The 57,671-nt window shown below is 63.7% G+C and carries 45 protein-coding genes, 1 other RNA gene and 1 pseudogene; 24 read left to right on the top strand and 23 right to left on the bottom strand.

Translation table 11 applies throughout. The features are described 5' to 3' along the window. The first annotated feature begins 564 nt into the window (after window positions 1-564). The 14 genes from Q6A48_RS12510 to Q6A48_RS12445 all read left to right on the top strand — a co-directional run bounded on the left by Q6A48_RS12510 (window position 565) and on the right by Q6A48_RS12445 (window position 18,717). Complete coding sequence (locus Q6A48_RS12510) at window positions 565-1,881, top strand: nucleotide sugar dehydrogenase (RefSeq protein ID WP_304554411.1); 1,317 nt, start codon at window positions 565-567, stop codon at window positions 1,879-1,881. Window positions 1,882-1,981: 100 nt separating this feature from the next. After that, the gene (alg8, locus tag Q6A48_RS12505) at window positions 1,982-3,463 is read left to right on the top strand and encodes a mannuronan synthase (protein WP_369811693.1); all 1,482 of its coding nucleotides are present in this window, start codon (window positions 1,982-1,984) and stop codon (window positions 3,461-3,463) included. A 35-nt stretch (window positions 3,464-3,498) separates the two neighbouring features. Then, window positions 3,499-4,668 (top strand): alginate biosynthesis protein Alg44, encoded by a 1,170-nt coding sequence (locus tag Q6A48_RS12500; protein ID WP_304554410.1) that lies wholly within the window; start codon window positions 3,499-3,501, stop codon window positions 4,666-4,668. A 9-nt stretch (window positions 4,669-4,677) separates the two neighbouring features. Further along, on the top strand, window positions 4,678-6,189 hold the full coding sequence (gene algK / locus Q6A48_RS12495) for an alginate biosynthesis TPR repeat lipoprotein AlgK (RefSeq protein ID WP_304554409.1): 1,512 nt from the start codon (window positions 4,678-4,680) through the stop codon (window positions 6,187-6,189). A 5-nt stretch (window positions 6,190-6,194) separates the two neighbouring features. Next, a complete protein-coding gene (locus Q6A48_RS12490; RefSeq protein ID WP_304554467.1) occupies window positions 6,195-7,679 on the top strand; it encodes an alginate export family protein in 1,485 nt (494 codons plus the stop codon). Window positions 7,680-7,705: 26 nt separating this feature from the next. Next, window positions 7,706-9,295, top strand: a complete 1,590-nt coding sequence (gene algG, locus Q6A48_RS12485; RefSeq protein ID WP_304554408.1) for a mannuronan 5-epimerase AlgG — start codon at window positions 7,706-7,708, stop codon at window positions 9,293-9,295. A gap of 11 nt (window positions 9,296-9,306) precedes the next feature. Further along, complete coding sequence (locus Q6A48_RS12480; RefSeq protein WP_304554407.1) at window positions 9,307-10,755, top strand: alginate O-acetyltransferase; 1,449 nt, start codon at window positions 9,307-9,309, stop codon at window positions 10,753-10,755. A gap of 11 nt (window positions 10,756-10,766) precedes the next feature. Further along, a complete protein-coding gene (locus Q6A48_RS12475; protein ID WP_304554406.1) occupies window positions 10,767-11,903 on the top strand; it encodes a mannuronate-specific alginate lyase in 1,137 nt (378 codons plus the stop codon). A gap of 221 nt (window positions 11,904-12,124) precedes the next feature. Beyond that, window positions 12,125-13,690 carry an MBOAT family O-acyltransferase gene (locus Q6A48_RS12470; protein WP_304554405.1) on the top strand — a complete coding sequence of 522 codons (1,566 nt, stop codon included), beginning with the start codon at window positions 12,125-12,127 and terminating at the stop codon, window positions 13,688-13,690. 11 nt (window positions 13,691-13,701) lie between these two features. Beyond that, window positions 13,702-14,877, top strand: a complete 1,176-nt coding sequence (locus Q6A48_RS12465) for an alginate O-acetyltransferase (protein WP_304554404.1) — start codon at window positions 13,702-13,704, stop codon at window positions 14,875-14,877. Between the two features lie 14 nt (window positions 14,878-14,891). Then, window positions 14,892-15,557 carry an alginate O-acetyltransferase AlgF gene (locus tag Q6A48_RS12460; protein WP_304554403.1) on the top strand — a complete coding sequence of 222 codons (666 nt, stop codon included), beginning with the start codon at window positions 14,892-14,894 and terminating at the stop codon, window positions 15,555-15,557. 215 nt (window positions 15,558-15,772) lie between these two features. Further along, window positions 15,773-17,224, top strand: coding sequence for a mannose-1-phosphate guanylyltransferase/mannose-6-phosphate isomerase (locus tag Q6A48_RS12455; protein WP_304554402.1), 1,452 nt, complete (start codon window positions 15,773-15,775; stop codon window positions 17,222-17,224). 165 nt (window positions 17,225-17,389) lie between these two features. After that, window positions 17,390-17,854, top strand: coding sequence for a multidrug transporter (locus tag Q6A48_RS12450; RefSeq protein WP_304554400.1), 465 nt, complete (start codon window positions 17,390-17,392; stop codon window positions 17,852-17,854). Between the two features lie 38 nt (window positions 17,855-17,892). Further along, window positions 17,893-18,717, top strand: a complete 825-nt coding sequence (locus Q6A48_RS12445) for an SDR family oxidoreductase (RefSeq protein WP_304554399.1) — start codon at window positions 17,893-17,895, stop codon at window positions 18,715-18,717. Between the two features lie 167 nt (window positions 18,718-18,884). On the opposite strand, the gene Q6A48_RS12440 is transcribed toward Q6A48_RS12445, so the two are convergent. From Q6A48_RS12440 to Q6A48_RS12425, 4 genes and pseudogenes are all read right to left on the bottom strand, one after another. Next, window positions 18,885-19,748, bottom strand: a complete 864-nt coding sequence (locus tag Q6A48_RS12440) for an efflux RND transporter periplasmic adaptor subunit (protein ID WP_304554398.1) — start codon at window positions 19,746-19,748, stop codon at window positions 18,885-18,887. A 10-nt stretch (window positions 19,749-19,758) separates the two neighbouring features. After that, window positions 19,759-19,959 carry a DUF1656 domain-containing protein gene (locus Q6A48_RS12435; protein ID WP_304554396.1) on the bottom strand — a complete coding sequence of 67 codons (201 nt, stop codon included), beginning with the start codon at window positions 19,957-19,959 and terminating at the stop codon, window positions 19,759-19,761. Further along, window positions 19,949-22,147, bottom strand: a complete 2,199-nt coding sequence (locus Q6A48_RS12430; protein ID WP_304554395.1) for an FUSC family protein — start codon at window positions 22,145-22,147, stop codon at window positions 19,949-19,951. Before Q6A48_RS12430 ends, Q6A48_RS12435 begins: the two co-directional genes overlap by 11 nt. Window positions 22,148-22,283: 136 nt before the next feature. Further along, a pseudogene (locus Q6A48_RS12425) lies at window positions 22,284-23,735 on the bottom strand (efflux transporter outer membrane subunit); the annotation flags it as partial. 308 nt (window positions 23,736-24,043) lie between these two features. Between Q6A48_RS12425 and Q6A48_RS12420 the strand changes: the two are divergent. Beyond that, window positions 24,044-25,012 (top strand): LysR family transcriptional regulator, encoded by a 969-nt coding sequence (locus Q6A48_RS12420; RefSeq protein WP_304554394.1) that lies wholly within the window; start codon window positions 24,044-24,046, stop codon window positions 25,010-25,012. 27 nt (window positions 25,013-25,039) lie between these two features. On the opposite strand, the gene Q6A48_RS12415 is transcribed toward Q6A48_RS12420, so the two are convergent. Further along, complete coding sequence (locus Q6A48_RS12415) at window positions 25,040-25,297, bottom strand: hypothetical protein (RefSeq protein ID WP_304554393.1); 258 nt, start codon at window positions 25,295-25,297, stop codon at window positions 25,040-25,042. Window positions 25,298-25,540: 243 nt separating this feature from the next. Between Q6A48_RS12415 and Q6A48_RS12410 the strand changes: the two genes are divergently transcribed. From Q6A48_RS12410 to Q6A48_RS12390, 5 genes are all read left to right on the top strand, one after another. Continuing rightward, window positions 25,541-26,698 carry an efflux RND transporter periplasmic adaptor subunit gene (locus Q6A48_RS12410; protein WP_304554392.1) on the top strand — a complete coding sequence of 386 codons (1,158 nt, stop codon included), beginning with the start codon at window positions 25,541-25,543 and terminating at the stop codon, window positions 26,696-26,698. Beyond that, window positions 26,695-29,793, top strand: coding sequence for a multidrug efflux RND transporter permease subunit (locus Q6A48_RS12405; protein WP_304554391.1), 3,099 nt, complete (start codon window positions 26,695-26,697; stop codon window positions 29,791-29,793). The genes Q6A48_RS12410 and Q6A48_RS12405 overlap by 4 nt, the downstream gene beginning before the upstream one ends. A gap of 9 nt (window positions 29,794-29,802) precedes the next feature. Then, a complete protein-coding gene (locus tag Q6A48_RS12400) occupies window positions 29,803-30,477 on the top strand; it encodes a heavy metal response regulator transcription factor (RefSeq protein WP_304554390.1) in 675 nt (224 codons plus the stop codon). After that, window positions 30,470-31,831, top strand: a complete 1,362-nt coding sequence (locus Q6A48_RS12395) for a heavy metal sensor histidine kinase (protein ID WP_304554389.1) — start codon at window positions 30,470-30,472, stop codon at window positions 31,829-31,831. The genes Q6A48_RS12400 and Q6A48_RS12395 overlap by 8 nt, the downstream gene beginning before the upstream one ends. Window positions 31,832-32,051: 220 nt before the next feature. Beyond that, window positions 32,052-33,548: a sensor domain-containing diguanylate cyclase gene (locus Q6A48_RS12390; RefSeq protein ID WP_304554388.1), complete on the top strand. Its 1,497-nt coding sequence runs from the start codon at window positions 32,052-32,054 to the stop codon at window positions 33,546-33,548. A 252-nt stretch (window positions 33,549-33,800) separates the two neighbouring features. Here Q6A48_RS12390 and lpxC read toward each other — a convergent pair whose 3' ends face one another. The 18 genes from lpxC to rsmI form a co-directional block, all read right to left on the bottom strand. Further along, window positions 33,801-34,712 (bottom strand): UDP-3-O-acyl-N-acetylglucosamine deacetylase, encoded by a 912-nt coding sequence (gene lpxC, locus Q6A48_RS12385; RefSeq protein ID WP_030139673.1) that lies wholly within the window; start codon window positions 34,710-34,712, stop codon window positions 33,801-33,803. Between the two features lie 112 nt (window positions 34,713-34,824). Beyond that, window positions 34,825-36,018, bottom strand: a complete 1,194-nt coding sequence (gene ftsZ, locus Q6A48_RS12380; protein WP_047701346.1) for a cell division protein FtsZ — start codon at window positions 36,016-36,018, stop codon at window positions 34,825-34,827. A gap of 100 nt (window positions 36,019-36,118) precedes the next feature. Then, complete coding sequence (gene ftsA / locus Q6A48_RS12375; protein WP_304554387.1) at window positions 36,119-37,378, bottom strand: cell division protein FtsA; 1,260 nt, start codon at window positions 37,376-37,378, stop codon at window positions 36,119-36,121. A gap of 15 nt (window positions 37,379-37,393) precedes the next feature. Continuing rightward, complete coding sequence (locus tag Q6A48_RS12370; protein ID WP_304554386.1) at window positions 37,394-38,260, bottom strand: cell division protein FtsQ/DivIB; 867 nt, start codon at window positions 38,258-38,260, stop codon at window positions 37,394-37,396. A gap of 3 nt (window positions 38,261-38,263) precedes the next feature. Then, a complete protein-coding gene (locus Q6A48_RS12365; RefSeq protein WP_304554385.1) occupies window positions 38,264-39,229 on the bottom strand; it encodes a D-alanine--D-alanine ligase in 966 nt (321 codons plus the stop codon). Continuing rightward, the gene (gene murC / locus Q6A48_RS12360; protein ID WP_042729559.1) at window positions 39,226-40,686 is read right to left on the bottom strand and encodes a UDP-N-acetylmuramate--L-alanine ligase; all 1,461 of its coding nucleotides are present in this window, start codon (window positions 40,684-40,686) and stop codon (window positions 39,226-39,228) included. Before murC ends, Q6A48_RS12365 begins: the two co-directional genes overlap by 4 nt. Further along, window positions 40,679-41,749 (bottom strand): undecaprenyldiphospho-muramoylpentapeptide beta-N-acetylglucosaminyltransferase, encoded by a 1,071-nt coding sequence (gene murG, locus Q6A48_RS12355; RefSeq protein WP_304554384.1) that lies wholly within the window; start codon window positions 41,747-41,749, stop codon window positions 40,679-40,681. The genes murC and murG overlap by 8 nt, the downstream gene beginning before the upstream one ends. Then, a complete protein-coding gene (gene ftsW, locus Q6A48_RS12350; protein WP_369811692.1) occupies window positions 41,739-42,956 on the bottom strand; it encodes a putative lipid II flippase FtsW in 1,218 nt (405 codons plus the stop codon). Before ftsW ends, murG begins: the two co-directional genes overlap by 11 nt. Then, entirely contained in the window at window positions 42,953-44,299 is a 1,347-nt protein-coding gene (gene murD, locus Q6A48_RS12345; RefSeq protein ID WP_304554383.1) for a UDP-N-acetylmuramoyl-L-alanine--D-glutamate ligase, read from the bottom strand. Before murD ends, ftsW begins: the two co-directional genes overlap by 4 nt. 5 nt (window positions 44,300-44,304) lie before the next feature. Further along, complete coding sequence (mraY, locus tag Q6A48_RS12340; protein ID WP_042729555.1) at window positions 44,305-45,387, bottom strand: phospho-N-acetylmuramoyl-pentapeptide-transferase; 1,083 nt, start codon at window positions 45,385-45,387, stop codon at window positions 44,305-44,307. Beyond that, window positions 45,387-46,754, bottom strand: coding sequence for a UDP-N-acetylmuramoyl-tripeptide--D-alanyl-D-alanine ligase (locus tag Q6A48_RS12335; protein ID WP_304554382.1), 1,368 nt, complete (start codon window positions 46,752-46,754; stop codon window positions 45,387-45,389). The genes mraY and Q6A48_RS12335 overlap by 1 nt, the downstream gene beginning before the upstream one ends. Further along, entirely contained in the window at window positions 46,747-48,210 is a 1,464-nt protein-coding gene (locus Q6A48_RS12330; RefSeq protein ID WP_304554381.1) for a UDP-N-acetylmuramoyl-L-alanyl-D-glutamate--2,6-diaminopimelate ligase, read from the bottom strand. Before Q6A48_RS12330 ends, Q6A48_RS12335 begins: the two co-directional genes overlap by 8 nt. Then, window positions 48,210-49,949 (bottom strand): peptidoglycan D,D-transpeptidase FtsI family protein, encoded by a 1,740-nt coding sequence (locus tag Q6A48_RS12325; RefSeq protein ID WP_304554465.1) that lies wholly within the window; start codon window positions 49,947-49,949, stop codon window positions 48,210-48,212. The genes Q6A48_RS12330 and Q6A48_RS12325 overlap by 1 nt, the downstream gene beginning before the upstream one ends. Further along, window positions 49,949-50,242 (bottom strand): cell division protein FtsL, encoded by a 294-nt coding sequence (gene ftsL, locus Q6A48_RS12320; RefSeq protein WP_018930128.1) that lies wholly within the window; start codon window positions 50,240-50,242, stop codon window positions 49,949-49,951. The genes Q6A48_RS12325 and ftsL overlap by 1 nt, the downstream gene beginning before the upstream one ends. Continuing rightward, the gene (rsmH, locus tag Q6A48_RS12315) at window positions 50,239-51,186 is read right to left on the bottom strand and encodes a 16S rRNA (cytosine(1402)-N(4))-methyltransferase RsmH (protein ID WP_304554380.1); all 948 of its coding nucleotides are present in this window, start codon (window positions 51,184-51,186) and stop codon (window positions 50,239-50,241) included. Before rsmH ends, ftsL begins: the two co-directional genes overlap by 4 nt. Then, entirely contained in the window at window positions 51,183-51,638 is a 456-nt protein-coding gene (gene mraZ / locus Q6A48_RS12310; protein ID WP_003205355.1) for a division/cell wall cluster transcriptional repressor MraZ, read from the bottom strand. Before mraZ ends, rsmH begins: the two co-directional genes overlap by 4 nt. 308 nt (window positions 51,639-51,946) lie before the next feature. Continuing rightward, window positions 51,947-52,300, bottom strand: an RNA gene (gene rnpB, locus Q6A48_RS12305) — RNase P RNA component class A. 74 nt (window positions 52,301-52,374) lie between these two features. After that, window positions 52,375-53,247 (bottom strand): 16S rRNA (cytidine(1402)-2'-O)-methyltransferase, encoded by an 873-nt coding sequence (gene rsmI, locus Q6A48_RS12300; RefSeq protein ID WP_304554379.1) that lies wholly within the window; start codon window positions 53,245-53,247, stop codon window positions 52,375-52,377. Between the two features lie 238 nt (window positions 53,248-53,485). Between rsmI and Q6A48_RS12295 the strand changes: the two genes are divergently transcribed. The 4 genes from Q6A48_RS12295 (at window position 53,486) to Q6A48_RS12280 (ending at window position 56,940) form a co-directional block, all read left to right on the top strand. Then, window positions 53,486-55,297, top strand: a complete 1,812-nt coding sequence (locus Q6A48_RS12295) for a penicillin-binding protein activator (protein ID WP_304554378.1) — start codon at window positions 53,486-53,488, stop codon at window positions 55,295-55,297. Next, on the top strand, window positions 55,297-55,659 hold the full coding sequence (locus Q6A48_RS12290; RefSeq protein WP_304554377.1) for a YraN family protein: 363 nt from the start codon (window positions 55,297-55,299) through the stop codon (window positions 55,657-55,659). The genes Q6A48_RS12295 and Q6A48_RS12290 overlap by 1 nt, the downstream gene beginning before the upstream one ends. A 112-nt stretch (window positions 55,660-55,771) precedes the next feature. Beyond that, window positions 55,772-56,365 carry a phosphoheptose isomerase gene (locus Q6A48_RS12285; RefSeq protein ID WP_042729547.1) on the top strand — a complete coding sequence of 198 codons (594 nt, stop codon included), beginning with the start codon at window positions 55,772-55,774 and terminating at the stop codon, window positions 56,363-56,365. Beyond that, window positions 56,362-56,940 (top strand): BON domain-containing protein, encoded by a 579-nt coding sequence (locus Q6A48_RS12280; protein WP_304554376.1) that lies wholly within the window; start codon window positions 56,362-56,364, stop codon window positions 56,938-56,940. The genes Q6A48_RS12285 and Q6A48_RS12280 overlap by 4 nt, the downstream gene beginning before the upstream one ends. Window positions 56,941-57,671: the final 731 nt, after the last annotated feature.

The raw sequence follows: 57,671 nt of genomic DNA, 5'->3' as shown, positions 1-57,671 counted from the left end.
AAATGAAAGCAGTGCCATCTCGGATAATATTTCGAAAAATTTCGAAAATCGCGATGAGCGGATCGGAACTATGTCAAAACGCACGGCTCATACCACCGGTAACGATTATCGCCGAGCGTGTAGGAGATAACTTACAGACAACGTCGGACAGAGTAACCAAGTTGTCATGGCAACTTAGTGAAACGGTCGTCGATTTGGATCCAACCTTAGAAGGACGGGAGATAACGCAACATTACTATCCCCACAAAGGCCAAGGCTGCGCCCCTACATTGTGCTCACCCGAGCACAGAAACTGTTGATTTTGTGGGCTTTTTGCCAGGAATCAAAAGTGAAACACCTTTGCACGAGCGTTCCCGACAACGAGGACTGGCTGCATAACAGGGCAGGTCATAACAACAAGGCCGCTTTGCGCACAACTTGAGTGCAATTATTTAGACACTCGGAACTTAGTATGCCTGCACAACGGCATTGTGGCGCCTGCACTCCACACTTCCGAGTGCACGATGACCGCTGAACACTATTAACTCCGGCCATTTAATGGCGTGAAAAACAGAGGTGAATGCGATGCGCATTAGCATATTTGGTTTGGGTTACGTCGGTGCAGTATGTGCCGGTTGCCTGTCTGCACGGGGCCATGACGTAGTTGGCGTAGATGTCGCCAAAGACAAGATAGACATGATCAACGCGGGCAAATCGCCGATTGTCGAACCGGGTCTTGGCGAGCTGTTGGCCCAAGGTATTGAAACCGGTCGACTGCGCGGTACTACCAACTTCGCCGAAGCCATTCGCGATACTGACCTGTCGATGATTTGCGTCGGTACACCGAGCAAAAAGAATGGCGACCTGGAACTGAACTACATCGAGGCCGTGTGCCGCGAGATCGGTTTTGTTCTGCGTGACAAGACCACCCGCCACACCGTCGTGGTCCGCAGCACCGTATTGCCGGGCACCGTCGCAAACGTTGTCATCCCGATTCTCGAAGACTGCTCCGGCAAGAAAGCCGGCGTTGATTTCGGCGTCGCGGTCAACCCTGAGTTCCTGCGTGAAAGCACCGCGATCAAGGACTACGACCTGCCACCGATGACCGTGATCGGCGAGTTCGACAAAGCCTCTGGCGACGTCCTGCAATCGCTGTACGAAGAGCTCGATGCGCCGATCATCCGCAAGGACATCGCCGTTGCCGAGATGATCAAGTACACCTGCAACGTCTGGCACGCCACCAAGGTGACCTTCGCCAACGAGATCGGCAACATCGCCAAGGCGGTCGGCGTCGATGGCCGTGAAGTGATGGACGTGGTCTGCCAGGACAAGACCCTGAACCTGTCCCAGTACTACATGCGCCCAGGCTTCGCCTTCGGCGGCTCCTGCCTGCCCAAGGACGTTCGCGCCCTGACCTACCGCGCCAGCTCCCTGGACGTGGAAGCGCCACTGCTCAACTCGCTGATGCGCAGCAACGAGTCCCAGGTGCAGAACGCCTTCGACATCGTTTCCAGCCACGAGAAACGCAAAGTCGCCCTGCTGGGCCTGAGCTTCAAGGCCGGCACCGACGACCTGCGCGAAAGCCCGCTGGTGGAACTGGCGGAAATGCTGATCGGCAAGGGCTACGACCTGCGCATCTACGACAGCAACGTCGAATACGCCCGCGTCCACGGTGCGAACAAGGACTACATCGAGTCGAAGATTCCTCACGTCTCGTCCTTGCTCAACTCGGACTTCGACTCGGTCATCGACAACTCCGACATCATCATCCTGGGCAACCGTGACGAGAAGTTCCGCGCGCTGACCGAGAACGTACCGGAAGGCAAGCAGGTCATCGACCTGGTCGGCTTCATGTCCAAGGCCACCACGCCGAGTGGCCGGACCGAAGGCATCTGCTGGTAAGTCTGTTTGCCGGCCGGGACAGTTCCCGGCCGGCCTTTCGCCTGCCTTAACCCATCGGGCCGCCCACGAGGCCCGCCCGAGATAGAGACGGATGCAGATTATGCACAGGCTAAAGCACGGCCTGCTTCAGGCCGCCGGTTGGCTGTTTTACTTGAGTTTATTGATGGGCATCGCCTTGGCGCTGCCCACGTCCACGTTCGACTCCGAATCCAAGGATTTCATCTTCCTGATCGGCGCCGTGGGCATCTGGCGTTACTCCATGGGCGCGACGCATTTCGTGCGCGGCATGATCTTCCTGTACATCGTCTACCCGCATCTGCGCCGCAAGGTACGCAAGCTGGGCAAGGCCGCCGATCCGTCCCACGTGTTCCTGATGGTCACCAGTTTCCGGATCGACGCGCTGACCACCGCCCAGGTGTATGGCTCGGTGATCCGCGAAGCCATCGACTGCGGGCTGCCGACCACCGTGGTCTGCTCCATCGTGGAAATGTCCGACGAGCTGCTGGTCAAGAGCCTCTGGGCCCGCATGAACCCGCCGGAGCGGGTCAAGCTGGACTTCGTGCGCATCCCCGGCACCGGCAAGCGCGACGGCCTGGCCTACGGTTTCCGCGCCATCTCCCGCCACCTGCCGGATGACCGTGCGGTGGTCGCCGTGATCGATGGCGACACCGTGCTCGCCGAAGGCGTCGTGCGCAAGACCGTGCCGTGGTTCCAGCTGTTCGGCAACGTCGGCGGCCTGACCACCAACGAGTTCTGCGAAGTGCGTGGCGGCTACATCATGGCCGAGTGGCACAAGCTGCGTTTCGCCCAGCGTCACATCAACATGTGCTCCATGGCCCTGTCCAAGCGCGTGCTGACCATGACCGGGCGCATGTCGGTGTTCCGCGCCACGGTGGTGACCAACCCCGACTTCATCGCCGACGTCGAAAGCGACTCGCTGCAGCACTGGCGCCTGGGCCGCTTCAAGTTCCTGACCGGGGACGACAAGTCGAGCTGGTTCAGCCTGATGCGCCTGGGCTACGACACCTTCTACGTGCCCGACGCGGCGATCAACACCGTTGAGCACCCGCCGGAAAAAAGCTTCATCAAGGCCAGCCGCAAGCTGATGTTCCGCTGGTACGGCAACAACCTGCGGCAGAACTCCCGGGCACTGGGCCTGGGGATGAAACGCCTGGGCCTGTTCACCTCGGTGGTGCTGTTCGACCAGCGCGTGTCGATGTGGACCTCGCTGCTGGGCCTGACCGTGGCGCTGATCGCCAGCTTCAAGTACGGCACCGCGTTCATCCTGGTGTACCTGCTCTGGATCGGCATTACCCGCCTGATCCTGACCTTGCTGTTGTCGTGCTCCGGTCACCGGATCGGCCCGGCCTACCCGGCGATTCTCTATTACAACCAGATCGTCGGCGCGTTGGTGAAGATCTACGTGTTCTTCCGCCTTGACCAGCAGTCCTGGACCCGCCAGCCCACCTCACTGACCCGTGATCTCGCCAGCTTTCAACGTTGGTTCAACACTTGGTCGTCTCGGACCATGACCTTCTCCGCCGGCAGCATCTTTGTCGCTGTGCTGCTGACGATGGTCTGACCGGACTTGAATGAATTAACTAGGAAACCGCCCCTATGAACACCGCCGTGAACGTCAACGTAGTGCATGAATCCGAAGCCCAGCGCCAGCACGCCCGAGTGAAAATCCCGGCCAAGCTGCGATTCTTCGGCCCCGACCGGACCCCGATGGAAGTCAAGGTCCTGGACCTGTCCGCAGGCGGCCTGTGCTTCAACGCCGGGCAGATGCCGCTCAAGATCGGCGAAACCTACAAGGCTCGCCTGCAATTCGTGATCGACAACCTGGGCCTGGCCATGGACGTGGAGTTGCAGATCCGCTCCTTCGACCGCCAGACCGGCCGTACCGGTTGCCAGTTCCAGAACCTGGAGCCGCGTGACATCGCCACGCTGCGCCACATCATCACCTCGCACCTGGCCGGCGACATCGTCGGCGTCGGCGACGTGCTGGCGACCCTGCAACGCGACAACTTCACCAAGGCCCGCAAGCAGAAAGACGAAAGTGGCGGCATGACGGCGTTCGGCCGCCTGCGCGCGGTGACCTTCAGCCTCGCTATCTTCATCGTCGGCCTGGCCGCGTTCGGCTTCATCTTCAAGTCGGTGTACGGCATGTACTTCGTCAGCCACGCCCAGGCGGGCCTGGTGAACGTACCGGGCATGGCGATCACCATGCCGCGCGACGGCACCGTGCAGAGCCTGGTCAAGGCTGACGGCATCGCCGCCAAGGGCGCCCCGCTGGCGACCTTCAGCACCAGCATGCTCGACGTGCTCAAGGGCCACCTGGACGACAACCAGCTGCAACCGGCCAAGGTCGAGGAACTGTTCGGCAAGCAAATGACCGGCACCCTGACGTCGCCATGCGACTGCATCGTGGCCCAGCAACTGGTCGCCAACGGCCAGTACGCCAGCAAGGGCGACGTGATCTTCCAACTGGTTCCACGCGGCACCGAAGCCAACGTCGAGGCGCGCTTCTCCTATCGCCAGTTCGGCGACGTGCGTCCAGGCACCGCGGTCAACTTCCAGGTGGCCGGCGAAGACACCACCCGCACCGGCAAGATCATCAGCAGCACCAGCCTGAAAAGTGAAGACCTCTCCTCCGATATCCGCGTGCTGATCAAGCCTGACGAGCCGCTGGACAGCTCGTTGGCCGGTCGTCCCGTGGAAGTCCACAGCGACCGTGGTCCGAACCTGAACTGGCTGATCGACAAAGCCATGGCTGTCGGTATTTAAGTCGAGGATATGCCCGTGATCACTCCACAAAACAACAATGCGCTGTCGTCCCTGTGGGAGCGAGCCTGCTCGCGATGGGATCGACGCGGTCTGTCTGGTACACCGAGCGGCTTGCATCGCGAGCAGGCTCGCTCCCACACAGGATATGCGTTGTGTGCACTGGCGTTGGCAGTCGGTCTCAGCGGTTGCGCCGGCCTGCCCGACCAGCGCCTGGCCAATGAAGCCCTCAAGCGCGGCGACACGGCGCTGGCGCAGCAGAACTATCAGCAACTGGCAGACCTGGGCTACAGCGAAGCCCAGGTCGGCCTGGCCGATATCCAGGTGGACAGCCGTGACCCCGAGCAAATGAAAAAAGCCGAGGCGACCTACCGCGCCGCCGCCGACATCTCGCCACGGGCCCAGGCACGCCTGGGCCGCCTGCTGGTGGCGAAGCCCGGTTCCACGGAAGCGGAGAAGCATGAAGCCGAAGGCCTGTTGAAGAAAGCCTTCGCCAACGGTGAAGGCAACACCCTGATCCCGCTGGCGATGCTGTACCTGCAATACCCCCACAGTTTCCCGAACGTCAACGCCCAGCAGCAGATCAGCCAATGGCGCAGCGCCGGCTACCCGGAAGCGGGCCTGGCGCAGATCCTGCTCTACCGCACCCAGGGCACCTACGACCAGCACCTGGATGAAGTCGAGAAGGTCTGCAAGGCCGCGCTGGCGACCACCGACATCTGCTACGTCGAACTGGCCACGGTCTATCAGAAACGCGGCCAGCCGGAACAGCAGGCCGAGCTGATCAAGCAGATGCAGGCCGGTCACGCCCGCGGCGTGGTTTCCGCCCAGCGCGTGGACAGTGTCGCCCGTGTGCTGGCCGATGCCAGCCTGGGCAAGACGGACGAGAAAACCGCCCAGTCCCTGCTCGAAGGCATCGCCCCCGGCTACCCCGCCGCCTGGGTCAGCCTGGCGCAACTGCTCTACGACTTCCCGGAACTGGGCGACGTCGACAAGATGATGCAGTACCTGGAAAACGGCCGCGCCGCCGACCAGCCTCGCGCCGAGCTGTTGCTGGGCAAGCTGTACTACGAAGGCAAGTGGGTGCCGGCCGACGCCAAGGTCGCCGAGGCGCACTTCCAGAAAGCCGTGGGCCGCGAAGTGGCCGCCGACTACTACCTCGGCCAGATCTACCGCCGTGGCTACCTGGGCCAGGTGTACTCGCAAAAAGCCCTGGACCATCTGCTCAAGGCCGCCCGCAATGGCCAGAACAGCGCCGACTTCGCCATTGCCCAGCTGTTCTCCCAGGGCCGGGGCACCCAGCCCAACCCGGTCAACGCCTATGTGTTCAGCCAGCTGGCCAAGGCGCAGAACACCCCGCAAGCCATCGAACTTGCCCAGACCCTCGAAGCCCAATTACCGCCGCAGCAACTTGCCCAAGCGCAACGCCTGCTAAAACAAGAGCAGGCCATTCGTGGCGCCATGAGCCCCGATACGCTGGAACTGCAAGCCCTGAAAGAAGATGACGGCGAGGAACAACTATGAAGCCTTTGAAGCTCAATCCTTTTGTGCAGGCCGGCATTGGCCTGACATGCGCCCTGCTCTGGTCCTGCCCGACGCTGGCCGCCCTGACTGAAACCAAGAACTTCGGCCTGGAAGTGAAAATCACCGGCCAGTCCGAAGACGACCGCGACCTCGGCACCCAGAGCGGTGGCGACGTCAACGGCATCGGCCTGGACCTGCGTCCCTGGGTGTACGGCGAAAGCGGTAACTGGAGCGCCTACGCCATGGCGCAGGCCGTGACCTCCACCGACATCATCGAGACGGACACCCTGCAACAGTCCGACGGCGCCAACCAGCAGACCGACAGCGGCGACCGCGAAGCCAAGAAGAGCTACCTGGCGATGCGCGAATTCTGGATTGGCTACAGCGGCCTGACCCCGTACCCGGGCGAGCAGTTGAAGTTCGGTCGCCAGCGCCTGCGCAACGACGACGGCCAATGGCGCGACACCAACATCGAGGCCCTGAACTGGACCTTCGACACCACGTTGCTGCGGGCCAACCTCGGCGTCGCCGAACGCTTCAGCGAATACCGCACCGACCTCAAGGAATTGTCGCCCAAGGACAAGGATCGCCTGCACGTGTATGGCGACGTCGGCTACCAGTGGATGCCAGGCCAATGGGCCGGGATCCGCGCCCACCATACCCATGACAACGGCAGCCTCGACTACCCGACCCCGGGCGAGCCCACCGACACCCTGGACAAGACCCAGAACGGCGACTTGACCTGGCTGGGCCTGGAAGCCAACAGCGACGCCTACAACTGGCGCAACACCAACACCGTCAACTACTGGGCCAGCCTCACCGGCATGACCGGCGACCGCGACACCGTCAACGCGCTCAATGCCGACGGCACCCGCCCGGCGCAAGCCAAGCGCAGCGATGACGTCGATGGCTGGGCCACCGACCTGGGTATCCGCCTGCGCCTCGACCCGCAATGGCAAGTCGGTGCGGCCTACGCCCGCGCCAGCGAGGACTACGAACAGAACGGCCTGCAGAGCAACCGCTCGAACTTCACCGGCACCCGTTCGCGGGTCCACCGTTTCGGCGAAGCGTTCCGCGGCGAAATGGCCAACACCCAGAGCGCCAGCCTGTTCGGTTCCTGGCAGCTGCGCGACGAATACGACGCCAGCCTGGTGTACCACAAGTTCTGGCGCGTGGACGGTAACAAGCCGGTGGGCAGCAACGGCATCAACGCCGTGCAGAACAACACCGACGACGTCACCGGCGCGATCCTGTCCACCTCGACCCTGCCGCTGCGCGACGGCGACAAGGACCTGGGCCAGGAAGTCGACCTCGTCGTCACCAAATACTTCAAGCAAGGCTTGCTGCCTGCGGCGCTGAGCCAGTCCATCGATGAGCCGTCGGCGCTGGTGCGTTTGCGTGGCGGCGTGTTCAAGCCAGGCGACGCCTACGGCAAAGAGGTCGATTCATACATGCATCGCGCCTTTGTCGACGTGATCTGGCGCTTCTGATGCGAACGCCCATGGGAGTGCCCGAAATGAACCGCTACCTCAGGAACAGCCAGGCGATGAAAGGTTCGATCAGCCTGTTGGTCGCAGCAATGCTGCTGGCCGGCTCGCCGGCGTTCGCCAACGTTGAACCGGTGGTCAAGCCGGGCAACGTGGTCAAGGAACTGCAGCGCGCCAAGACCTACACCGTCAACAGCGCGCCGACCGCGCCGCTGGAACTGCCCAAGCCGACCTTGCCCGACCTCAAGGGCTTCACCGCCGAAGCGGCCGCGGCCAAGATCGTGCGGACCAAGGTCGGCAAGATCAGCGTGCGCCGGATGATGCAGGAAAACGCCCTGAAGGACTTCATCGGCGGCGACAACAAGATGGCCGAGTGGGTGGTGCGCCAGCACGGCATCCCCCAGGCCATCTTCCTCGACGATGGCTACATGAACTTCAAGGACCTGGCCAAGAAGGTGCCCAAGTACATCATCGAGACTTCGCCCGGTGTCTACCTGTCGAAGATCCCGATCGTGGTCGGCCAGAAAGGCATCCTGGAAATCGACAAGCAGACCCAGGAACTGCGCCTGTCCCAGGAGGGCGGCTCGTTCCTGGTCAACGATGGCCAGATGTTCATCCGCGACACCAAGGTCACCGGCTGGCGTGAAAAGGACAACGGCCCCGCCACGTTCCGCTCGCCCAAGGAATTCCGTCCGTTCCTGCTGTCCTGGGGCGGTACCGAGACCTACATCGTCAATACCAAGATGGCCAGCTTCGGCTACTCCAACAGTAAGTCGTACGGGGTGAGTATTTCCCAGTACACGCCGAACATGGCCAAGGTCCTCAAGCGCCCGGAACCAACCGGCTGGATCATCGGTTCCGAATTCACGGACATGTGGTACGGCTTCTACTGCTACGAGACCCGCGACTTCGTTGTCAAAGGCAACACCTACAAGGACAACATCGTCTACGGCATCGACCCCCACGACCGTTCCCATCGGCTGATCATCGCCGACAACACGGTCTACGGGACGAAGAAGAAGCACGGGATCATCATTTCCCGCGAGGTCAACGACAGCTTCATCTTCAACAACCGCAGCTACGACAACAAGCTCTCGGGCCTGGTGATCGACCGTAACAGCGTCAACAACATCATTGCCTACAACGAGATCTACAAGAACCACACCGACGGCATCACCCTCTACGAGAGTGCCGACAACCTGTTGTGGGACAACAAGGTGATCAGCAACCGGCGTCACGGCATCCGGATTCGTAACAGCGTGAACATCCGCCTCTACGAAAACGTGTCCATGGCCAACGGCCTGACCGGCATCTACGGTCACATCAAGGACCTGTCCAACACCGACCGCGACATCAAGCTCGACCCGTTCGACGCCGAGGTCTCGCTGATCGTGGTGGGCGGTGAACTGGCTGCCAACGGCAGCGGCCCCTTGTCCATCGACTCGCCGTTGAGCGTCGAGCTGTACCGCGTGTCCATGCTCGCGCCGACCAAATCCAGCGGCATCAGCTTCACGGGAGTCCTGGGCGAACGCCAGGATGAAATTCTCGACCTGCTGGTGCGCCAGCAGAAAGCCGTGCTGATCGACCCTGTCGAACGCCAGACCGAATTGCGGGACTGAGGATGACCTTTATGAACCCACAGATGATCAAGCTTCTGGGCCTGTCCGCCCTGACTGCCGGGATTCTCGCTGCGACCAGCGGCGCGCGCGCCGATGACATCCAGGCGCCGACCTACACGGCCGAGCCTTGCTGCAACCTGTGCCCTGCGGCCCACGATGCGAAGAACTACACCACGCGCTACCAGCAGAACTTCACCACGCTGGTCCAGGCCCAGGGTGACTGGCTGTTCCGTACCCAGGAAGACCTGCGTACCGAATTCGACACCACCCCGGCCGGCTACAAGCGCTTGCAACAACTGCATGATGCGTTCAAGGCCAAGGGCGTCGAACTGGTGCTGGTCTACCAGCCGACCCGGGGCCTGGTGAACCGCAACAAGCTCAACCCGCAGGAGAAGGCCAGCTTCGATTTCGACAAGGCCCTGGGCAACTACAAGACCATGCTCGGTCGCTTCGCCAAGATGGGCTACGTGGTGCCGGACCTGTCGCCGCTGACCAACGAAAACCTGCCCGAAACCCTGCCGGCCCACGATTTCTACTTCCGTGGCGACCAACACTGGACACCTTACGGCGCCCAGCGCACGGCCAAGATCGTCGCCGAGAAGGTCAAGCAGCTCCCGGCCTTCGCCGACATCCCCAAGCGTGAGTTCGAGACCAAGAAGTCCGGCCGCATGGGCAAGACCGGCACCCTGCATAACATGGCCGGGCAACTGTGCGGCACCAGCTACGCCATCCAGTACATGGACCAGTTCACCACCGAGCCCAAGGGCGAGGCCGGTGACGGCGACCTGTTCGGCGATTCCGGCAACCCGCAGATCACCCTCGTGGGCACCAGCCACAGCGGCAAGAACTACAACTTCGCCGGCTTCCTGGAAGAAGCCATCGGCGCCGACATCCTCAACGTGGCCTTCCCCGGCGGCGGCTTCGAGGGCGCCATGATCCAGTACCTGGGCAGCGAAGAGTTCCAGAAGAACCCGCCGAAGATCCTCATCTGGGAATTCTCGCCGCTGTACCGCCTGGACCAGGAAACCATCTACCGCCAGATGATGGCGCTGCTGGACAACAACGGTTGTGAAGGCAAGCCGGCGCTGATGAGCAGCAAGACCGCCCTCAAGCCGGGCAAGAACGAATTGATGGTCAATAGCAAGAATATGGACCTGCGTAACAGCAGTCACCAGATCGACATCCGCTTCGCCGATACCTCGGTGAAAACCTTGCAAGCCACCCTCTGGTACATGAATGGGCGCCACGAGGATATCAAGATCGAAAAACCGGATACCTCCGAAACCGACGGGCGTTTCGCCTTCCAACTGCGCACCGACGAGGACTGGGCCAACCAGAACCTGCTGGCCCTGGAAGTCCAGGGACCCGAAGCCGGTGCGGCACCGCTGCAAGTGGAAGCGAAAGTCTGCAAACGCAACGCATCTGCGCCGGCCGAACAAACGGCCCAGATCGGACAATGAGGTCTCGTCTCATGACCAGCACCACGCGTACCCGAACGTTGAAAACACTGTTGGCCCCGTCCCTGCTGACCCTGGCGATGTTCGCCGGGGCCACGCAGGCGGCGGCCCCGCTGCGCCCGCCGCAGGGCTACTTCGCCCCGATCGAGAAGGTCAAGGTCGGCGAAGCCGGCCAGGGCTGCGACGCCACGCCGACGCCCTACACCGGCTCCCTGCAATTTCGCAGCAAATACGAGGGCTCCGACAAGGCCCGCGCGACCCTGAACGTGCAATCGGAAAAAGCCTTCCGCGACAGCACCGCCGACATCACCAAGATCGAGCGTGGCGTCAGCAAGCAGGTGATGCAATTCATGCGTGACGGTCGCCCGGACCAATTGGAATGCACCCTGAACTGGCTGACCACCTGGGCCAAGGCCGACGCGTTGATGTCCAAGGATTTCAACCACACCGGCAAGTCCATGCGCAAATGGGCCCTGGGCAGCATGGCCTCGGCCTATGTGCGCTTGAAGTTTTCCGAATCGCGGCCGCTGGCGAACCACCAGGAACAGGCGCAGCTGATTGAAAGCTGGTTCAGCAAGATGGCCGACCAAGTGGTCAGCGATTGGGACAACCTGCCGCTGGAAAAAACCAACAACCATTCCTACTGGGCCGCCTGGTCGGTGATGGCCACCGCCGTGGCAACCAACCGCCGCGACCTGTTCGACTGGGCCGTCAAGGAATACAAGGTCGGGGTCAACCAGATCGACGCCGACGGTTTCCTGCCCAACGAACTCAAGCGCAAGCAACGGGCCCTGTCCTACCACAACTATGCCCTGCCACCGCTGGCGATGATCGCCAGCTTCGCCCAGGTCAATGGCGTCGACCTGCGCCAGGAAAACAACGGCGCCCTCAAGCGACTGGGCGACCGCGTGCTGGCCGGGGTGAAGGACCCGGAGATCTTCGAAGAGAAGAATGGCGAAGAACAGGACATGAAGGATTTGAAGGTCGATTCGAAATTCGCCTGGCTCGAACCCTTCTGCAGCCTCTACAGCTGCCCCGAGGATGTGCTGGAACGCAAGCATGAGATGCAACCGTTCAAGACCTTCCGCCTCGGCGGGGACCTGACCAAGGTGTATGACCCTTCGCGGGACAAAGGTGACAAAGGAAGCTGACACCGTTCTCCCTGCCTGGCAGGGAACCTGTGGGAGCAAGGCTTGCCCGCGATAGCCATGACGCGGGGCCACTGAATGAACCGCGTCATCGTTCATCGCGGGCAAGCCTTGCTCCCACAGTAAACACGGCGACTGAAATGCAATAAGACTCCCCGGTTTTCATGGGGGGGTTTGGGGGGGCTCTGGCCCTTGACTGTTGATTTCAACATGGAGAGATCGGGATGGTATTTTCATCCAATGTGTTCCTGTTCCTGTTCTTGCCGATCTTTCTCGGCTTGTACTACCTGAGCGGGCAACGCTATCGCAACCTGCTGCTGCTGATCGCCAGCTATGTGTTCTATGCCTGGTGGCGGGTGGACTTCCTGGCCTTGTTCGCCGCCGTCACGTTGTGGAACTACTGGATCGGCCTGAGGGTCGGCGCCGCCGGCGTGCGGACCAAACCAGCCCAGCGCTGGCTGTTGCTCGGCGTGGCAGTGGACTTGTGCATCCTGGGCTACTTCAAGTACGCCAACTTCGGCGTGGACAGCCTCAACGCGATCATGACCAGCTTCGGTCTGGAGCCGTTCATCCTGACCCATGTGCTGTTGCCGATCGGGATCTCCTTCTACATCTTCGAGTCCATCAGCTACATCATCGACGTCTATCGCGGCGACACCCCGGCGACCCGCAACCTGATCGACTTCGCGGCGTTCGTGGCGATCTTCCCGCACCTGATCGCCGGCCCCGTGCTGCGTTTCCGCGACCTGGCCGACCAGTTCAACAACCGCACCCACACCCTGGACAAGTTCTCCGAAGGCTGCACGCGCTTCATGCAGGGCTTCATCAAGAAAGTGTTCATCGCCGACACCCTGGCGGTGGTGGCCGACCATTGCTTCGCCCTGCAGAACCCGACCACCGGCGATGCCTGGCTCGGTGCGCTGGCCTACACCGCCCAGCTGTACTTCGACTTCTCCGGCTACAGCGACATGGCCATCGGCCTGGGCCTGATGATGGGTTTCCGCTTCATGGAAAACTTCAAGCAGCCCTACATCAGCCAGTCGATCACCGAGTTCTGGCGCCGCTGGCACATCAGCCTGTCCACCTGGCTGCGCGACTACCTGTACATCACCCTGGGCGGTAACCGCAAAGGCACGTTGATGACCTATCGCAACCTGTTCCTGACCATGCTGCTCGGTGGCCTGTGGCACGGTGCGAACATCACCTACGTGATCTGGGGCGCCTGGCACGGCATCTGGCTGGCCATCGAGAAGGCCGTGGGCATCAACACCACCCCACGCACCATCAACCCGATCCGCTGGGCCTTGACCTTCCTGCTGGTGGTCATGGGCTGGGTGATCTTCCGTGCCGAGAACCTGCACGTGGCCGGTCGCATGTACGGTGCCATGTTCAGCTTCGGCGACTGGTCGCTGTCGGAACTGACCCGCGCAAACCTAACCGGCCTGCAGATCGCCACCCTGGTGGTGGCCTACGTCACCCTCGCCTTCTTCGGCCTGCGGGACTTCTACACCAACCGTCCGCCGGTCAAGACCAAGCCTGAAGTGAACACCGAGGCCGATGGCCCGGCCACTGCGCAACCGGGCCTGATCAAAGCCGTGCCAGGGGAAAATCCGACGAATATCCATGAACCCGGCTACACCGTTGGCGTCGAAGCCCAGGTGCAACCGGCCTACTGGACCGTGGACTGGTCGCGCTACGTGATGCGCGCCCTGGTACTGCTGCTGTTCATCGCCTCGATTCTCAAACTCTCGGCGCAAAGCTTCTCGCCGTTCCTTTACTTCCAGTTCTGAGGGATCTGAACATGACCCGCTCATTACGCATCTTCTACGTCACGCTGTTCATGGTGATCCTGACGGCCCTGGGTCTCTGGTCGATGCGCAGCTTCTTCGGCTTCAACACCAACCCGGACGCGACCGTGCTCAACGGCCGCTGGGCCAAGGCCGTGGAAACGCACTACGACGATCAGTTCCCGATCAAGCGCCTGGGCACCAACATCTGGGCCGCGCTGGACTACAAGCTGTTCAACGAAGGCCGCAAAGGCGTGGTCCTGGGCCGCGACCAATGGCTGTACAGCGACGAAGAGTTCAACCCGATCGTCAATGAAGAGCTGAACCTGCAAGGCAACTACGCGCTGGTCGAAGGCGTGCGCCAGAAGCTCAAGGAACAAGGCGTGACCCTGGTCATGGCGATCGTGCCGGCCAAGGCGCGGCTGTACCCTGAGCACCTGGGCGAAGTGAAGCCGTCGAGCATTCACGAGAACCTCTACCAGGACTTCCATGCCCGCGTGGCGGCAGACAAGATCATCGCCCCCGACCTGCTCGGCCCCCTGCAACAGGCCAAGCAAAGCGGCCAGCAAGTGTTCCTGCGCACCGACACCCACTGGACCCCGGAAGGTGCCCAGGTCGCGGCCGAGAACATCGCCAAGGCGATTGCCGAACGCACGCCGCTGGAAGGCCAGCCACAGCGTTTCATCACTGAGCCGGCGGAGAAAATCACCCACAAGGGCGACCTGCGCCAGTTCCTGCCACTCGATCCGCTGTTCGAGAACCTGATGCCAGCCCAGGAGCCGCTGGTCAAACGCAACACCCGCGAAGCCGACGACCAGCCGGCCGAAGGCGACGCGCTGTTCGCCGACGCCCAGGTGCCCGTGGCCCTGATCGGCACCAGCTACAGCGCCAACCCCAACTGGAACTTCGTCGGTGCACTCAAGCAAGCCCTGCACAGCGACGTCGTCAACTACGCCGAAGACGGCCACGGCCCGATTCTGCCGATGCTCAGCTACCTCAAGAGCGACGCCTTCAAGAACAGCCCGCCACAAGTGCTGATCTGGGAGTTCCCTGAACGTTACCTGCCTGTGAACAACGAAATCGGCGACGCCGACCCGCAGTGGGTCGCAGAGCTCAAGCAAGCCGGCGCGCGCCAACAGAACGTCGCCGCCAACACCCCATCCGAGACGCCCGACCGGGCGCAAAACTGAAAGAGAGGTCCACCATGACTTTCAACACTACTCCTCGCCGTCTCGCCGCTCGTTCCTTCAAGGCTGTCGCCCTCGTCGCCAGCATGAGCGCCCTTTCGCTGTCCGCCTTCGCCGGCGACTCGGCCCTGTACGGCCCGGTCGCGCCAAAAGGCTCGAGCTTCGTGCGCATCTACAACGCCAGCAACACCGAAGTCAGCGCCACCGTCGGCAGCACCAACCTCAACGACGTGGCCCCACTGGCCAGCAGCGACTTCAGCTTCATGCCTGGCGGTGACTACAGCGCCAAGGTCGGCAGCCAGACCGTGCCGGTCAAGCTGGCCCCCGATCACTATTACACCCTGGTCAACAACGCCAGCGGCCAGCCCCAGCTGATCGAAGAACCACCGTTCAAGAACAAGCAGAAGTCCCTGGTGCGCGTGCAGAACCTCACCGACAAGGCGCTGACCCTCAAGACCGCCGACGGCAAGACCGAAGTGGTGCCGAACGTAGCGGCCAAGGGCCGTGGCGAGCGTGAGATCAACCCGGTGAAAGTCAGCCTGGCGCTGTTCGAGGGCGACAAGAAAGTCGGCGACCTCAAGCCCGTGGCCCTGGAGCGCGGCGAAGCCGCCGTGCTGTACGTCACCGGCTCCGGCAGCAGCCTGTCGCCGGTCTGGGTCAAGCGTCCGGTGTCAACACGCTGATGGATTCGCCTGATTGACGCTATACCCCTGTGGGAGCGAGCTTGCTCGCGATTGCGGTACGACATCCAGTATGGATGTCGACTGACACTCAGTCATCGCGAGCAAGCTCGCTCCCACACTGGACACTGGCGTCATTCGGGCACGGAACAAAAACAAGAGTGAAACGACAGAACGCAGTAGCTCTATAACCATTACGCTTCAAAGGAGTAACACACATGATTCCGGTGATCTTGTCAGGTGGTAGCGGCTCACGTCTTTGGCCGCTTTCGCGCAAGCAATTCCCTAAACAGTTCCTGGCCCTGACCGGCGAACACACCCTGTTCCAGCAAACCCTCGAGCGCCTGGTGTTCGAAGGGATGGACACGCCGATCGTGGTCTGCAACAAAGACCACCGTTTCATCGTCAACGAGCAGCTGGCCGGCCGCAACCTGGAAGCCCAGCGCATCCTGATGGAGCCCTTCGGGCGCAACACCGCCCCGGCCGTGGCGCTGACCGCGATGATGCTGGTCAACGAAGGCCGCGACGAGCTGATGCTGGTGCTGCCGGCCGACCACGTGATCGAAGACCAGAAAGCCCTGCAACGCGCCCTGGCCCTGGCCACCGTGGCCGCCGAGCGAGGCGAGATGGTGCTGTTCGGCGTACCGCCCACCAAACCGGAAACCGGCTACGGCTACATCAAGTCGACCAACGACGCGCTGCTGCCCGAAGGCGTGAGCCGTGTGTCGCACTTCGTCGAGAAACCCGACGTCAAGCGCGCCATCGAGTTCGTCGAGGCCGGCGGCTACTTCTGGAACAGCGGCATGTTCCTGTTCCGCGCCAGCCGTTTCCTCGAAGAGCTGAAAAAGCACGACCCGGACATCTACGACACCTGCCTGCTGACCCTGGAACGCAGCGAGCAGACCCCGGACACCATCACGTTCGACGAAGCCACCTTCGCCTGCTGCCCGGACAACTCCATCGACTACGCGGTGATGGAAAAAACCCAGCGCGCCTGCGTGGTGCCGCTGTCGGCGGGCTGGAGCGACGTGGGCTGCTGGGCATCGCTGTGGGAAGTCAATCCCAAGGATGCCAATGGCAACGTCACCAAGGGCGACGTGGTGGTCCAGGACAGCCGCAACTGCATGATCCATGGCAACGGCAAGCTGGTGTCGGTGATCGGCCTGGAGAACATCGTGGTGGTCGAGACCAAGGACGCCATGATGATTGCCCACAAGGACAAGGTCCAAGACGTCAAGAAGATGGTCAACACCCTCAATGCCCAGGGTCGCACCGAAACCCAGAACCATTGCGAAGTCTATCGTCCGTGGGGTTCGTATGACTCGGTGGACATGGGTGGCCGCTTCCAGGTCAAGCACATCTCGGTCAAGCCGGGCGCGTGCCTGTCGCTGCAGATGCACCACCACCGCGCCGAACACTGGATCGTGGTCAGCGGCACGGCCGAAGTGACCTGCGACGAGAACGTGTTCCTGCTCTGCGAGAACCAGTCGACCTACATCCCGATCGCGTCGGTTCACCGCTTGCGCAACCCGGGCAAGATCCCGCTGGAAATCATCGAAGTGCAGTCGGGCAGCTACCTGGGCGAAGACGACATCGAGCGCTTCGAAGACATCTACGGTCGCTCCACTCCGGTGGAACGCGGCGTGTCGGTGAAAACCATCGCGCAATAACACCCGAGCAAGACAAGAAGTCCCCATCCAGGCCATTGCGTCCCCTATCCGCAGTGGCCTGGGTGGGGGCTTTTTTTTGGGAGCACGCCGGTGCCCACGCATCAGCGCTTCGCCACGGCCCGCTCCGTTCGGTAGGATGTGACGACGGTATCGGAGGCTTCAATCATGCTTATCGGCGTCTTGCTGGTCATTACCTGGCTCATCCTGTTGCTGCGCTACCCGGCCAAGGCGTTGCCGGTGTCCCTGGCCGCGTTTGTCGGCCTGGGGCTGGTGGCGGCGTGGGTGCTCTGGCAGGAAAACCGTGAGAACCGCCAACTGGATCGCCTGGAATTGCGCATCACCTACGCGCCCGAGCACTGCCCCGCCGACCGTCCGCTGCTACTGAACCTGAACAACGGCAACGACGTGCCGCTGACCGAGCTGTACTGGCGCGTCGCGGCCTATGCCCCGGGCGACACCCTCAACCTCGCCGACAACCCCTACAGTGCCCCGCGCTACCGTGGCCCCGGCGAACTGCAGGCAGGCGCCAGTTGGCAGGACTGCCTGCCCCTGCCGCCCCTGCGTCCCGGCTATCGCCCGCAGACCCTGGAGTTTCGCGCCGAGCGATTGCACGGTAGCTTCTCCAACTGAACCGTCCCATCTCTCACTTCTTGCATAAGGAATGCGCCATGCCCGTCGCCTTGATCACCGGATGTTCCAGCGGCATTGGCCGCGCCCTGGCCGATGCCTTCAAGGCCGCCGGCTACCAGGTCTGGGCCAGTGCGCGCAAGGCCGAGGACGTGGCGCTGCTGGGCGCCGCCGGCTTCACCGCCGTGCAACTGGACGTGAACGACGGCCCGGCGCTGGAGCAATTGAGCGAGCGGATCAACCAACAGCACGGTGGCCTCGATGTGCTGGTGAACAACGCCGGCTATGGTGCCATGGGCCCGTTGCTCGACGGCGGCGTGCCGGCCATGCAGCGCCAGTTCGAAACCAATGTGTTCGCCATCGTCGGCGTGACGCGCGCACTGTTTCCAGTACTGCGCCGGGCCAGGGGCCTGGTGGTGAACATCGGCAGCGTGTCCGGGGTACTGGTCACGCCGTTCGCCGGCGCCTATTGCGCCTCCAAGGCCGCCGTGCATGCGTTGAGCGATGCCTTGCGCATGGAGCTGGCGCCTTTCGGCATCCGCGTCATGGAAGTCCAGCCCGGCGCCATCGCTTCCAGCTTCGCCAGGAACGCCGGCCATGAAGCCGAGCAACTGCTCACCGAGCAGTCGCCCTGGTGGCCCCTGCGCGAAGGCATACGCGCCCGGGCGCGAGCCTCCCAGGACAATCCGACCCCCGCCAGCGAATTCGCCGCCGATCTGCTCAAAGCCGCCCTGAAACCCAGGCCCCCGCGCCTGCTGCGCCTGGGCAATGGCAGCCGGGCATTGCCCTTGATGGCCGGGTTATTGCCCAAGGGGCTGCTGGAGCAGGGCTTGATGAAGCGATTCGGGCTAGGCCGCTCGCTGTAGCGGCTGGAAAAAGCGGGAGGTTTTGTGTGACGAACGCACCACTCATGGCCACCGAAGATCCTATGTGGGAGCGGGCTTGCCCGCGAAGGCGTCGGCACAGCCAACATCACCGCAAGCTGAACCACGGCTTTCGCGAGCAAGCCCGCTCCCACAAATAACCGATGGTCTCAGCGCTCGCCTTGGGGCTCGACCACCACGGTGCAGGTCATTCCCGCCGCCAGCAGCACGCCGTCGGGGACTTCGTCGAGATGGATGCGCACCGGCACCCGTTGGGCCAGGCGCACCCAGTTGAAGGTCGGGTTGACGTCGGCGATCAGCTCGCGACTTTCCGGGTTGTCGCGATCGTAGATGCCGCGGGAGATGCTTTCCACGTGCCCCTTGAGCAGTTCCCCGCTCATCAGTTGCAGTTGCGCCGGATCGCCGATCCGCACCTTGGGCAACTTGGTCTCCTCGAAGAAGCCGTAGACCCAGAACGAGTTCATGTCCACCACGGCCATCTTCGCCTCGCCGATGCGGGCATAGTCGCCCCGGTGGACGTTGAGGTTGGTGACGTAGCCGTCCACCGCCGAGCGGACTTCGGTGCGCGCCAGGTTCAACTCGGCGGCCTCCAGTTGGGCCTGTGCCTGTTGGTAATCGGCCAGGGCCGAGTCGGCGATGTTACTGGCGTCGTCGCGGTTTTCCCGGGAGATCACCAGGCTGTCGAGGTCGGCACGGCGATGGGCGTTGACCTTGCGCATCTCCCAGGTGGCCTTGCGCGACGCCACAAGGGAGCGGGCCTGCTTGACCGCGATGCGATAATGCTCGGGGTCGATGCGCATCAGCAGGTCGCCCTTGCCCACCCGCTGGTTATCGCGCACCGCCACCTCGACCACTTCGCCGCTGACATCGGCGGCGACGTTGATGATGTCGGCCCGCACCCGGCCGTCGCGGGTCCAGGGCGTGTTCATGTAGTGCTCCCACAGCGTGCGGCCGATCCACAGCGCCAGGGCCAGCACCAGCAGCGTCGCAAGCAGGCTGAAAAACTTTTTCATCGCATCGATCTCAACGGTAGACCGTCAGCGCCAACGCGCCGAACAGACAGGTAAACAGACTCAGGCGCAGCAGCGCCGGGTGCCAGAAGAAGCGGTACAAATCCAACCCCGACAGGAAACGGTCCAGGGCCCAGGCCAAGGCGGCGGCGACGAAGAACATCAGGGTCATGGTGGGCATGTACACGCCATGGAAGGCGATCTCACGGAGCATGTTCAGGTTCCTGGCGCAGCGGCGGGGCGTAGGCCGCCAACGGTGATTGCGGGTCGAGCAACGAGGTGCGGATGAAATGCAGGTAGCTTTTCACCCGGCGCAGGGCGGACGTGTCGAAGTGCGGGGCGAAGGGTTCGTCGGTGGCCTGCACGCGCCCGATGGCGTGATCGACCGCCACCAGGGCCCGTTCCAGGTTGCTCTTGCCCGGCTGGCGGAACAGCCGCACCAGCGCCCGTCCCATCACGCGAATCGCCTGGCGCCACGGCTGGCTTTCGGCATACGCCGGATGCACCGGCAAGATCGCCTGCTCCTTGCGCAACTCGATGATCGCGTGGCCGACTTCCAGCACCACGAACATCCAGCGCAGCAGGTCGCGCTGCACCTGCGGCTGGCCGGCCGCCAGGCCATAGGCCTGGTGCAGCAAGTCCCGGCTGCGGCTTTCGAAACCCGAGGCCAGGCCCTTGAGCTTGCCACTGATGGCGAACACCACTTGCTCGCGCAGGTCCTGTTCGAGCCGGCGCCACATCCAGCGGCTGTTGGGCGGCAGGATGATCGCGCCGGCGGCGGCACATACCAGCATGCCGAGGATCATCGCCAGGTAATCGTTGATGAACGCGTAAGGGTTGTAGACCGTCAGGTTGTCCGGCACCGAGCCGGTGCTGAAGAAGATCAGCAACCCCAGCCCGACGCCAGCGTATTGCGGCCGTGAACTGAGGAACGAGCCGAACATGATGACCGGGGCGAGCATCACGCAGAGCAGCGCGAACCCGTCGATCAGCGGGAACACGAAGAACATCTCGACGAAGCCGATCAAGGCGCCGAACAACGTGCCGCAAGCCATCTGGAAAGCCATGCGCTTGGGGTTCGGCGTCGCCGCCGACAAGCCCACGGTGGCCGCGGCGATCATCGTCATCGTCGCGCCGCTCGGCCAGGCCGTGGCGACCCAATAGCTGCCCAGCACCAGCAGGATGAAGGCGGCGCGAAACCCCGAGGCGGCGGCCGCCAGGCCATTGGTCCGGGACACGAACGGCTCGTCCCAGCGCTCGCGTTCGTGACGATGATCGGCCAGCGAGGCGTGGGTCAGGGCGTAGCCGTGCAGGTCGTCGACGAAGCGATAGAGCAGCTCATAGGCCGTATGGAAATCCAACTGCTGGGCCTCGCTCGGCGCCGTTTCCTGGAACAGCCCGCGCAGCCGTCGCACCTGGGCCGGCAGGTCGGCCTTGTACTCGGCCAGTACCACCGCCAGCCGCCCTGCATCGGTGTCGGTCAGCGGCCGGCCACTGAAGCCGTCCAACCGTTCGGCCAACGTCTGCAGGCCGGGCTTGATGGCGTTCACCACGTGGTCCGCCGCACTGGCGCGCAGGCGTTCGAGCAACTGGTGCAGGGCGTTGAAGCGGGTGGTGATGCCCATGAATTCGCTGTTCAAGCGACTGAGCCGGCCATTGCGTCGGCGCATGTGCGGGTCTTCGAACACGGTCACGCTGCGCAGGCTTTCCAGGCCGACGGCTTCGGCGATGAAACGCACGTTGCCGGCTTCGAACGCGTCGCGCCGGCTGCGCCCGCGCAAGCCATCGGTGACGAACAGGGCGAACACGCCAAAGCGCTGGTACAAGGCGTTGCGCATGGCGGCGCTGGCGGTCTGGGGCAGGATCGCGGCGCTGACCAGGGTGGCGCAGAGAATCCCCAGGGAAATCTCCAGCACCCGCCACACCGCCGCCATGAACGCCCCTTCCGGGTGTGCCAGGGCGGGCAGGCCGATCATCGCGGCGGTGTAGCCGGCCAGCACGAAACCGTACGCACGGAAGTTGCGGTAGCGCGCCGCACCGGCCGTGCAGAGGCCGACCCAGAGCGTCAGGCTGCCGAGAAACAGTTCGGTGTTCTGGGCGAACAACGCGATCAACGCGACCATCACCGCCGAGCCGGCCAAGGTGCCGAGAAAACGGTAGAAACTCTTGGCGAACACCTGGCCGCTCTGCGGCTGCATGACGATGAACACGGTGATCATGGCCGTGCGCGGCTGCGGCAATTCCAGGCGCATCGCCAGCCACAACGTCAGGAACGCGGCCAACAGCACCTTGAACATGTAGACCCAGGTCACCCCGTCGCTGCGGGCCCAGTCGTAGAAGCCACGGCGCCACTGGAGGCGGTGCAGCCAAAGTAAAGACGTCACGGAAGGCCTACTCAGCATCGTGGCGAGGGACCTTGTTGGAGCCAGGCTTGCTCGCGACGAAGGCAATATGGTCTTCCATGAATCGAGTCGCCTGGGTCGCGAGCAAGCTTTGCTCCCACAACGAGGTCCCTCGCCACGGAGCATCGCTCGCAACAGGCACATCTCGACCAGACTCCAACCCGCCGCCCAGCGCCGTCACCAGGTCGGCATGGGCACTCAGGCGCGCGGCCTCCACCTGCTGCTGCACCTGTTGCTGCTTGAACAACAGGCTCTGGGCATTGAGCACGTTGAGGTAGTCGGTCAGCCCGCGCTGGAACGCCACCAACGCGATGTCGTAGGTGCGCTGCGCAGCCGCCACGGACTCGGCGGCGAGGGCGTGTTGCTTGTCCATGGACTGGCGTCGGATCAATTGGTCGGAGATGCCCTTGAGCGCATTGACCAGGGTCTGGTTGTAGTGCGCCACGGCCAGGTCATAGCCGGCGGCCGCCTCGCCCAGTTGCGCGCGCAGGCGCCCGCCATCGAAAATCGGCAGCGAGATCGCCGGCCCGACGTTATAGGTGAGCTTCTTGCCGGTGAGGAACTCCAGCATGCCGCCACCGGTAGCCATGTAGCCCAGGCTGCCCACCAGGTCGACATTGGGGTAGAACCCCGCGCGGGCCACGTCGATCCCCCGGGCCTGGGCCGCCACTTGCCAACGCCCCGCCACCACGTCCGGACGCTGGCCGAGCAGTTCGGCTGGCAGTGCCGACGGCAACTTCAGCGGCGCGCCAAGGGCCAGGGCCGGCCGCTGCAACTGCGCGCCCGCCCCCGGGCCCTGGCCCGCCAGTGCGGCCAGTTGATTGCGACTCAAGGCAATGGCTTCATCGAGGGCATCGAGTTGACGATGGGTCTCGGGCAACGGGGCCTGGGCCTGGCTGACCTCGAAGTGAGTGCCGATGCCGCCCTCCAGGCGTTTTTGCGCCAGGTCGAGAATCTGCTCTTGCTGGTGCAGGGTCGCGACGACGATATCCCGCTGGGCATAGTGCAGGGACAACTGGATGTAGGCGCGCACGATGTTGTTCTGCAATTCCAGCTGCGCCTGTCGCGCCTCGGCCACGCTGGCGTGGGCCAGGTCCACCGCCCGCTCGCTGGCGTTGCGCTCGCGGCCCCACAGGTCCAGGGCATAGCTCAGGCCGAGGACGGCATTGTTGTCCCAGGTGGTGGTATTGGCCAATTCGCCAGGGCCGTAGAACTGATCGGTGGGCCAGTTGTGGCGCTTGAGAGTCGACTCGCCGTTGATCTGCAAGGACTCGGCGGCCTCGGCCACACCGGCCATGGCCCTGGCCTGGCGTACCCGGGCCGCGGCCATCGCCAGGCTGGGGCTGTCCCGCAGGGCGAGATCGATCCAGCGATCCAGTTGCCGGTCGCCATAGGCCTGCCACCACTGGCGCGTCGGCCAATGGGCATCGCGGGCGGCTTCGCGGATCGCGGCATCGGTGGCCAGTCGCTCGGCCGGCACGACCTCGCCCTGCGGCGCAATCCCTCCCGTGCCGATGCAACCGCTGATGGTTAATGTCAGAACCCAAACACTGAGAGTCTTCAGCTCTCTGCTGATGCAACGCGGCACGTGCGCAAAAATCCTAGAAGAGAAAATCGAGACCTGTGAGAGCGGGCTTGCTCGCGAATGCGGTGGATCAGCACATGCAGTGGTGACTGACCTATCGTATTCGCGAGCAAGCCCGCTCCCACAAGTTCTGGGCTGAATAGTGGGGCAAGCCTGCACTACAGTGCCGGCAATTCTAGGTATCCCGCCCAACGGCGATAAGCCGACCTTTCTGCGAATCTTTGTTACCGTTAACGCGATAATCCCATCGTCGGGGTCCCGTAGCGCTGTAACTTCATGTCACAATTTGCTACCTCCCAAGAGAGCCCTCCATGGACACCTTGCAAAACATGCGCGCGTTCAGCTGTGTTGCCGAAGCGGGCAGCTTCACCGCCGCCGCCGTGCAATTGGACACCACCACCGCCAACGTCTCGCGCGCGGTTTCCAACCTCGAAGCCCACCTGCAAACCCGCCTGCTCAACCGCACCACCCGCCGGATCGCCCTGACCGAGGCGGGCAAGCGCTACTTGCTGCGGTGCGAACAGATCCTGGCGTACGTGGAGGAAGCCGAGGCCGAGGCCAGCGACGCCCACGCGCGCCCCGCCGGGCAGTTGAAAGTCCACACCATGACCGGCATCGGCCAGCATTTCGTGATCGACGCCATCGCCCGCTACCGCAAGACCCACCCAGACGTCACGTTCGACCTGACCCTCGCCAACCGGGTGCCGGACATCCTCGACGAGGGCTACGACGTGTCCATCGTGCTCGCCAGCGAGCTGCCGGATTCGGGCTTCGTTTCCCAACGCCTGGGGATCACCTACAGCATCGTCTGCGCGTCCCCGGCCTACGTGAAGGCCAGCGGCTGTCCGCAAAAGCCCAGCGACCTGCTCAACCACGCCTGCCTGCGGCTGGTCAGCCCGGTCATTCCGCTGGAGAAATGGGTGTTCGACGGCCCGGAAGGCCAGGAAATGGTCACCATCAACAGTTCGCCGTTCCTGGTGAATTCGGCCGATGCGATGAAAACCGCGATCATCAGTGGCATGGGCATCGGCGTGTTGCCGGTGTACGCCGCCATCGAGGGCCTGCGCAATGGCACGCTGGTACGGGTCATGCCCAACTACCGCTCCCAGGAGCTGAACCTCTACGCCATCTACCCTTCACGCCAATACCTGGACGCGAAGATCAAGACCTGGGTCGAATACCTGCGCGGCTCGCTGCCGGAGATCCTGGCGGCGCACCAGGCCGAGCTCACGGCGTATGAATTGAGTGGCAGCCTGGCGGGCGCACGGGTGGCGAATTGAAACCACCGCGTGCCCAAGCGCGATGCGTCAGCGCTTGCCCATCGAACGACGCGTACCGGGAGGCGCGGCGCCGGGCGTCTTGGTGTGGCCGTTCTTCGCACCGTTCTTGTACCAGGGCTTCTGCGCAGCGCCCTTGGTCGCGGCCAACTCGCCCGGCTTGAACGGAAACTTGAAGGCCGGGATCGCCGGTTGGCCACTCTCGGTGCTGGAAACATCGCGGTCAGGCGAATCGGCCGGTTCGACGTTCGGTTGTTCGTCGGCGGGCGACACTGTCGGGGAGTTCATGTAGGGCTGTTCACTTCAGGTGAGGGATCAACGTGGGCCTGCCGGGCGGGCCACGGAAGCGCGCAGTATACTCGCCCGCCGGCGCAATGCATCGCGCGGATCGTTCGACGTCACCAGCGATCCGACGGCACGCCAGGACGAAACTGACACGCCTGTCAGTCAGGCGTCACCTTCCTGACCGCCTCGCAACGCTATATAAGAGCGGTAGTAAATCCCACCGTCCCGAACCGGCTCTTCGCATCCATGCCCATCCAGAAAAAAACTGTCCTGCTCGTTGCACTCCTGGCCGCCCTGGCGGCGCTGCTCCTCTGGTTTGTCATGAAGCCCGGCGCCACCAAGCCTGCCGCCCCCGCCGCCATCCCGGTGCGGGTGGTCAGCGTGGTGCAAAAGGATGTGCCGCGCTTCGCCAGCGGCATTGGCACGGTGCTTTCGCTGCACAGCGTGGTCATTCGTCCGCAGATCGACGGCATCCTGACCCGGCTGCTGGTCAAGGAGGGGCAACAGGTCAAGCAGGGCGACCTGCTGGCGACCATCGACGACCGTTCGATTCGCGCCAGCCTCGACCAGGCCCGGGCCCAACTCGCCGAGAGCCAGGCCCAGCTGGCGGTGGCCCAGGTCAACCTCAAGCGCTACAAATTGCTCAGCGTCGACGACGGCGTGTCGAAGCAGACCTACGACCAGCAGCAGGCGCTGGTCAATCAGCTCAAGGCCACCGCCCAGGGCAACCAGGCGGCCATCGACGCGGCCACGGTGCAGTTGTCCTATACCCAGATTCGCTCCCCGGTGGCCGGACGCGTCGGCATTCGCAACGTCGACGAAGGCAACTTCCTGCGCACCAGCGACGCCGACGGCCTGTTCACGGTGACCCAGATCGACCCGATCGCGGTGGAGTTCTCCCTGCCCCAGCAGATGCTGCCCACCCTGCAACGGTTGATCGCCGCGCCCGACCAGGCCCTGGTCCAGGCCTTCATCGGCACCGATGCCGACACCGGTGAATTGCTCGGCGAGGGCCGGCTGAGCCTCATCGACAACCAGATCAACGCGAGCACCGGCACCCTGCGGGCCAAGGCGCAGTTCAGCAACGCGGCGCAACGGCTGTGGCCGGGGCAACTGGTGACCCTGAAGATCCAGACCAGCGTCGACAAGGACGCCCTGGTGGTGCCGCCCACGGTGGTCCAGCGCGGGCTGGAGCAGCACTTCGTCTACCGGGTCAAGGGCGACACGGTGGAGAGCGTGCCGGTGGTGATGGTCCACCAGGACAGCGACATGCACATCATCAAGGGCGTGAACCCCGGCGACCAACTGGTCAGCGACGGCCAGTCGCGACTCAAGCCCGGCAGCCACATCCAGGTGCTCAGCGACCCACCGGCCCTGACCAAGACCTTGGAGCCGCAACCATGAAGGGCCGCGGCTCGATTTCGACGTGGTGCATCAACCACCCGATCGCCACGGTGCTGCTCACGTTCGCCCTGGTCCTGCTGGGGCTGATCGCGTTTCCCCGGCTGCCCGTCGCACCACTGCCGGAGGCGGAGTTCCCGACCATCCAGGTCAACGCCCAGCTACCCGGCGCCAGCCCGCAAACCATGGCGTCGTCGGTGGCGACCCCGTTGGAGGTGCAGTTCAGCGCCATCCCCGGCATCACCCAGATGACTTCAAGCAGCGCCTTGGGCTCGACCAACCTGATCCTGCAATTCAGCCTCGGCAAGAGCATCGACACCGCCGCCCAGGAAGTCCAGGCAGCCATCAACACCGCCGCCGGCAAACTGCCCAACGACATGCCGAACCTGCCGACCTGGCGCAAGGTCAACCCGGCCGACAGCCCCGTGCTGATTCTCAGCATCAGCTCCACCCTGATGCCCGGCACCGAGCTGAGCGACCATGTCGAAACCCTCCTGGCCCGCCAGATCAGCCAGATCGACGGCGTAGGCCAAGTCAACATCACCGGTCAGCAACGCCCGGCCATCCGCGTCCAGGCCTCGGCCGACCGGCTCGCCGCCATCGGCCTGACCCTGGCCGACCTCCGCCTGTCGCTCCAGCAGGCCAGCCTCAACCTGGCCAAGGGCGCCTTGTACGGCGAATCGAGTATCTCCACCCTGTCCACCAACGACCAGTTGTTCCAGCCCGAGGAATACCGCGAGCTGATCGTGTCCTACAAGAATGGCGCGCCGGTGCACCTCAAGGACATCGCCAAGGTCGTCAGCGGCTCGGAAAACGCCTACGTCCAGGCCTGGTCCGACAACGAACCGGGGCTCAACCTGGTGATCTTCCGGCAGCCGGGGGCGAACATCGTCGAGACCGTCGACCGCATCCAGGCGGCCCTGCCGACACTGCAAGCCATGCTGCCCGCCGCCATGCAGGTCAAGGTGCTGATCGACCGCACCCAGACCATCCGCGCCTCGTTGCACGAAGTGGAAATCACCCTGCTGATCACCGTGTTGCTGGTGGTGGCGGTGATGGCCCTGTTCCTGCGCCAGCTCTCGGCGACGCTGATCGTCTCGGCGGTGCTGGGGGTCTCGCTGACCGCCAGTTTCGCCCTGATGTACATCATGGGCTTCAGCCTGAACAACCTGACCCTGGTGGCGATCGTCATCTCGGTGGGCTTCGTGGTGGATGACGCGATCGTCGTGGTGGAAAACATCCACCGCCACCTGGAGGCCGGTGACGGCATGCGCGAGGCGGCGATCAAGGGTGCCGGCGAGATCGGCTTCACCGTGGTGTCCATCAGCTTCTCGCTGATCGCCGCGTTCATCCCCCTGCTGTTCATGGGCGGCGTGGTGGGGCGACTGTTCAAGGAGTTCGCCCTCACGGCCACCTCGACCATCCTGATTTCGGTGGTGGTGTCGCTGACCCTGGCGCCGACCCTCGCCGCATTGTTCATGCGCGCCCCGGTGCATGCCGCCCACGGCAAGCCGGGGTTCGGCGAGCGCCTGTTGGCGCGCTATGAACGAGGCCTGCGGCGGGCCCTGGCCCACCAGAAGCTGATGATCGGCGTGTTCGGCCTGACCCTGGCGCTGGCCGTGGGCGGCTACGTGTTCATTCCCAAGGGGTTTTTCCCGGTCCAGGACACCGGCCTGGTGCTGGGCACCAGCGAGGCCGCCGCCGACGTGTCGTTCCCGGACATGGTGGCCAAGCACAAGGCCCTGGCCGAAATCGTCGCCGCCGATCCGGCCGTGGCGACCTTTTCCCATTCCGTCGGCGTCTCCGGCAACAACCAGACCATCGCCAACGGCCGCTTCTGGATCGCCCTCAAGCCCCGGGACCAGCGGGACGTCACCGCCAGCGGCTTCATCGATCGGATCCGCCCCAAGCTGCTGAAAATCCCCGGCGTGGTCCTGTACCTGCGAGCCGGCCAGGACATCAACCTCAGCTCCGGGCCCAGCCGCGCCCAGTATCAGTACGTGCTCAAGAGCAACGATGGCCCTACCCTCAATGCCTGGGCGCAGAAACTCACCGACAAGTTGCGCGGCAACCCGGCGTTCCGCGACATCTCCAATGACCTGCAGCTGGGTGGCAGCATCACCCACATCAACATCGACCGCAGCGCCGCCGCGCGTTTCGGCCTCACCGCCAGCGATGTCGACCAGGCCCTGTACGACGCCTTCGGCCAGCGCCAGATCAACGAATTCCAGACCGAGACCAACCAGTACAACGTAATCCTGGAACTGGACACCGCGCAACGCGGCAAGGCCGAAAGCCTGGCGTATTTCTACCTGCGCTCGCCCCTCAGCGGCGAGATGGTGCCGCTCTCGGCCCTGGCCCGCTTCGACGCACCAAGCAGCGGCCCGCTGTCCATCGCCCACGACGGCATGTTCCCGGCCGCCAACCTGTCGTTCAACCTGGCGCCCGGGGTGGCGCTGGGGGATGCGGTGTGGATGCTCGACCAGGCCAAGAACGAGATCGGCATGCCGGCCGCCATCACCGGCAACTTCCAGGGTGCGGCCCAGGCGTTCCAGAGTTCGCTGGCCAGCCAACCGTGGCTGATCCTCGCCGCACTGGTGGCGGTGTACATCATCCTCGGCGTCCTCTACGAGAGCTTCGTGCACCCGCTGACCATCATCTCCACCCTGCCCTCGGCCGGCCTGGGCGCGCTGATCATGCTCTGGCTGCTGGGCCAGGACTTTTCGATCATGGCCCTGATCGGCCTGGTGCTGTTGATCGGCATCGTCAAGAAGAACGGCATCCTGATGATCGACTTCGCCCTCGACGCCCAGCGCAACGGCGGGCTGGCACCCCAGGAGGCGATTTTCCAGGCGTGCGTGACCCGGTTCCGGCCGATCATGATGACCACCCTGGCCGCCCTGCTCGGCGCCCTGCCGCTGATGCTCGGCTACGGCACCGGTGCGGAACTGCGTCAGCCATTGGGCATCGCCGTGGTGGGCGGCCTGCTGGTGAGCCAGGCGCTGACGCTGTTCACCACGCCGGTCATATACTTGTGGCTCGAACGTCTGTTCCATCGGCCCCAGCCAGCGCCGACGGCCCTGGCGACCACACACTGAGGCGGGCCCATGCGTGTCCTGATCATCGAAGACGAAGAAAAGACTGCGGACTACCTGCACCGCGGCCTGACCGAACAGGGTTACACCGTGGACGTCGCGCCGGACGGCGTCGAGGGCCTGCACCTGGCCCTGGAAACCGATTACGCGGTGATCGTGCTCGACGTGATGCTGCCGGGCCTGGACGGCTTCGGCGTGTTGCGGGCGTTGCGCGCGCGCAAGCAGACGCCGGTGATCATGCTCACCGCCCGGGAACGGGTCGAGGATCGCATCAAGGGGCTGCGCGACGGCGCCGACGACTACCTGGGCAAGCCGTTTTCCTTCCTCGAACTGGTGGCCCGCCTGCAAGCCCTGACCCGCCGCAGCGGCGGCCATGAACCGGTGCAGGTGAGCATCGCCGACCTGTGGATCGACCTGATCAGCCGCAAGGCGACACGCGCCGGCCAGCGCCTGGACCTGACCGCCAAGGAGTTTTCCCTGCTCAGCGTCCTGGCCCGGCGCCAGGGCGAGATCCTGTCCAAGACCGCCATTGCCGAAATGGTCTGGGACATCAACTTCGACAGCGATGCCAACGTGGTGGAAGTGGCGATCAAGCGCCTGCGGGCCAAGCTCGACGGTCCCTTCGAGCAGAAATTGCTGCACACGATTCGCGGCATGGGCTACGTGCTGGAGAGCCGCGGTGAGTAACAGCCTCGCCCTGCGCCTGAGCGGGATGTTCACGCTGGTGGCCGCGTTGGTCTTCCTGTTGATCGGCGGCGCGCTGTACCAGCAGGTCGCGAAGGGCCTGGGCCTGTTGCCGGAAGCCGAACTCGATGCACGCTACAGCGTGCTTGAATCGACGGTGGGTCGCTATGGCACCCTCGAACACTGGGTAAAGATCAATAACAAGCTGCGGTTGCTGGGCGAGGAAGACAAACGCATCCAGTTCTGGATCGTCAGCGGCGACCCGCGCTTCGAATACGGCAACCCCGATGCGCAGATCCGTGCCTTCGCCGCAGGGCCCCTGGGCAAGCGCGACTTGAAGCTGCCGCACCGGGCCTACCCGATGAAGGTGCTGGTGAGCCAGTTTCCGGCCAAGGACCAGCGCCCGCCGCTGCGCTTCATGATCGGCATCGACACCGAAACCTTCTACCAGACCCAGCACCGGCTGCTGGTGGCGCTGATTAGCCTGGCTTTCATCGGCGTCCTGCTGGCGTCCCTGCTGGGTTACTGGGTGGCACGGATCGGCCTCAAGCCGTTGATCAAGTTGTCCGACGAAGCCCGGCGCCTGACGCCACCGCGCTTGTCCGGTCGCCTGCAACTGACGCCGTTGCCGCCGGAACTGAACCAGTTCGTCAGCTCCTTCAACGCCACGCTCGACCGGGTCGAACTGGCTTATTCGCGATTGGAGTCGTTCAACGCCGATGTCGCCCATGAGCTGCGTTCCCCCCTGACCAACCTGATTGGCCAGACCCAGGTAGCGCTGACCCGCGGGCGTTCGGCCGAGCATTACTTCGAAGTGCTGCAGTCCAACCTCGAAGAGCTGGAACGGCTGCGCTCGATCATCAACGACATGCTGTTCCTCGCCAGTGCCGACCGGGGCAGCAAGGCCACCAAGCTGACCAGCGCGTCCTTGGCCGGCGAGGTGGCGACCACCCTCGACTACCTGGACTTCATCCTCGAAGACGCCCAGGTCCAGGTCCGGGTCAGCGGCGACGCCCAGGCCAACATCGAGATCGCGCACCTGCGCCGGGCGTTGATCAACCTGTTGAGCAACGCCGTGCAACACACCGCGCCTGGACAGTTCATCGACGTGCACATCGAAGCCCAGGCCGGCCAAATCACCCTGGCCGTCACCAACCCCGGCGAACCGATTGCCGGCGAACACTTGCCGCGCCTGTTCGAACGCTTCTATCGGGTCGATGCCTCGCGCAGCAACAGCGGCGCCAACCACGGATTGGGGCTGGCGATCGTCAAGGCCATCGCCCTGATGCATGGCGGCGATGTGTTCGTGCACAGCGACCGGGGCGCCAATACCTTCGGGATCCGCCTGCCCGCCTGACGCCCTGTGCAGATCGGACGAACGTTTTCCCTTTGAATGCTGGGCGAAAGGCAACTGAATCAGAATCGGATGATCGCGGACCGAGGGTGACAGCGCAGAGATGGATTGCCCGCCCTCTCCGATCCAAGCACAATCAGCAAAAGGCCAGCATCCGCTCCGTTGGCCAGCCGCGTGCCCTTTGGGATGGATCCCCGCCACAGACCATGCAGACATTGGAACCATGAGCACGAGCAGTGCGATACCCGGCAATACCCTGTTTTCGATACGCTCGGAACGGGCCCTCGTTTTCGCCAGCTCGCTGGTGGTCACCGCCATCCTGGCCATCGTGACGTTCCTGCTGATTCGCGAACACACCAGCGCACAACTGGCCGCAACGCGTGCGGCCAGCAACATCGTGCAACTGATCGATGCCGACGTGCTGCGCAACGTCGAACTCTACGACCTATCGCTGCAAGGCTTGATCGCCACTGCCAAGCGCGATGACCTCGTCGGGGTGTCGCCGGCGATTCGTCACCTGGCCCTGTTCGACCGTGCCACCGCCGCCCCCTACAAAGGCGACATCCTGCTGCTCGACAAGCGCGGCGACGTGATCGCCGACTCCGCCTCGGTCACGCCGCGCCAGGGCAACTACGCCGACCGGGAGTATTTCCGCGCCCACCTCGAGGACCCGAGCCTAGGCATGATGATCAGCCGCCCGTTTCGCTCAAGGAGCGCCGCCCAGGATTGGCGCATCAGCTTCAGCTATCGATTGAACGACGAACAGGGTGGGTTCATGGGCGTGGCCGAGGCCGCGATGCGCTTGAACTACTTCAGCCAGTTGTTCAAGAGCCTGAACATCGGCCATGGCGGTACGGTGAACCTGGTCAGCCGCGACGGGATTCTGCTGGCCCAGGAACCGCCCCTGGCCGACGACATGATCGGCAAGGACTTCAGCAACCGGCCGAATTTCGTGCGCATCCTCAAGGAAGGCAACGGCAGTTTCACCAGCGTGTCCAGCGTCGACCAGACCACGCGCCTGTACACCTTTTCCCAAGTGGGCAACTTGCCCTTGATTGTTGTGGTCGCGCTGTCTTCCCACGAAGTCTTCGCCTCGTGGAAACGCACGGCGTTGATGGTCAGCGGCGCGACCGGCGCATTGTGCATCGCGCTGCTCTGGCTCACCTGGTTGCTGCGCCGCGAATTGAGGCGCCGCCACCGGGCGGAGCGAAACCTGGAGCAACTGGCGTCGATCGATGCCCTCACCGGCCTGGCCAACCGTCGGGCCCTGGACGTGAAGCTGCAACAGGAATGGCTGCGCTCCCAGCGCTCGGGCCAGCCGCTGTCGATCATGATGATCGATGCCGACCACTTCAAGGCCTACAACGATCGCCACGGTCATCAGGGCGGTGACGAAGCGCTGCGGGCCTTGGCGCGGCTCATCAATGAACACGTACGCCGCCCCGCCGACCTCGCCGCGCGCTACGGCGGCGAAGAGTTCGCGGTCGTGGTGCCGGAAACCGCCACCGCCGGCGCCTTCTCCATGGCCCAGAACATTCGCCAGGCGGTGGAACAACTGCCCCCTGCCGTTCCAGGAGACGCCCCGATGACCGTCAGCATCGGCATCGCCACGTGGGCAAAAGGGCCGTATGGCAACCTCGAACAACTGCTGGTCGCCGCTGACAAGGCGCTGTACCAGGCCAAGGCCAGCGGGCGCAACCGGGTCGTTTGCGCCATGTAGCACCCCATCGCCGCAGGGCCGCTCCTTGTGGCGAGGGGATTTATCCCCGTTGGGCTGCGAAGCGGCCCTAAACCCTGACCACGCGCTGCATCAGATAGATTGAGTTGATTGCCTTGGGCCTGCTGCGCAGTCCAGCGGGGATAAATCCCCTCGCCACAAAAGCGGTCGCCACAGACGCTCCCCCCGGATAAATGACCCGCCATAAAAAAAGGCCACCCGAAGGCAGCCTTTAAAAACTAGAGAGGTTTTTGCCTACACGGCCGCGACAGGGCGCATGTAGGAGATTGGTGCGGTGCTGGCGTCTTCGAACGTCACGACTTCCCAAGCATCTTTCTGCTCAATCAACTTGCGCAGCAGCTGGTTGTTCAGTGCGTGGCCGGACTTGAAGCCCTTGAACTCACCAATCAGGCTATTGCCCAGCAGGTAGAGGTCGCCGATTGCATCGAGGATCTTGTGCTTGACGAATTCGTCTTCATAACGAAGGCCATCTTCGTTCAACACGCCATCGGAATCGACCACGATCGCGTTTTCCACGCTGCCGCCGAGTGCGAGGTTGTGCTTGCGCAGGTACTCGATGTCACTCATGAAACCAAAGGTACGGGCGCGGCTGACTTCCTTCACGAACGAAGTGCTGGAAAAGTCCACGCTTGCACTCTGGGTGCGGTCACGGAAAACCGGGTGATCGAAATCGATCTCGAAGCTCACCTTGAAACCTTCGAAAGGGACGAAAGTGGCGCGCTTGTCGCCGTCTTCCACCGTCACTTCCCGCAGGATGCGGATGAACTTCTTGGCTGCGTCCTGCTCTTCCAGGCCAGCCGATTGAATCAGGAATACGAAGGGTCCGGCGCTGCCATCCATGATCGGGACTTCGGACGCGGAGAGCTCGACGTAGGCGTTATCGATGCCCAGGCCAGCCATGGCCGAGAGCAAATGCTCCACCGTATCCACCTTGGTGTCACCGTTGACCAATGTGGTCGACATGGTGGTTTCACCAACGTTTTCCGCGCGAGCAGGAATCTGCACCACAGGGTCGAGGTCGGCACGACAAAACACGATGCCGGTATCGACAGGCGCGGGCTTGAGGGTCAGGTAGACCTTCTCGCCGGAGTGCAGACCGACACCTGTGGCACGGATAATATTCTTCAGGGTGCGTTGTTTAATCATGGCATGGGCCGCTTCAGCGCAAATTGCGAACTGGTATCAACAAAGGCTGGCGATGATAGCAGACCAGACCTTTGCTGAACACCAATCACCCGTATCCCCCTGATACATTTCATCAATCGGCCTGACGACGCAGGAATGCCGGGATGTCCAGGTAATCCAGATCGTCTTGCGGATTCATCTTCGCGGCAGTCGCGGCACCGGCCTGGGCCTGGTTGCGCATGACGGTCGGACGGTCCAGGTCACGGTAGTTCACCGCAGGCTGTTCCTGACGAACGGGGGCCTGTTGCTGTGGCTGGGAGGCCATGGTGGTCTGGACGGTGTTGTCGATCACCTTCATCGGCTTCTCGATTTTCGCGCCCAGGCCGGTGGCAACCACGGTCACGTGCAGCTCGTCGCGCATGTCCGGATCGATCACCGTGCCGACCTTGACCATGGCGTGGTCGGAGGCGAAGGCTTCGATGATGCTACCCACGTCGGAGTACTCGCCCAGGGACAGGTCGGGACCGGCGGTGATGTTCACCAGGATGCCGCGGGCGCCCTGCAGGTTGACGTCTTCGAGCAGCGGGTTGCGGATGGCCGCTTCGGTGGCTTCGCGTGCACGGTTCGGACCGCTGGCGCAGCCAGTGCCCATCATCGCCATGCCCATTTCGGACATCACGGTGCGTACGTCGGCGAAGTCGACGTTGATCATGCCTGGACGCTTGATGATGTCGGAGATACCGCGAACGGCACCGGCCAGTACGTCGTCGGCCTTGGCGAACGCCGACAGCAGGCTGGCATCTTTACCCAGGATGGTCAGCAGTTTCTCGTTGGGGATGGTGATCAACGAGTCGACGCTGTCGCTCAGCGCGCGGATGCCTTCGTCGGCGATCTGCATGCGCTTGCGGCCTTCGAACGGGAACGGACGGGTCACCACGGCGACGGTGAGGATGCCCATTTCCTTGGCCACTTCGGCAATGATCGGGGCTGCACCGGTACCGGTACCGCCGCCCATGCCGGTGGTGATGAACACCATGTTGGTGCCCGCCAGGACTTCAGCGATGCGCTCGCGGTCTTCCAGGGCAGCCTGACGGCCAACCTCGGGATTCGCGCCGGCACCCAGGCCCTTGGTCACGCCGGTGCCCAGTTGCAGGATGGTCCGCGCGCCAATGTTCTTCAGCGCTTGAGCATCGGTGTTGGCGCAGATGAATTCGACGCCTTCGATGTTGCTCTTGACCATGTGGTTGACAGCGTTGCCGCCGCCACCGCCGACACCGATTACCTTGATAACCGGGCTAGCGGGGATGTTGTCTACGAGTTCGAACATTTTCCCTCTCCTTTCATTCTCTAGTTTTTTCGCCTACTGCGTTTGCTGCCGTCTTCCGGAGCCGGGCCTGAAACCCGTCCCCTGAAGCTTGAAACCTGAATCAGAAATTGCCTTTTACCCAAGCCTGCAAGCGCTCCAGGAGCGGTGCCTTCGGCTCGTCGTTGCTGTAGCTGTCGCGGCTGCCGATGCCCGAGAACGAGATGCCATCGGACTGTTTCTGCAGGCCGTACATCAGCAGGCCCACGCCGGTGGAATAGATCGGGTTGCGCACCACGTCATCCAGGCCCTTGACGCCATGGGGCACGCCCAGGCGCACCGGCATGTGGAAGATTTCCTCGGCCAGTTCGACCGCACCTTCCATCTTCGATGTCCCGCCGGTCAGCACGATGCCGGCCGGGATCAGGTCTTCGTAGCCGCTGCGGCGCAGTTCGGCCTGGATCAGTGTGAACAGTTCGTCGTAGCGCGGCTCGACCACTTCGGCCAGGGCCTGGCGGGACAGCTCGCGCGGCGGACGGTCGCCGACGCTTGGCACCTTGATGGTTTCACCGGCGCCGGCCAGTTTCGCCAGGGCGCAGGCGTAGCGAATCTTGATTTCCTCGGCGTACTGGGTCGGGGTGCGCAACGCCATGGCGATGTCGTTGGTCACCTGGTCGCCGGCAATCGGGATCACCGCGGTGTGGCGGATGGCGCCTTCGGTGAAGATCGCGATGTCGGTGGTGCCGCCACCGATGTCCACCAGGCACACGCCCAGCTCTTTTTCGTCGTCGGTCAGCACCGAGTAGGCCGAGGCCAGTTGCTCGAGGATGATGTCGTCGATTTCCAGGCCGCAACGGCGCACGCATTTCTCGATGTTCTGCGCCGCATTCACCGCGCAGGTGACCACGTGGACCTTGGCTTCCAGGCGCACGCCGGACATGCCCAGGGGCTCGCGGACGCCTTCCTGGTTATCGATCACGTAGTCCTGCGGCAGGGTGTGCAGCACCCGCTGGTCGGCCGGGATCGCCACGGCCTGGGCCGCGTCGAGCACGCGCTCGAGGTCGGCGGAGCTGACTTCACGATCACGAATCGCGACGATGCCGTGGGAGTTCAGGCTGCGGATGTGATTGCCCGCCACGCCGACGAACGCCGAGTGGATCCGGCAACCGGCCATCAGCTGCGCTTCCTCGATGGCGCGCTGGATCGATTGCACGGTGGACTCGATGTTCACCACCACGCCTTTCTTCAAGCCACGGGACGGGTGGGTACCGATCCCGACGATGACCAGCGTGCCGTCGTCCGCGACCTCGCCTACCAGCGCTACCACCTTGGAAGTGCCGATATCCAGACCGACGATCATTTTTCCGCTTTGCACGTTTGCCATGGGTCCTGCCTCTTCTTAATTCTTCGCGACGGCGGGTTCGGCCGTCGTCGGCGCTACCGGTTCCCGCCAGCCAACAGCGAGGCCGTTGGCGTAGCGCAGATCGATGCGCGCAATGTTCGTAATCTGTTCTTTGAGCGTCTTGTCATAGATGGCAATGAAGCGGCGCATCTTTTCCACCAGGTTGCCGCGACCGAGCAGCAGCTCGATGCCCGGCCCCGAGCTGCCCGCGCCCGTGGTCAGGAACCAGCTGCCGCGCTCACGCAACTCCAGGCGTGCGATGGAGAAGCCCAGCGGCCGCAACATCTGGCTCAACACCTGGTACTGCTGCATCACTTGCTGCTGGGCCCTTTGTGGACCGAACAGCTGGGGCAAATGTTCATAGTTGGCCAATTCCCGCGGCGTGAACGCCTGGCCCTGGTTGTTCAGCAGCGACTCGTCGCCCCAACGGGCCACCGGCAGCTGTTCTTCCAGGCGGATCGACACCTGGTCGGGCCACACGCGCCGGACTTCGGCATGGGCGATCCAGGGCATCTGCTCCAGTTCCGTGCGCATGCCCGCCAGGTCGATGGTGAAGAAGCTCGACGCCACGAACGGCGCGATCCGCTGCTGCACCGCCTGCTGGCTGATGTAGCTCAGGTCGCCCTGGACGTTGATCCGGGCGATCGGCCGGTCCGCATACGGCAACAGCCGCTGCGCCCCTTCGTACGTACCAAACCCCAGCACCACCAGCAGCACCGGCCAGAACAGGCTCTTGAGAAAACCAAAGTTGGCTTTCGGCAAGCGCGCCGACATCGGCTCCTTGGCCACCATGCGGCTGGCACCCCGCGGCACCGGCTTGCGACCGGGTGCGGATGGCTGATGACGAAGCGATGCGCCTTGCATGGCTTAACCTCTTGGCTCTTGCGGGCCGACACTGGCCGCCAGGATCGACAGCACCAGTTGCTGGAAATCCAGGCCGGCGGCACGGGCCGCCATCGGGACCAGGCTGTGATCGGTCATGCCGGGCGCGGTGTTGACTTCCAGGAACCAGAACCGCCCATCGGCGTCCTGCATCACGTCCGCCCGGCCCCAGCCGGCGATACCCAGCGCCTCACAGGCCTTGGCCGTGAGGTCCATCAGTTCTTTTTCCTTGGCGTTGTCCAGCCCGCAGGGAATGCGGTACTGGGTGTCGTTGGCGACGTACTTGGCGTCGTAGTCGTAGAACGTGTGCGGTGTGCCCAGCGCAATCGGCGGCAACACCTGGTCACGCAGGGTGGCGATGGTGAACTCGGGACCGGCGATCCACTGTTCGACCAACACTTGCGAATCGTAGGCGCTGGCGTCTTTCCATGCCGCGGTCAACTCAGGCAGCGAATTCACTTTCGCCATGCCGATACTTGAACCTTCATGAGCCGGTTTGACGATCAGGGGGAAGCCCAGTTCCGTGGCCGCCGAAATACAATCGGCCTCGCTCGCCAGCACCGCATGACGTGGCGTCGGAATGCCGAGGCTGTGCCAGACCTGCTTGGTGCGCAGTTTGTCCATCGCCAGGGCCGAAGCGAGGATGCCGCTGCCGGTGTAGGGGATGCCCAGGCACTCGAGCAGGCCCTGCATGCTGCCGTCTTCACCGCCGCGACCGTGGAGGATGATGAATGCGCGGTCGATCTTTTCGCTCAGCAGGCGTTGCAGGAAGTCATCGCCCACGTCGATGCCGAACGCGTCGACGCCGCCGCTTTGCAGGGCTTGCAGCACGGCGTTGCCGGACTTGAGGGACACCTCGCGCTCGGCGCTCTTGCCGCCGAACAGCACGGCGACGCGGCCGAAGGCTTTCGGATCGAGGGTCGAGACCAGGTTGGCGTAGGCAGCAGTCATTTCAGTTTCCCCTCGCTGGAGGCCACGATGGCTCCGGCGAATAACGGACTTTTCAACAGTTTCGGGGCCAGGCCTCCGATGTCACCGGCGCCCTGGCACAGCAGGATGTCCCCGGCACGCAGCAGCGGCTTGACCAGCGGCGCGAGGTCCACGCCGCGCTCGATGTAGATCGGGTCCAACTGGCCGCGCTGGCGGATGCTGTGGCACAGCTGGCGGCTGTCGGCCCCCGGGATCGGCTCTTCGCCGGCCGGATAGACTTCCATCAGCAGCAACACGTTGGCGTCGGTGAGCACCTGGACGAAATCGTCGTACAGGTCGCGGGTACGGCTGTAGCGGTGCGGCTGGTAGACCATCACCAGGCGGCGTTCCGGCCAGCCACCGCGCACGGCCTTGATCACCGCCGCGACTTCGGTCGGGTGGTGACCGTAGTCGTCCACCAGCATCACGTTGCCGCCGTCCACCGGCAGTTCGCCGTACACCTGGAAGCGCCGCCCCACGCCCTGGAACCCGGACAGGCCCTGGACGATGGCTTCATCGCTGACGCCTTCGTCGGTGGCGATGCAAATGGTGGCCAGGGAATTGAGCACATTGTGGTTGCCCGGCATGTTCACCGAGACATCCAGCGGCTCACGGTCCGGGCGCAGCACGGTGAAAAAGGTTTGCATGCCCTGCTGGCGCACGTTGATGGCGCGCACGTCGGCTTCTTCGCTGAACCCGTAGGTGACGGTCGGACGCTTGATCAGCGGCAGGATTTCCCGCACCACCGGATCGTCCAGGCACACCACCGCCAGCCCGTAGAACGGCAGGTTGTGCAGGAACTCGACGAAGGTTTTCTTCAACTTGTTGAAGTCGCCGTCGTAGGTCGCCATGTGGTCGGCGTCGATATTGGTCACCACCGCCACCAGCGGTTGCAGGTGCAGGAAGCTGGCGTCGCTTTCGTCGGCTTCGGCGATCAGGTAGCGGCTGGTGCCCAGCTGGGCATTGGTGCCCGCGGCATTCAGGCGACCGCCGATGACGAAGGTCGGGTCCAGGCCGCCGGCAGCGAACACCGAAGCGATCAGGCTGGTGGTGGTGGTCTTGCCGTGGGTCCCGGCGACGGCGATGCCGTGGCGGTAGCGCATCAGCTCGGCGAGCATCTCGGCACGCGGCACCACGGGAATACGCCGTTCCAGGGCGGTGGCGACTTCCGGGTTGGAGGTGTTCACGGCACTGGATACCACCAGCACGTCGGCGTTGGCGGCGTTCTCGGCGCGGTGGCCGATAAAGATCTGGGCGCCGAAGGTTTCCAGGCGCTCGGTCACCGGGGACGCCTTCAGGTCGGAACCGGAGACCTGGTAGCCCAGGTTCAGCAATACCTCGGCGATCCCGCACATGCCCACGCCGCCGATACCGACGAAGTGAATGCGGCGGATGCGGCGCATTTCCGGTTGTGGCATCGCTTTGCGATTCTCAACCATGGGCCACCTCCAGGCAGGTGTCGACCACTTGGGCCGTGGCATCGGGTTTGGCCAGGCGGCGCGCGGCGCGGGCCATGTCTTCTAGTCGTTGCGGCTGCATCAAAACCTCTGTCAGGCGGGCGGCAAGATCCGCGGCGCCAGTCGTTCTTTGCGGCATCAGGAAGGCAGCGCCTTCACGGGCCAAATAATCGGCGTTGCGGGTCTGGTGGTCATCGATGGCGTGGGGCAAGGGCACCAGCATCGAGGGCAGACCGGCGGCAGCCAGTTCGCTGATGGTCAACGCGCCTGCGCGGCAGATCACCAGGTCGGCCCAGCCATAGGCTTGGGCCATGTCTTTGATGAACGGCTGCACCTGCGCCTCGACGCCAGCGGCGCGGTAGCGCTCGGCAGTCACTTCATCGTGGTTTTTGCCGGCCTGGTGAAACACTTCCGGACGCAGGTCGGGGGCGACCTGGGACAAGGCTTCGGGCAGCAGTTTGTTCAACGGCTCGGCCCCCAGGCTTCCGCCCAGGACCAGCAAGCGCGCCTTGCGTCCAGCCAGGGCTGGGCGCGGTGTATCGAGAAACAGCTCGGTACGCACCGGATTCCCGGTGGTGCGGCGGCTGCCCGACAGGGTAAAGGTGTCGGGAAACGCTTCACAGACCCGGGCGGCCAACGGCACCAGTAACCGATTGGCGGTACCGGCCACGGCGTTCTGCTCGTGAACGATCACCGGCACGCCGGCCAGTTTGGCCGCGACGCCTCCGGGGCCGGTCACATAACCGCCAAACCCGACCACGCAGACCGGCCGCAACCGACGAATGATCGCCCGCGCCTGCCAGACCGACTTGAGCAGCATCAGCGGCGCCTTGAGCAACGACAACTTGCCCTTGCCCCGCAGGCCGCTGGCGTTGATCCGGTGCAGCTCCAGGCCAGCGCCGGGCACCAGTTCGTTCTCGATGCCCCGTGGCGTGCCCAGCCAGTGCACGGTGTAGCCGCGCGCCTGGAACTCGCGTGCGCAGGCCAGCGCCGGGAAAACATGCCCGCCGGTACCGCCCGCCATGATCAGCACGTTAGCGCCCATGGGTCGGCTCCTCGGCGAAGTCACTCTCGTGGAACTCCATCTCTTCGCTGCCCAGGTGGGTCCGGCTCTCCCATTCGATGCGCAGCAGCAAGCCCAGGCAGGCGCAGCAGATCACCAGGGAACTGCCGCCATAGCTGAGGAACGGCAGGGTCAGGCCCTTGGTCGGCAGCAGGCCGACGTTCACGCCGATGTTGATCAGGAACTGGCCGATCCACAGGAACGACAGGCCATACGCCACGTAGGCGGCAAAGAACTGCTTGGCTTTCTCGGCCCACAGGCCGATGTACATGCCGCGCACGCACACGAAGACGAACAGCGCCACGGTGCACAGCGAACCGACCACGCCCAGTTCTTCGGCGAGGACCGAGAACACGAAGTCGGTGTGGGCTTCCGGCAGGTAGAACTGCTTCTGCACGCTGTTGCCCAGGCCCACGCCCAGCCATTCGCCACGGCCAAAGGCGATCAGCGCCTGGGTCAATTGATAGCCGGAACCGAACTGGTCGGCCCACGGATCGGTGAAGGTAATCAGTCGCGCCATCCGGTAGGGCTGCGCCTGCACCAGCACGGTCACGGCCGCCACCGCCAGCGCCACCATCAGGATGAAGCGGAACAGCCCGACGCCGCCAAGGAACAACATCGCCGCCGCCGCGCCCATCATCACCACGGTGGCGCCGAAGTCCGGCTCCATCAACAGCAGGCCGGCCATCGGCAGCAACACGATGAATGGCTTGAAGAACCCCATCCAGCTCTCGCGCACTTCCTTTTGCCGACGCACCAGGTAACCGGCGAGGAAGAGCACCACGAAGACCTTGGCGATTTCCGAAGGCTGCACGTTGAAGAAGCTGAAGCCGATCCAGCGCATCGAACCGTTGACTTCGCGGCCAACGCCCGGCACCAGCACCATCACCAACAGGCCGAAGGCGCCCAGCAGCATCATCCAGCCCAAGCGTTGCCAGGTGGCGATCGGCACCATCATGGTGACCACGCACGCGCCGAGGCCGATCACCAGGTAAACCAGGTGGCGAATCATGTGGTAGAGCGTGTTGCCCGATTGCACCGCCGCCACTTCCGAGGAAGCCGAGGTGATCATCACCAGGCCCAGGCCCAGCAGGGCGAGGCAACCGGCGAGCATCGGGAAATCCAGGTCGATGCCACGCCCGGTGATCAGCGGCGACGGGTACGGCTTGATGACGTTCATCAGGCTCATGCCAAGTCCTCCACGGCCCGGGCGAACAACTGCCCGCGCTCTTCGTAGTTCTTGAACATGTCGAAACTGGCACAGGCCGGCGACAGCAGCACGGCGTCGCCCGCTTGCGCGAGGGCGCGGCACTGCTGCACCGCTTCGTCGAGGGAAGCGACGCGAACCAGCGGCACGGCGTCGCCGAGCGCCTGGGCGATCAATTCACGGTCGCGGCCCATCAGCACCACGGCGCGGCAGTTGGCCGCCACTGGATCGCGCAGGTCCTTGAAGTCGGCGCCCTTGCCGTCGCCACCGGCGATCAGCACGAGCCGGCCTTCGATGTCCGCCCCCAGCCCTTCGATCGCCGCCAGGGCGGCACCGACGTTGGTCGCCTTGGAATCGTTGTACCAGGCCACGCCATCCAGGTCGCGCACCCACTGGCAACGGTGCTCCAGCCCGGCGAAGGTGCGCAGGGCCGAGAGCATGGCGTCGAACGGCAGGCCGACGGCATGCCCGAGGGCCAGGGCGGCCAGGGCATTGGCCTGGTTATGGGCGCCGCGGATCTTGAGCTCGCGCACCGGCATCAGGTTCTGGAATTCGAAGGCCAGGTATTTCTCGCCGTTCTCTTCACGCAACCCGAAGCCTTTGAAATCCGGTACGCCCAGGCCGAACGACCAGCACGGCTGGCCTTCGCCGAGCAATGGACGGGTCAGGGCGTCCTGGCGGTTGAACACCACTTGCCGGGCACCGCGGAAGATCCGGTGCTTGGCCAGGTGATACGCCGGCAGGCCGCTGTAGCGGTCCATATGGTCTTCGCTGATGTTGAGCACGGTGGCCACTTCGGCGCCAAGATGGTCGGTGGTTTCGAGCTGGAAGCTGGACAGCTCCATCACGTACAGCTCGACGTCGTCGTTGAGCAGGTCCAGTGCCGGCGTACCGAGGTTGCCGCCCACGGCGACCCGCTTGCCGGCTGCCGCGGCCATTTCACCCACCAGGGTGGTCACGGTGCTTTTCGCATTGGAACCGCTGATGGCGATGATCGGCGCCTTGGCGTTGCGCGCGAACAACTCGATGTCACCGGACAGCTTCACCCCGCGGGCCGCGGCCGCTTGCAGGGCCGGGGTCGCCAGGGCCAGGCCGGGGCTCACGTAGAGCTCGTCGGCACGGCACAGGAACTCGACGTCCAGGTCGCCACAACGCACGTCCACCTGCGGATAGTCACGCCGTAGCGTGGCCAGTTCCGGTGGATTTTCCCGCGTATCGGCCACGGCGAACGACACGCCCCGGTTCGCCAGGAAGCGAACCAGGGACATGCCGCTCTTGCCGAGGCCGACAATGATGCGGAAGTGGTCGGAAGCGATCAGGGACACTCGTTCTACCTCAGTTTCAGGGTGGCAAGGCCGATCAGCACCAGGATCACGGTGATGATCCAGAAGCGGACGATCACGCGTGGCTCGGGCCAGCCCTTGAGTTCAAAGTGGTGGTGGATCGGCGCCATGCGGAATACGCGGCGGCCGGTCAATTTAAACGACGCCACCTGAATGACGACTGACAGGGTTTCCATCACGAACACCCCGCCCATGATGAACAGGACGATTTCCTGGCGGACGATGACGGCGATGGTGCCCAGGGCCGCGCCCAGGGCCAGCGCGCCGACGTCGCCCATGAAGACTTGCGCCGGATAGGTGTTGAACCACAGGAAGCCCAGCCCGGCACCGATCAGCGCGCCGCAGAACACGATGAGCTCGCCCGCCCCCGGTACATACGGGATCAACAGGTATTCGGCGAATTTCACGTTACCCGACAGGTAGCAGAAAATCCCCAGCGCGCCGCCGACCATCACCGTCGGCATGATCGCCAGGCCATCGAGGCCGTCGGTGAGGTTGACCGCGTTGCTCGAACCGACGATGACCAGGTAGGTCAGCACGATGAAGCCCGCGCCCAACGGAATGCTGTAGTCCTTGAGCATCGGCAGGATCAGGGTGGTTTCCACCGGCGAGGCGGCGGTCATGTACAGGAAGATCGCAGCGCCGAGGCCGAACACCGATTGCCAGAAATACTTCCAGCGGCTGGGCAACCCACGGGAATTCTTCTCGATGACCTTGCGGTAGTCGTCGACCCAGCCGATGGCACCGAAGAACAGGGTCACCAGCAGCACGACCCAGACGTAGCGGTTCGCCAGGTCGGCCCAGAGCAAGGTACTGATGCCGATGGACGACAGGATCAGCGCGCCGCCCATGGTCGGGGTGCCGGATTTGGACAGGTGCGATTGCGGGCCGTCGTTACGCACCGACTGGCCGATCTGCAGGTTCTGCAAGGTGCGGATCATCCACGGGCCCAGGAACAGCGACAACGACAACGCGGTCAGCACACCCAGGATCCCGCGCAGGGTCAGGTACTGGAAGACCGCGAAGCCTTTGTAGAACTGTTGCAGGTACTCCGCTAGCAGCAGCAGCATCAATGTTTCTCCATACGGGTGCCGCACAGCGCCGCGACGATGTTTTCCATCGCCGCGCTACGTGAGCCCTTGATCAATAAGGTGGTGTTCGGATCCTGCTCGGCGCCCAGCGCCTGGATCAACTCGGCCTGGCTGGTGAAATGCCGGGCGCCCTCGCCAAAGGCAGCAACCGCGTGGGCCATCAGCGGGCCGACGGCGTACAACGCATCGACCTTGCCGTGGGCATAGGCGCCCACGTCGTGGTGGCCTTGCTGCGCCCAATCGCCCAGCTCGCCGATATCCCCCAGCACCAGCACGGTACGGCCGGGGAAAGCGGCGAGAATATCCACCGCCGCGCACATGGACGTCGGGTTGGCGTTGTAGGTGTCGTCGATCACCCGCATGCCGTTGCTGGCCAATTGCGCGACACAACGGCCCTTGACCGGTTGCACGGCGTTGAGGCCGGCGACGATGCCTGGCAACGACACGCCCAGTGCATGGGCCGCCGCTGCCGCCGCCAGGGCGTTGGCAATGTTATGGGTGCCGAGCAGGTTCAACTGCACCCGCTCGGCCCCGTCGGGGCTGTGCAGGTTGAAGGCCGGGCAGCCTCGCGCATCGCGGTCGAGGTCGCTGGCGTAGAAGTTCGCCGCGAGGTTGCTCAGGGCAAAGGTCAGCACCTTGCGTTCGCCCGCACGGGTCTTCCAGATCTCGAAGGCCTTGTCGTCGAGATTCAGCACGGCGATGCCGTCGGCCTCCAGGCCTTCGATGATCTCGCCCTTGGCCTCGACGATCTTGTCCGGGCCGCCGAACTCGCCGACGTGGGCGGTCCCGGCGTTGTTGAGCACCGCCACGTGGGGCTTGGTCAGGCCGACGGTATAGGCAATTTCGCCGAGCCGCGAAGCGCCCAGCTCGATGACCGCGGCGGTGTGCTCCGGCGCCAGTTCGAGCAAGGTCAGCGGCACGCCGAGGTCATTGTTCAGGTTGCCCCGGGTCGCCAGCACCGGCCCACGGGTACGCAGGATGCTGGCCAGCATTTCCTTGACCGTGGTCTTGCCACTGGAGCCGGTGATGGCCGCGACGGGGTTGCCGTAGGCCGCGCGGTTCAGCGCGCCGAGTTGGCCCAGGGCCTGGCGCGTGTCGTCGACCTGCAATTGCGGCAGCGCACTGTCGGGCACTTCGCGCTCGACCAGTGCCGCCACCGCGCCTTTGGCCGCGACGTCGTTCAGGTAATCGTGGCCGTCGAAACGCGGACCGGCCAGGGCGACGAACAACTGGCCCGGCGCGATGGCGCGGCTGTCGATGCTGACGCCGTCGAAGGTGGCGTCCGCGGCGACGAGGCGCGCATTCAGGGTGTTGGTCAATTCGCTGAGCGTCAGGGCCTTAAGCATGGGCCACCTCCCACGCAGTCAGGGCATGATCGGCTTCCACCAGGTCGGAGAAAGCATGGCGCACGCCGTTGATTTCCTGATAGTCCTCGTGGCCCTTGCCGGCCAGCACGATCACGTCGTCCGCCGAAGCGCCGGCGATCAACTGGGCGATGGCCTGGCCGCGACCGGCGACGAAGGTGACGTTCTCCACCGCCGAGAAACCGGCCCGGATGTCGTCGAAGATCTGCGACGGGTCTTCGGTCCGCGGGTTGTCATCGGTGACCAGCACGCCATCGGCCAGTCGTTCCACCACCTCGGCCATCAACGGACGCTTGCCGCGATCGCGATCGCCGCCACAGCCGAACAGGCACAGCAACTTGCCCTTGGCGTGGGGGCGCAGGGCCATCAGGACTTTTTCCAGGGCGTCGGGGGTATGGGCGTAGTCGACCACCACCAGCGGTTGCGCGCCGCCACCCAGGCGTTGCATGCGTCCGGCCGGCCCTTCGAGCTTGGGCAGGACCTTGAGGATTTCGTCCAGCGCATAGTCCAGGCCCAACAAGGCGCCGATGGCGGCCAACACGTTGCTCAGGTTGAAGCGACCGAGCAGGGTGCTGCGCAAATGGTGTTCGCCCTGGGGCGTGACCAAGGTGGCGCGCACGCCTTCGTCATCGAACTCGGCCTGGCGGACATACAGGTAGGCACCGGCATCTTCCAGGCTGTAGGTAATCAGCCGGGACTCATGGGAGTCGGCGGCCAGTTGCCGACCGAAGGCATCGTCGAGGTTGATGACCCGGCATTTCAGGTCATTCCAAGCGAACAGCTTGGCCTTGGCCTCGCCATAGGCCTGCATGGTGCCGTGGTAATCCAGGTGGTCGCGGGACAGGTTGGTCAGCACGGCGACGTCGAATGCCAGCGCGCTCACGCGCCCTTGGTCCAGGCCATGGGACGACACTTCCATCGCCACGGCCTTGGCGCCGGCCTTCTTCAGGTCGGCCAGGGTCGCTTGCACGGCGATCGGGTTCGGCGTGGTGTGCAGGCCGCTTTCCAATGCGCCATGGAAACCGCTGCCCAAGGTTCCGACGATGCCGCAATGCTGGCCGAGCAGGTCCAGGGCCTGGGCCACCAATTGGCTCACGCTGGTCTTGCCGTTGGTACCGGTCACGCCAATCAGGTTCAGGTGCCGGCTCGGGTCGCCATAGAAACGCCCGGCGATGTCCGAGAGCTGCGCCGCCAGGCCCTTGACCGGAATCAGCGGAACGTCGGTGATCGGCAGCACGGTCGCGCCTTGCACTTCATAGGCCACGGCCGCCGCACCACGCGCCAGCGCGTCGGCGATGTGGGCACGGCCATCGAAACGGGCGCCCGGCACGGCCAGGAACAGGTCGCCAGCGCGGACATTGCGACTGTCCAGGGCCAGCTCGCGAATCAGCAGGTCATGGCCGGCGTGGGCAAAAATCTTGTTCAGGCTCAGGGACATCAGCCGCGCCCTCCTTCGGCTTTCAAGGGAACGACCGGTGCGGTACTGGCTTGCTGCGTCGGCGGCAGGTTATCCGGGGTGATGTTCATCAGGCGCAGGGTGCCGGACATCACTTTACTGAACACCGGCGCCGACACCAGGCCACCGAAGTAGCCGGCCTTGCTCGGTTCGTCGATGACCACGACGATGGCATAGCGCGGGTCGCTCATCGGGCCGAAACCGGCGAACAGCGAACGGTAGGAATTCTCGGCATAGCCCTTGGTGCCCACGGAGGTCTTGCGGGCCGTACCGGACTTGCCGGCGACATGGTACGCCGGCACCTGGGCGCGGAAGACGCCACGGGGCGCCTCGATCACTTGTTGCAGCATGCCCTGCATGGTTTTCGCGACGTTCTCCGGGATCACCTGGGTGGTCTGCGGCGGCTTGTCGGTCTTGATCAGGGTCAGCGGTGCGATGCGCCCATTGTTCGCCAGGGCGGAAAACGCGTGGACCAGTTGGATCGCCGTCACCGAAACGCCGTAGCCGTAGGACAACGTGGCCGTCTCGGCCTTGCGCCAGTCGCGGTAGTTCGGCAGGTTGCCGACGCGCTCGCCCGGGAAGCCCAGGCCGGTGTCCTGGCCTAGGCCGATCTTCTGCGCCAGGCGGTAGATCGTCTCGCCGCCGATGTCGAAGGCGATCTTGCTCATGCCCACGTTACTGGAGTTGATCAGGATACCGGTCAGGTCGAGCACCGGGCCTTCGGTCTTGGACACGTCACGAATGGTGTACTTGCCGATCTGCAGGGTGCCCGGGTACACCTCGACGGTGTCGCTCGGCTTCCACCGCCCGGTTTCCAGGGCGGCGGCCATCGACACGGCCTTCATGGTGGAGCCCGGTTCGAACACGTCGATCATCGCGCGGTTGCGCATCATCGCCGGCTGCAGGTTGCGACGGTTGTTCGGGTTGTAGGTCGGCTGGTTGACCATGGCCAGGATCTCGCCGGTCTTCACGTCCATGATCACCAGGCTGCCGGCCTTGGCCCCGTTCTCGACGATGGCGTTGCGCAGCTCGCGGTTGGCCAGGTATTGCAGGCGCAGGTCAATGGACAACGCCAAGGGCTTGCCGGCCTTGGCGTTCTTGGTGACCTGGACATCCTTGATCAGCCTGCCGCGCCGGTCCTTGATGACCTGGCGCTTGCCCGCGACCCCGGCGAGCCATTCGTCATAGGCCAGCTCGACACCTTCGCGGCCTCGGTCGTCGATGTCGGTAAAGCCGACCATGTGGGCAGTGACTTCACCGGCCGGGTAGAACCGCCGGAACTCTTCGATGCCATAGACGCCAGGCACCTTGAGGTCGAGCACGCTCTGGCCCTGCTCCGGGGTCAACCCGCGCACCAGGTAGATGAATTCCTTGTTGGCCTGGGCTTCGAGGCGTTCGGCCAGGGCTTTCGGATCCTGCCCGAGGGCAGCAGCCAGCGCTGGCCACTTTTCCTTGGCCAGTTGCATTTCCTTGGCGTTGGCCCACAGGGTGGTCACCGGGGTACTCACCGCCAGCGGCTCGCCGTTACGGTCGGTGATCAGGCCACGGTGGGCCGGGATCGGAATATGCCGCACGCTGCGGGCATCGCCCTGCCCCTTGAGGAAGTCACGATCGACCACCTGCAGGTCGATGATGCGCCAGGAAATCGCCGCCACCATGATCCCGAGCAGACCCAGGACCAGGCGGAACCGCCATGGGAACAATGCCCCTTCGAGCTTCATCATGGCGCCACCATCTGCACTTCGGCGGCGCCGGGGATGCGCATCTTCAGTTGTTCGGTGGCCAGTACCTCGATGCGGCTATGGGCGGTCCAGGTGCTCTGCTCCAGGATCAGGCGCCCCCACTCGGCCTGCGCCTTGTCGCGCACGCTGAGTTCGTTGTAGAGGGTATTGAGCAACTGGCGGTTCCAGTGCGCGCTGTAGGACACGCCGATGGCCGACACGAGCACGCCGATGAACAGCAGCAGCATGAAGAAGCTGCCGCCCGGCAGGGGCTTGGCGAAGAGCTTGCTCACCGCAATTTCTCCGCGACACGCATGACCGCGCTACGGGCACGGGGATTGGCCTTGAGCTCGGCTTCGGAGGCGAACTGCGCCTTGCCGTGGATCTTGATTTTCGGCACGAAGGCTTCGAAGCGCACCGGCAGGTTGCGCGGCAGGTTATCGGTCTCGCCCTTGGTGAGCTTGCGCATGAACAGCTTGACGATGCGGTCTTCCAGGGAATGGAAGCTGATCACCACCAGCCGGCCGCCGATCTCCAGCGCGTCGAGCGCTGCTTCGAGGCCGGCCTCGAGGTCGCCCAGTTCGTTGTTGACGTGGATGCGCAAGCCCTGGAACGCACGGGTCGCCGGGTTCTTGCCCTTCTCCCAGGCAGGGTTGGCAACCTTCAGCACCTCGGCCAGGTCGCCGGTGCGCTCGAATGGCTTGATGTCGCGGCGCTCGACCACGGCGCGGGCCATGCGGCCGGAGAAACGCTCCTCACCGTATTCCTTGAAGACACGGGCGATTTCTTCCACCGGGGCGGTGTTGACGAATTCGGCGGCGCTGATACCCCGGGACGGGTCCATGCGCATGTCCAGCGGACCGTCGTTGAGGAAACTGAAGCCGCGCTCCGGGTCATCCAGTTGCGGCGAGGACACGCCCAGGTCGAGCAGCACGCCACTGACCTTGCCGGCCAGGCCGCGCCCGGCGACTTCCTCGCCCAGCTCGGCAAAGCTGCGCTGCACAACGACAAAGCGGCCGTCTTCGGCCGCCAGCGCTTGCCCGGTGGCAATCGCTTGAGGATCCTTGTCGAACCCCAACAGGCGGCCACCCGGCCCCAGCAGGCTAAGAATGAGCCGGCTGTGCCCGCCGCGTCCGAACGTGCCGTCCAGATAGCAGCCATCAGGACGTACCGCGAGCGCCTCGACGGCCTCGTCAAGCAGTACGGTGATGTGGTTGAAGCCGCTATCAGTAGTCACAGGATCAGATCACGCAGTTCGTCGGGCATGGCGCCCGGTTGTTGAATAGCAGCGAGGTCGGCGGCAGAGACCGCATTCCAGGCATCTTCGTCCCACAGCTGGAACTTGTTCAGCTGGCCAACCAGCATCGCGCGCTTGTCCAACTTGGCGTATTCGCGCAGACGCGGTGGAACCAGGAAACGACCGCTGCCGTCGAGTTCGAGGTCGACGGCATTGCCGATCAGCAAACGCTGAAGCCGGCGATTTTCTTCACGCAGCGAGGGCAGTGCGCGCAGTTTGGTCTCGATGATTTCCCATTCATCCAGAGGGTAGACGCACAAACAGGGGTCAACGGCGTCGATCGTGACGATCAACTGCCCCGAACTTCGCGAAACGAGCTCGTCACGATACCGGCTCGGCATGGCGAGACGGCCTTTTGCATCGAGACTGATAGCGTTGGCTCCGCGAAACACGTCAGCGTTTCTCCACTTTTTGGCGTTTTACCTTCAAAAAAACCCACTTCATGCCACTTTCCGCCACTTGCGCACACTATAGGAATGCGCCCACCGCACCGTCAAGGCGCGGATTGCAGGAAAAGCCTTATAGATCGGAGATTTAGGAGCGTTTCAGAAGGGTTAACGGGAAACTGACGTAGGAATTTTCACCTCAACCTGAGCAGGCACAGGAGGCTGCGCGCACAAGTTAAAGTGATTTATTAAGAGTAAGATTTTTTTGGTCTTAGGAACTGCGTCTGCCAGTGATTCAGGCAGGAGGGGAAAAGGTGGAGAGTCGATCTGTAAGCCGGGTTCTGTCTTGAACAGTCATTCGTCTACGATGGCCATCACTGGACATCTTTAGCAACCTACCCGGTCCCAGCGCGGGCCACGCCTTGGGACCCTATTTGGTCTTGCTCCAAGTGGGGTTTACCTAGCCACGCACTGTTGCCAGACGTGCGGTGCGCTCTTACCGCACCTTTTCACCCTTACCGGCGCCGAAACGCTTAGGCGGTTATTTTCTGTGGCACTTTCCGTAGGCTCACGCCTCCCAGGCATTACCTGGCACTTCGCCCTATGGAGCCCGGACTTTCCTCCCCCCTTCAATTTTCATGAAGGGCAGCGACTGTCCGATCGACTCTCCGCCGCGAAGGGTAACGGTAGAGCGCCCGAAGAACAAGCGCTAAAAGCCTTTGGCCATCCCGACGCAGCGGTTTCATTGACCCTTCTGTTTGTCCAGCGCGACCTGGTACAACACATTCTTGCGCTCGCCGGTAATCTGCGCCGCGAGGGCAGCGGCACGCTTGAGCGGCATCTCCTCCAGCAGCAGGTCGAGGATGCGCATCGCTTCGCTGCTGACGGCGTCCTCGTTGTCCGGCGGCGTCCAGCCCGCCACCAGCACCACACACTCGCCGCGCTGCTGGTTGCTGTCGGCTTCGACGAAGGCGCGCAACTGCGCCAGGGGCAACCCCTTGAGGGTCTCGAACGTCTTGGTCAGCTCACGGGCCAGCAACGCCGGCCGCTCGGCACCGAACACCTGCTCCATGTCCTGCAGGCATTCCAGGATGCGGTGGGGCGCTTCATAGAAGATCAATGTGCGCGGCTCTTCCTTTATAGCGTCCAGGCGGGCGCGCCGACCCACCGCCTTGGCCGGCAGAAAGCCTTCGAAGATGAACCGGTCCGACGGCAGGCCCGCCGCCGACAATGCCGCAATCAAGGCACAGGCCCCCGGCACTGGCACCACGTTGACGCCGGCAGCCCGGGCCTGGCGCACCAGGTGATAGCCCGGATCGGATATCAGCGGCGTGCCCGCGTCGGAGATCAGTGCGACGTTATCGCCCGCCAACAGCCGGGTAATGAAACGACTGCCTTCATCTCGCTCGTTGTGTTCATGGCAGGCCGCCAATGGCGTGGAGATGCCGAAATGCTGCAGCAGGCGCTGGGAATGGCGCGTGTCTTCGGCTGCGATGAGCGCCACTTCCTGCAGGATCTTCAGCGCCCGGGCACTGATATCGTCCAGGTTGCCGATGGGCGTCGCCACCACATAAAGCGAGCCGGCAGCGGAATTCAAAGCACCTGGAGCAGTCAAAACGCACACCTCATGTCGGTAAAAACCGCCATTGTAGCGTGTAGCGACGGTCTCGGCTGTTCGCAGTACCTGGCGACCTGGGCAGCGCTGTTCGTTGGAAAGCTCAATGTCTGTCTTTTGTGCAGCACCGCACCCTTTGAAATACCTAAATTGATCGAATCACACCACTAACATCGCGCCCCGGCCAGTGCTTGGGTACAATTCGACGCTAATTTGATCTCGTATCAGGAACACTTACATGATCGCTTGCCTGCGGCTGTTCTCCGCCCTCTGCCTCGCTGCCCTCCTGGCGGCCTGCGCCAGCTCGCCCTCGTCCAGCCTTGGCGAACTTCCACGGACCCCGGACGCCAGTATCGAGCAGTTGCTCGAACAGGCCGCCCAGAGCAAAACGCCGGAAAAAGCCGCGCTGTTGCGCCTGAGCGCCGCCGACCTGGCCTACCGCCAGGGCAACGCCGGCCAGTCTGCACAGATCCTGCAGCAAGTTCCGATGGAACAACTCAAGCCCGGCCAGCAGATTTTCGCCAGCACGTTGTCGGCCGAACTGGCGATGACCCGCAACCAGCCCAAGGCCGCCCTGACGGCGCTGGGCCATCCAAGCCTGCAGCACCTGAGCGAAATGCCAGTGGAGCAACAGGTTCGCACCGGCACCGTCCGCGCCCGCGCCCTTGAGGCCGACGGCCAGACCCTGGCCGCCGCCAAGGAGCGCATCTTCATCGCGCCCCTGCTGGAGAACGACGCCGCGGCAAAGAACCACGAAGCCATCTGGTCGCTGATCGCCTCGCTACCCACCGACCAACTGCAACCGACGTCCAACGATGACCTCGGCGGCTGGCTGAGCCTGGCCCTGGCCGTGAAGACCGCCGGCACCCTGGAACAGCAGCAGGCGGCCATCGATCACTGGCGCGAACAGAATCCGAAGCACCCCGCCGCCCTTCAGCTGCCGACACCGCTGGTCAAGCTCAAGGCCCTGGCCAGCCAGCCGCTGAGCAAGATCGCCCTGCTGCTGCCGCAGAACGGCCCGCTGGCCTCGGTCGCCAAGGCGCTGCGCGAAGGTTTCCTGGCCGCCCATTACCAGGCCCAGCAAGCCGGCCAGAACCCGCCGAGCATCCAGCTGTATGACAGCTCCACCCTGACCTCCATGGACGAGTTCTACCGCAAGGCCCAGGCCGACGGCGTGCAACTGGTGGTCGGCCCGCTGGAAAAACCCCTGGTCAAGCAGATCAGCGCCCGTCCACAGCTGCCGATCACCACCCTGGCCCTGAACTACAGCGAAGGCGAGCAAGGGCCCGCCCAACTGTTCCAGTTCGGCCTGGCGCCCGAGGACGAAGCCCGCGAAGTGGCCCGCCGTGCCCGTGCCGACGGCCTGCATCGTGCCGCCGTCATGGTACCGAAGGGTGAATGGGGCGACCGCGTCCTGAAAGCCTTCAGCCAGGACTGGCAGGGCAACGGCGGCACCATCATCGCCACCGAACGCGTCGACCAGCCGGTGCAACTGGCCCAGCAGATCGCCGACATGTTCCAACTGCGCCAGAGCGAAAGCCGCGCCAAGAGCTTGCAGAACACCGTGGGCACCAACGTGGCCGCCCAGCCGTCCCGTCGCCAGGACATCGAATTCATCTTCCTGGCCTCGACGCCGCAGCAGGCCCAGCAGATCAAGCCGACCCTTAACTTCCAGTACGCCGGCGACGTACCGGTCTACGCGACCTCCCAGGTATTCAGCGCCAGCGGCGACCAGAACCAGTACAACGACATGAACGGCATTCGCTTCTGCGAAACCCCTTGGCTGCTCGACGCCAACGATCCATTGCGCAAGCAGGTCACCGCCCAGTGGCCGCAGGCCGGTGGCAGCCTGGGCCGGCTGTACGCGATGGGCGTGGACGCCTACCGCCTGGCACCTCGCCTGGGCCAGCTCAAGGCCTTGCCGGACAGCCGTATCGAAGGCCTGTCGGGCAGCCTGGCGGTGTCCCCGAGCCAACGCATTCAACGCCAGTTGCCTTGGGCCCAGTTCGTCAACGGCCAGGTACAGCGCCTGCCGGACACCCAGCGCTGATGCCCGACCGGTCACGCCAGCAAAGCGGACGGGATGCCGAGGGCCAGGCCCTCGCGCATCTCCAGCAACAGGGCCTGCGGCTGGTCGCGCAGAACTGGTTGTGCAAACGCGGCGAGCTTGATCTGGTCATGCTTGACGGCGATACAGTAGTATTCGTCGAAGTCCGCTACAGGAAAAATACCCAATGGGGTGGCGCGCTCGACAGCATCGACGCGCGCAAGCGCCAGAAGCTGGTCTTCGCCGCGCAGCACTTCCTGCAACGCGAATCCCGCTGGGCCGATTACCCCTGCCGCTTCGACGTGGTTGCCATCGACAGCGACGCCGACCAGCTGAACTGGCTGCAAAACGCTTTCGACAGCTGAACGTCGACGCCCATGACCAGCCGAGCCGGACACCTTCACTTAAATTTTTGCTCTTTGCTTTGCGGGCCGCACATGTTTGTGCCGATAAGCCGCGCTACTTAAGGTCACACAGATGGACATGCAATCGCGAATTCGCCAGCTTTTTCAGGCCAGTATCGACACCAAGCAACAGGCGATGGACGTACTTGCACCGCACATCGAGCAAGCCAGCCAAGTGATGGTCAACGCCCTGCTCAACGAGGGCAAGATGCTGTCGTGCGGCAACGGTGGCTCGGCCGGCGACGCCCAGCACTTCTCGTCCGAACTGCTCAACCGCTTCGAGCGCGAGCGTCCGAGCCTGCCGGCCATCGCGCTGACGACCGACAGCTCGACGATCACCTCGATCGCCAACGACTACAGCTACAACGAAGTCTTCTCCAAACAGATCCGCGCCCTGGGCCAACCTGGCGATGTGCTGCTGGCGATCTCCACCAGCGGCAACTCGGCCAACATTATTCAAGCGATCCAGGCCGCACATGATCGCGAAATGATTGTCGTAGCATTGACCGGGCGCGACGGCGGCGGCATGGCCTCGCTGCTCTTGCCTGAAGACGTCGAGATCCGCGTACCGGCGAAAGTCACCGCACGTATCCAGGAAGTCCACCTGCTGGCGATCCACTGTCTTTGCGACTTGATCGACAGCCAAATATTCGGGAGTGAAGAATGACCCCTAATCGCCTGGGCCTTCTGGCCCTGACCCTGTGCCTTGGCATCAGCGGCTGCACCTCGGTGGTTAACGCCAGCCGGGAAAAGCCGATCGAGGACGACCGTGGCACCCGCACTTTCGGCAGCAAGATCGATGACTCCCTGATCGAAACCAAGGTCGGCGTGAACATCGCCAAGGCCGACCCGGACCTGGACAACAACTCGCACATCGTCGTCACCAGCTTCAACGGCGTCGTGCTGCTGGCCGGCCAGACCCCACGGGCCGACCTCAAGGCCAAGGCCGAACAGGAAGCCAGCGCCGTGCAGCGGGTCAAGACCGTGCACAACGAATTGCAGGTCCTGCAACCGTCGTCGCTGCTGGCGCGCCAGAACGACGCCTGGCTGACCACCAAGATCAAGACCCAGATGCTGACCGACGCCAACATTCCCGGCTCGCGCATCAAGGTTGTGACGGAGAACGGCATCGTTTATCTGCTGGGCCTGCTGACCAAGCAGGAAGCCGCCCAGGCGACCAACCTGGTGCAGGGGGTTTCCGGGGTGCAGAAGATCGTCAAGTTGTTCGAGTATATTGACTGAGGGTTGTTGCGGCTCTTGATGCTGCGCTTGGCTGGAAAAAGCGGTGCTTCTTCATATGGGGGAGCGCCGTTTTTTATTGGTTGAGTTGGTGTGTATATCCGTTTCTTCGGTAACGGCTGCTTAGGGTTCCGCCCTGACGGCCGGCCTGTCTATCCCGGCTGCGCCAGAATTTCGCTGTGGGAGCAAAGCTTGCTCGCGATGACGGTGTCTCAGTCAGCCTCAATGCTACTTATCTGACGCAATTGCGAGCAGGCTCGCTCCATAATAGATCGGGGTACAGCCGGGAGAGATAGATTGGCTGCCAAGCCGCCTCGCGAGCAAGCTTTGCTCCCACAGGCGGATTCAGGAACAGCCTAAAAAGTCAGGCCGCCTCGCTCTGGCTCTGGCTCTGGCTCTGGCTTTGGCTTTGGCTTTGGCTTTGGCTTTTGATCTTGGGCGCCCCGTTAACCACAAGGGCCGAACGCAGGCGTTGCGCAGCGGGCATCCCGGCATGGATGCCGGGATAGCCGCGCTGGGCCATGGATGGCCCTTCGCGGCGGGCCCACGGAGCAATGCCGGAGTGAGGGAACACCGAGCCTTGGCGAGGTGCCCAGTGGAGGGGCAATGTACGGGACAACCACATGGGTTACAAAAAAGTGCATTCACATAGGTGACACTTTGATTGAAACATAGCCGTTTTTAGCGTCCCTGGCGTTGACGTGGCCTAGGATCACCGGACCAAAGATCACATT

Origin of the sequence: Pseudomonas citrullilanati (assembly GCF_030580855.1) — a bacterium.
Lineage (GTDB): Bacteria > Pseudomonadota > Gammaproteobacteria > Pseudomonadales > Pseudomonadaceae > Aquipseudomonas > Aquipseudomonas citrulli.
This window is presented reverse-complemented; position numbering and strand designations above follow the sequence as displayed.

What these genes read in the sequence shown, in the direction of transcription:
- mraY (WP_042729555.1), bottom strand. Translation starts at nt 45,387, where the DNA reads ATGCTGCTGCTGCTAGCGGAGTACCTGCAACAGTTCTACAAAGGCTTC.
- ftsW (WP_369811692.1), bottom strand. Translation starts at nt 42,956, where the DNA reads ATGAGCCTGATGAACGTCATCAAGCCGTACCCGTCGCCGCTGATCACC.
- lpxC (WP_030139673.1), bottom strand. Translation starts at nt 34,712, where the DNA reads ATGATTAAACAACGCACCCTGAAGAATATTATCCGTGCCACAGGTGTC.
- Q6A48_RS12405 (WP_304554391.1), top strand. Translation starts at nt 26,695, where the DNA reads ATGAAGGGCCGCGGCTCGATTTCGACGTGGTGCATCAACCACCCGATC.
- Q6A48_RS12465 (WP_304554404.1), top strand. Translation starts at nt 13,702, where the DNA reads ATGACCCGCTCATTACGCATCTTCTACGTCACGCTGTTCATGGTGATC.
- Q6A48_RS12455 (WP_304554402.1), top strand. Translation starts at nt 15,773, where the DNA reads ATGATTCCGGTGATCTTGTCAGGTGGTAGCGGCTCACGTCTTTGGCCG.
- ftsA (WP_304554387.1), bottom strand. Translation starts at nt 37,378, where the DNA reads ATGGCAAACGTGCAAAGCGGAAAAATGATCGTCGGTCTGGATATCGGC.
- Q6A48_RS12280 (WP_304554376.1), top strand. Translation starts at nt 56,362, where the DNA reads ATGACCCCTAATCGCCTGGGCCTTCTGGCCCTGACCCTGTGCCTTGGC.
- Q6A48_RS12500 (WP_304554410.1), top strand. Translation starts at nt 3,499, where the DNA reads ATGAACACCGCCGTGAACGTCAACGTAGTGCATGAATCCGAAGCCCAG.
- ftsZ (WP_047701346.1), bottom strand. Translation starts at nt 36,018, where the DNA reads ATGTTCGAACTCGTAGACAACATCCCCGCTAGCCCGGTTATCAAGGTA.
- Q6A48_RS12435 (WP_304554396.1), bottom strand. Translation starts at nt 19,959, where the DNA reads ATGCTCCGTGAGATCGCCTTCCATGGCGTGTACATGCCCACCATGACC.
- Q6A48_RS12325 (WP_304554465.1), bottom strand. Translation starts at nt 49,949, where the DNA reads ATGAAGCTCGAAGGGGCATTGTTCCCATGGCGGTTCCGCCTGGTCCTG.
- Q6A48_RS12420 (WP_304554394.1), top strand. Translation starts at nt 24,044, where the DNA reads ATGGACACCTTGCAAAACATGCGCGCGTTCAGCTGTGTTGCCGAAGCG.
- alg8 (WP_369811693.1), top strand. Translation starts at nt 1,982, where the DNA reads ATGCACAGGCTAAAGCACGGCCTGCTTCAGGCCGCCGGTTGGCTGTTT.
- Q6A48_RS12440 (WP_304554398.1), bottom strand. Translation starts at nt 19,748, where the DNA reads ATGAAAAAGTTTTTCAGCCTGCTTGCGACGCTGCTGGTGCTGGCCCTG.
- Q6A48_RS12295 (WP_304554378.1), top strand. Translation starts at nt 53,486, where the DNA reads ATGATCGCTTGCCTGCGGCTGTTCTCCGCCCTCTGCCTCGCTGCCCTC.
- Q6A48_RS12285 (WP_042729547.1), top strand. Translation starts at nt 55,772, where the DNA reads ATGGACATGCAATCGCGAATTCGCCAGCTTTTTCAGGCCAGTATCGAC.
- Q6A48_RS12400 (WP_304554390.1), top strand. Translation starts at nt 29,803, where the DNA reads ATGCGTGTCCTGATCATCGAAGACGAAGAAAAGACTGCGGACTACCTG.
- murG (WP_304554384.1), bottom strand. Translation starts at nt 41,749, where the DNA reads ATGGGCGCTAACGTGCTGATCATGGCGGGCGGTACCGGCGGGCATGTT.
- Q6A48_RS12430 (WP_304554395.1), bottom strand. Translation starts at nt 22,147, where the DNA reads ATGCTGAGTAGGCCTTCCGTGACGTCTTTACTTTGGCTGCACCGCCTC.
- algK (WP_304554409.1), top strand. Translation starts at nt 4,678, where the DNA reads ATGCCCGTGATCACTCCACAAAACAACAATGCGCTGTCGTCCCTGTGG.
- Q6A48_RS12450 (WP_304554400.1), top strand. Translation starts at nt 17,390, where the DNA reads ATGCTTATCGGCGTCTTGCTGGTCATTACCTGGCTCATCCTGTTGCTG.
- algG (WP_304554408.1), top strand. Translation starts at nt 7,706, where the DNA reads ATGAACCGCTACCTCAGGAACAGCCAGGCGATGAAAGGTTCGATCAGC.
- Q6A48_RS12510 (WP_304554411.1), top strand. Translation starts at nt 565, where the DNA reads ATGCGCATTAGCATATTTGGTTTGGGTTACGTCGGTGCAGTATGTGCC.
- Q6A48_RS12290 (WP_304554377.1), top strand. Translation starts at nt 55,297, where the DNA reads ATGCCCGACCGGTCACGCCAGCAAAGCGGACGGGATGCCGAGGGCCAG.
- murC (WP_042729559.1), bottom strand. Translation starts at nt 40,686, where the DNA reads ATGGTTGAGAATCGCAAAGCGATGCCACAACCGGAAATGCGCCGCATC.
- Q6A48_RS12470 (WP_304554405.1), top strand. Translation starts at nt 12,125, where the DNA reads ATGGTATTTTCATCCAATGTGTTCCTGTTCCTGTTCTTGCCGATCTTT.
- Q6A48_RS12445 (WP_304554399.1), top strand. Translation starts at nt 17,893, where the DNA reads ATGCCCGTCGCCTTGATCACCGGATGTTCCAGCGGCATTGGCCGCGCC.
- Q6A48_RS12370 (WP_304554386.1), bottom strand. Translation starts at nt 38,260, where the DNA reads ATGCAAGGCGCATCGCTTCGTCATCAGCCATCCGCACCCGGTCGCAAG.
- Q6A48_RS12480 (WP_304554407.1), top strand. Translation starts at nt 9,307, where the DNA reads ATGAACCCACAGATGATCAAGCTTCTGGGCCTGTCCGCCCTGACTGCC.
- Q6A48_RS12390 (WP_304554388.1), top strand. Translation starts at nt 32,052, where the DNA reads ATGAGCACGAGCAGTGCGATACCCGGCAATACCCTGTTTTCGATACGC.
- Q6A48_RS12460 (WP_304554403.1), top strand. Translation starts at nt 14,892, where the DNA reads ATGACTTTCAACACTACTCCTCGCCGTCTCGCCGCTCGTTCCTTCAAG.
- Q6A48_RS12335 (WP_304554382.1), bottom strand. Translation starts at nt 46,754, where the DNA reads ATGCTTAAGGCCCTGACGCTCAGCGAATTGACCAACACCCTGAATGCG.
- Q6A48_RS12475 (WP_304554406.1), top strand. Translation starts at nt 10,767, where the DNA reads ATGACCAGCACCACGCGTACCCGAACGTTGAAAACACTGTTGGCCCCG.
- Q6A48_RS12365 (WP_304554385.1), bottom strand. Translation starts at nt 39,229, where the DNA reads ATGACTGCTGCCTACGCCAACCTGGTCTCGACCCTCGATCCGAAAGCC.
- Q6A48_RS12415 (WP_304554393.1), bottom strand. Translation starts at nt 25,297, where the DNA reads ATGAACTCCCCGACAGTGTCGCCCGCCGACGAACAACCGAACGTCGAA.
- Q6A48_RS12330 (WP_304554381.1), bottom strand. Translation starts at nt 48,210, where the DNA reads ATGTCCCTGAGCCTGAACAAGATTTTTGCCCACGCCGGCCATGACCTG.
- Q6A48_RS12410 (WP_304554392.1), top strand. Translation starts at nt 25,541, where the DNA reads ATGCCCATCCAGAAAAAAACTGTCCTGCTCGTTGCACTCCTGGCCGCC.